This is a genomic window from Cupriavidus gilardii, from assembly GCF_008801915.1.
GTDB classification, from domain to species: Bacteria; Pseudomonadota; Gammaproteobacteria; order Burkholderiales; family Burkholderiaceae; genus Cupriavidus; species Cupriavidus gilardii.
The window spans coordinates 1-47,406 of sequence record NZ_VZOV01000032.1 but is presented as its reverse complement, the minus strand read 5'-3'; the positions used below and the strand labels follow the sequence as shown (position 1 = coordinate 47,406).

The 47,406-nt window shown below is 69.0% G+C and carries 35 protein-coding genes, 1 tRNA gene and 3 pseudogenes; 13 read left to right on the top strand and 26 right to left on the bottom strand.

The genetic code is table 11. From position 1 onward, the window contains the following. On the bottom strand, positions 1 to 5,705 hold a 5,705-nt coding region (locus F7Q96_RS23995), incomplete at its 3' end, for an alpha-2-macroglobulin family protein (protein WP_322789920.1). A gap of 259 nt (positions 5,706 to 5,964) precedes the next feature. Beyond that, positions 5,965 to 6,438, bottom strand: a complete 474-nt coding sequence (locus F7Q96_RS23990; RefSeq protein WP_053822856.1) for an Lrp/AsnC family transcriptional regulator — start codon at positions 6,436 to 6,438, stop codon at positions 5,965 to 5,967. Positions 6,439 to 6,633: 195 nt separating this feature from the next. Here F7Q96_RS23990 and phhA point away from each other — a divergent pair, with 195 nt between their 5' ends. From phhA to F7Q96_RS23970, 4 genes are all read left to right on the top strand, one after another. After that, positions 6,634 to 7,581, top strand: a complete 948-nt coding sequence (phhA, locus tag F7Q96_RS23985) for a phenylalanine 4-monooxygenase (protein WP_151023393.1) — start codon at positions 6,634 to 6,636, stop codon at positions 7,579 to 7,581. A 109-nt stretch (positions 7,582 to 7,690) separates the two neighbouring features. Further along, positions 7,691 to 8,008 carry a 4a-hydroxytetrahydrobiopterin dehydratase gene (locus F7Q96_RS23980; protein WP_053822858.1) on the top strand — a complete coding sequence of 106 codons (318 nt, stop codon included), beginning with the start codon at positions 7,691 to 7,693 and terminating at the stop codon, positions 8,006 to 8,008. A gap of 205 nt (positions 8,009 to 8,213) precedes the next feature. Further along, positions 8,214 to 8,918: a response regulator transcription factor gene (locus F7Q96_RS23975; protein WP_053822859.1), complete on the top strand. Its 705-nt coding sequence runs from the start codon at positions 8,214 to 8,216 to the stop codon at positions 8,916 to 8,918. 148 nt (positions 8,919 to 9,066) lie between these two features. Next, on the top strand, positions 9,067 to 10,674 hold the full coding sequence (locus F7Q96_RS23970) for a sensor histidine kinase (RefSeq protein WP_053823251.1): 1,608 nt from the start codon (positions 9,067 to 9,069) through the stop codon (positions 10,672 to 10,674). A gap of 34 nt (positions 10,675 to 10,708) precedes the next feature. Here F7Q96_RS23970 and F7Q96_RS23965 read toward each other — a convergent pair whose 3' ends face one another. Continuing rightward, complete coding sequence (locus F7Q96_RS23965; RefSeq protein WP_053823252.1) at positions 10,709 to 11,260, bottom strand: SET domain-containing protein; 552 nt, start codon at positions 11,258 to 11,260, stop codon at positions 10,709 to 10,711. Positions 11,261 to 12,486: 1,226 nt separating this feature from the next. Here F7Q96_RS23965 and F7Q96_RS23960 point away from each other — a divergent pair. Continuing rightward, the gene (locus F7Q96_RS23960; protein WP_006579334.1) at positions 12,487 to 12,765 is read left to right on the top strand and encodes an HU family DNA-binding protein; all 279 of its coding nucleotides are present in this window, start codon (positions 12,487 to 12,489) and stop codon (positions 12,763 to 12,765) included. A 305-nt stretch (positions 12,766 to 13,070) separates the two neighbouring features. After that, positions 13,071 to 14,123 carry a DUF2272 domain-containing protein gene (locus F7Q96_RS23955; protein ID WP_053822860.1) on the top strand — a complete coding sequence of 351 codons (1,053 nt, stop codon included), beginning with the start codon at positions 13,071 to 13,073 and terminating at the stop codon, positions 14,121 to 14,123. Between the two features lie 18 nt (positions 14,124 to 14,141). Here the strand turns inward: F7Q96_RS23955 and dinB are convergent, their stop codons facing one another. The 4 genes from dinB to F7Q96_RS23940 all read right to left on the bottom strand — a co-directional run bounded on the left by dinB (position 14,142) and on the right by F7Q96_RS23940 (position 17,586). After that, the gene (gene dinB, locus F7Q96_RS23950) at positions 14,142 to 15,260 is read right to left on the bottom strand and encodes a DNA polymerase IV (protein ID WP_053822861.1); all 1,119 of its coding nucleotides are present in this window, start codon (positions 15,258 to 15,260) and stop codon (positions 14,142 to 14,144) included. Between the two features lie 17 nt (positions 15,261 to 15,277). Next, on the bottom strand, positions 15,278 to 15,451 hold the full coding sequence (locus F7Q96_RS26910) for a hypothetical protein (RefSeq protein ID WP_158507274.1): 174 nt from the start codon (positions 15,449 to 15,451) through the stop codon (positions 15,278 to 15,280). Between the two features lie 19 nt (positions 15,452 to 15,470). Then, a complete protein-coding gene (gene rarD, locus F7Q96_RS23945) occupies positions 15,471 to 16,361 on the bottom strand; it encodes an EamA family transporter RarD (protein WP_006579856.1) in 891 nt (296 codons plus the stop codon). A 79-nt stretch (positions 16,362 to 16,440) separates the two neighbouring features. Further along, complete coding sequence (locus F7Q96_RS23940; RefSeq protein ID WP_023265089.1) at positions 16,441 to 17,586, bottom strand: TRAP transporter substrate-binding protein; 1,146 nt, start codon at positions 17,584 to 17,586, stop codon at positions 16,441 to 16,443. Positions 17,587 to 18,076: 490 nt separating this feature from the next. Here F7Q96_RS23940 and F7Q96_RS23935 point away from each other — a divergent pair, with 490 nt between their 5' ends. Continuing rightward, positions 18,077 to 19,846: a carbohydrate porin gene (locus F7Q96_RS23935; RefSeq protein ID WP_226994796.1), complete on the top strand. Its 1,770-nt coding sequence runs from the start codon at positions 18,077 to 18,079 to the stop codon at positions 19,844 to 19,846. On the opposite strand, the gene F7Q96_RS23930 is transcribed toward F7Q96_RS23935, so the two are convergent. The 8 genes and pseudogenes from F7Q96_RS23930 to F7Q96_RS23895 form a co-directional block, all read right to left on the bottom strand. Next, positions 19,830 to 20,570, bottom strand: coding sequence for an aquaporin (locus F7Q96_RS23930; protein ID WP_053822862.1), 741 nt, complete (start codon positions 20,568 to 20,570; stop codon positions 19,830 to 19,832). The two genes, F7Q96_RS23935 and F7Q96_RS23930, sit on opposite strands and share 17 nt — an antisense overlap. Positions 20,571 to 20,774: 204 nt before the next feature. Further along, positions 20,775 to 21,902, bottom strand: a complete 1,128-nt coding sequence (locus F7Q96_RS23925) for a WD40/YVTN/BNR-like repeat-containing protein (RefSeq protein WP_053822863.1) — start codon at positions 21,900 to 21,902, stop codon at positions 20,775 to 20,777. A 100-nt stretch (positions 21,903 to 22,002) separates the two neighbouring features. Then, entirely contained in the window at positions 22,003 to 22,272 is a 270-nt protein-coding gene (locus F7Q96_RS23920; RefSeq protein ID WP_053822864.1) for a MoaD/ThiS family protein, read from the bottom strand. 454 nt (positions 22,273 to 22,726) lie between these two features. Then, positions 22,727 to 24,148, bottom strand: coding sequence for a sigma-54-dependent transcriptional regulator (locus F7Q96_RS23915; protein ID WP_082371581.1), 1,422 nt, complete (start codon positions 24,146 to 24,148; stop codon positions 22,727 to 22,729). Further along, on the bottom strand, positions 24,132 to 26,117 hold the full coding sequence (locus tag F7Q96_RS23910) for a sensor histidine kinase (RefSeq protein WP_158507275.1): 1,986 nt from the start codon (positions 26,115 to 26,117) through the stop codon (positions 24,132 to 24,134). Before F7Q96_RS23910 ends, F7Q96_RS23915 begins: the two co-directional genes overlap by 17 nt. 195 nt (positions 26,118 to 26,312) lie before the next feature. Beyond that, positions 26,313 to 28,526 carry a DUF6351 family protein gene (locus F7Q96_RS23905; RefSeq protein ID WP_053823255.1) on the bottom strand — a complete coding sequence of 738 codons (2,214 nt, stop codon included), beginning with the start codon at positions 28,524 to 28,526 and terminating at the stop codon, positions 26,313 to 26,315. A 269-nt stretch (positions 28,527 to 28,795) separates the two neighbouring features. After that, positions 28,796 to 29,115, bottom strand: a pseudogene (locus F7Q96_RS27295) (helix-turn-helix domain-containing protein). Further along, on the bottom strand, positions 29,103 to 29,939 hold the full coding sequence (locus F7Q96_RS23895) for a DUF2243 domain-containing protein (protein ID WP_053822866.1): 837 nt from the start codon (positions 29,937 to 29,939) through the stop codon (positions 29,103 to 29,105). The pseudogene F7Q96_RS27295 and the gene F7Q96_RS23895 overlap by 13 nt, the downstream one beginning before the upstream one ends. Here F7Q96_RS23895 and F7Q96_RS23890 point away from each other — a divergent pair. After that, positions 29,938 to 30,327 (top strand): hypothetical protein, encoded by a 390-nt coding sequence (locus F7Q96_RS23890; RefSeq protein WP_144425858.1) that lies wholly within the window; start codon positions 29,938 to 29,940, stop codon positions 30,325 to 30,327. The genes F7Q96_RS23895 and F7Q96_RS23890 overlap by 2 nt on opposite strands. 380 nt (positions 30,328 to 30,707) lie before the next feature. On the opposite strand, the gene F7Q96_RS23885 is transcribed toward F7Q96_RS23890, so the two are convergent. From F7Q96_RS23885 to def, 9 genes and pseudogenes are all read right to left on the bottom strand, one after another. Beyond that, positions 30,708 to 30,783, bottom strand: a tRNA-Phe gene (locus tag F7Q96_RS23885). Between the two features lie 65 nt (positions 30,784 to 30,848). Next, a complete protein-coding gene (locus F7Q96_RS23880) occupies positions 30,849 to 31,541 on the bottom strand; it encodes a response regulator (protein ID WP_053822868.1) in 693 nt (230 codons plus the stop codon). Between the two features lie 56 nt (positions 31,542 to 31,597). Next, complete coding sequence (locus tag F7Q96_RS23875; RefSeq protein WP_053822869.1) at positions 31,598 to 34,057, bottom strand: sensor histidine kinase; 2,460 nt, start codon at positions 34,055 to 34,057, stop codon at positions 31,598 to 31,600. Positions 34,058 to 34,278: 221 nt separating this feature from the next. Then, positions 34,279 to 35,115: pseudogene (locus F7Q96_RS27290) on the bottom strand (DUF4390 domain-containing protein); the annotation flags it as partial. Between the two features lie 4 nt (positions 35,116 to 35,119). Further along, positions 35,120 to 36,493, bottom strand: a complete 1,374-nt coding sequence (gene rsmB / locus F7Q96_RS23865) for a 16S rRNA (cytosine(967)-C(5))-methyltransferase RsmB (RefSeq protein ID WP_151023391.1) — start codon at positions 36,491 to 36,493, stop codon at positions 35,120 to 35,122. Positions 36,494 to 36,698: 205 nt separating this feature from the next. Beyond that, positions 36,699 to 37,559 carry a zinc metalloprotease HtpX gene (gene htpX / locus F7Q96_RS23860; RefSeq protein WP_053822871.1) on the bottom strand — a complete coding sequence of 287 codons (861 nt, stop codon included), beginning with the start codon at positions 37,557 to 37,559 and terminating at the stop codon, positions 36,699 to 36,701. A gap of 163 nt (positions 37,560 to 37,722) precedes the next feature. Further along, a complete protein-coding gene (locus tag F7Q96_RS23855; RefSeq protein ID WP_053822872.1) occupies positions 37,723 to 38,373 on the bottom strand; it encodes a LysE family translocator in 651 nt (216 codons plus the stop codon). A gap of 45 nt (positions 38,374 to 38,418) precedes the next feature. After that, positions 38,419 to 39,423 carry a methionyl-tRNA formyltransferase gene (gene fmt, locus F7Q96_RS23850; RefSeq protein ID WP_053822873.1) on the bottom strand — a complete coding sequence of 335 codons (1,005 nt, stop codon included), beginning with the start codon at positions 39,421 to 39,423 and terminating at the stop codon, positions 38,419 to 38,421. 153 nt (positions 39,424 to 39,576) lie between these two features. Beyond that, positions 39,577 to 40,083 (bottom strand): peptide deformylase, encoded by a 507-nt coding sequence (gene def / locus F7Q96_RS23845; RefSeq protein ID WP_006579764.1) that lies wholly within the window; start codon positions 40,081 to 40,083, stop codon positions 39,577 to 39,579. Between def and F7Q96_RS23840 the strand changes: the two genes are divergently transcribed. From F7Q96_RS23840 to F7Q96_RS23825, 4 genes are all read left to right on the top strand, one after another. Next, positions 40,082 to 40,741, top strand: a complete 660-nt coding sequence (locus F7Q96_RS23840; RefSeq protein WP_144425860.1) for a hypothetical protein — start codon at positions 40,082 to 40,084, stop codon at positions 40,739 to 40,741. The genes def and F7Q96_RS23840 overlap by 2 nt on opposite strands. An 84-nt stretch (positions 40,742 to 40,825) precedes the next feature. After that, a complete protein-coding gene (dprA, locus tag F7Q96_RS23835; RefSeq protein ID WP_053822875.1) occupies positions 40,826 to 42,022 on the top strand; it encodes a DNA-processing protein DprA in 1,197 nt (398 codons plus the stop codon). 111 nt (positions 42,023 to 42,133) lie between these two features. Then, on the top strand, positions 42,134 to 42,559 hold the full coding sequence (locus F7Q96_RS23830; RefSeq protein ID WP_053823256.1) for a thioredoxin family protein: 426 nt from the start codon (positions 42,134 to 42,136) through the stop codon (positions 42,557 to 42,559). A gap of 202 nt (positions 42,560 to 42,761) precedes the next feature. Continuing rightward, the gene (locus F7Q96_RS23825) at positions 42,762 to 45,434 is read left to right on the top strand and encodes a DNA topoisomerase III (protein WP_053822876.1); all 2,673 of its coding nucleotides are present in this window, start codon (positions 42,762 to 42,764) and stop codon (positions 45,432 to 45,434) included. Positions 45,435 to 45,528: 94 nt separating this feature from the next. On the opposite strand, the gene F7Q96_RS23820 is transcribed toward F7Q96_RS23825, so the two are convergent. Beyond that, complete coding sequence (locus F7Q96_RS23820; protein WP_053822877.1) at positions 45,529 to 46,488, bottom strand: LysR family transcriptional regulator; 960 nt, start codon at positions 46,486 to 46,488, stop codon at positions 45,529 to 45,531. A gap of 192 nt (positions 46,489 to 46,680) precedes the next feature. Between F7Q96_RS23820 and F7Q96_RS23815 the strand changes: the two genes are divergently transcribed. Next, positions 46,681 to 46,911, top strand: a complete 231-nt coding sequence (locus F7Q96_RS23815) for a hypothetical protein (protein ID WP_053822878.1) — start codon at positions 46,681 to 46,683, stop codon at positions 46,909 to 46,911. A gap of 262 nt (positions 46,912 to 47,173) precedes the next feature. On the opposite strand, the pseudogene F7Q96_RS23810 reads toward F7Q96_RS23815, so the two are convergent. After that, positions 47,174 to 47,406, bottom strand: a pseudogene (locus F7Q96_RS23810) (hypothetical protein); the annotation flags it as partial.

The window sequence follows — 47,406 nt, the reverse complement described above, 5'->3', positions numbered from 1 at the left end:
CTGCGGCGGATGCGGTAGCCGGCGGCGATCGGCTCGGCCAGCGGCACCGCCGCCAGCGCGCGCACCGTCGCCCACGGCCGGCCGGCGCCCTCGTGCTGCAGCTGCAGCGTGGCGGGCGCGGCGGACGGGGTCGGCTGCGGCGACTGCGGGGGCTGCGCGGGCCACGGCAGCATCAGCGCGCCCGCCGCCACACCGTCCTTGCCGGTTGCGGCCGAGCGCCAGTCGAAGCTGCGCGAAGCCTCGCCCAGCGTCACGCGCGTCGTGCCGCCGACCGGCTCGCGCTCGAACATCCGCGCGAAGCGGCGCACCGCCAGCACGCCCCAGGCATTGGCATTGGTGGTGTTCCATGCGCCGCCGTTCTGGCGGCCCAGCAGGCCGCTGGCCAGCCGCGGCGCATCCTCGCGCCACTCGGGCAGTTCCAGCGCCAGCGTCAGCAGCCGCGCGGCGTTGATGTCGCCGCCGGCCATCAGCCACCACCAGTGGTCGTCGCGCTCGGTCGAGAAGGCCAGCCGCGTGCCCTGCAGGTCCAGCCGCGCGCGCAGCAACCGCTGCGCCTCGGCCAGCCGCGCCTCGCGCTGCGGCACATCGGGCAGTCGCTGCAGCAGCGCGGTCCAGTCGAGCAGCGCCGAGGTCGGCCACTGCTGCGGCGCGATCTGGATCGAACCGAGCATGCGGGCCTGCGCCTTGCCGCCGCGCGACAGCGCCTCCAGCGCGGCCAGCTTGCGGATCTCCAGGTCGGAGGATGGCGCCCAGGCACGGCGCTGCAGCCGGCCCTCGACGAAGGCGGCCAGCGCCTGCTCCATCCGCTCGCGCGCCTGCGCCGGCAATTGCAGCGGCAGCCCCGCGCGATGCGCCTCGTCGGCCAGCGCCAGCAGATAGGCGGTCAGCACCTCGCTGCCGCCGTCGCGCACCGCCTCGCCCTGCATCGGGAAGTACGCCACCAGCCCGTCGTCGTCCTGATAGGCGGGCAGCTGCCCCATCAGCGACTGCCACAGCGCGGCGTCGCCCAGGCCGACCGCCTTCGACGCGCGCTGCTCCAGGCAGGTATACGGATAGCGGGCGAACCAGTCGCGCACGCCGGGCAGGCCGCCGGCCAGCGACGACTGCAGGCCGATCTGCAGGCCGCCGCGCGGTGCCCCGGAGGGATCGCGCAGCGCGGCCGCGGGCGCGCGGACCGGCACCGACAGGCCCGGCGCCAGCTGCGCCAGCGTGCCCTGCTGCACGGTCAGCGGTACCGCCGCGGCCAAGCGCTGGCCGATGCGGATGCGGTCCGACGCGGGTGCGCTGTCCTCGCTCTTGCCGTCGCCCTTGCGTTGTTCGGTGGCCGTGATTTCCCACTGCAGCTCGCTCTCGGTGACCGTGGGCTCGCCGCTCGCCTGCGCCAGCAGCGGCGCGACCACGTCCCAGCCGATTTCGCGCGCCTGCCCGGCCGGTACCGCCACGGTCTGCGTGGGCAGCGTTGCCGTCCCCGCGCCGGCTGCCGGATCGCCGCCCACGGCGCCGGAGGCGGCACCACCGGCGGCACCAGCCGGCACGCTGCGCGCGCCGACCTCCACCGTCATCGCGCGCGCGGTGGTATTGCGCAGCGTAAACATCGCGCGATAGCGGTCGCCCTCGCGCACCAGTGGCGGCAAACCCGAGATCAGCTGCAGGTCCTGTGTCGCCGCCACGGTGGCGCTGCCGGTGCCGAAGCGGGCGACGCCCAGATCGGCGATCGCGACGATGCGAAAGCGCGTCAGCGAATCGTTCAGCGGCACCGTCAGCGTGGCCTTGCCGGCCGCGTCCAGCTGCACGCGCGGATTCCACAGCAGCAGCGTGTCGAACAGTTCGCGAGTCGGATTCTTGCCGCCGCCGCCGCCGGCCGGCACCGCCTTGCGGCCATAGTGGCGCCGCCCGACGATCTCCATCTGCGCGGTCGCGGTCTCGACCCCGTAGCTGCGCCGCTGCAGCATCGCTTCGAGCAGGTTCCAGCTGGTATTGGGCATCAGTTCGAGCAGCGCCTCGTCGACCGCGGCCAGCGCGACTTCGCTGTTGGCGGCCGGCTTGCCGTCCGGCAGCGCGACCTGCACCGTCACCCTGGCCTGGCCCCGCACCGGATAGCTGGCGCGGTCGGTGACGACCTTGACGTCGAGCCGGTGTGCCTCGTTGCCGACGCGGATCTCGGCAAGACCGAGCCGGAATGCCGGCCTGGACAGATCGACCAGCGGCGTCGGCGCGACGTATTCGCGGCCCTCGCTGCGGAAGGCGCGCCACCATTCGCGCGGCTCGCGCCAGCCCCAGGTGAAGAAGGAATACCAAGGCACCTCGTGCAGGCGTCCGCGCAGCGCCAGCACCGACACGTAGACGTTCGGCCCCCACTCGGGCTTGACCTTGACGCTGACGGTCGGGTCCTTGCCGGCCAGCGTCACCACGCTGGTCTCGAGGATGCCCTCGCGTTCGACGGCGACCAGCGCGGTGGCCTGGCGGAACGGCATCCGCACCTGGAAGCGCGCGGTATCGCCGGGCGCATACGACGGCCGCTCGGGCAGCAGGTCGATGCGGTCGTGGTTCTCGCCGCCGAACCACAGCTCGCCCTGGCCGGTGACCCAGACGCTGGTCGCCGCTTCCGAGACCCGGCCCGCATCGTCGCGGGCACGGGCGATCAGTTCGACCTCGCCGGTCTGTTCCAGCGACACCGCGCACTGCATGCGGCCGCGCGCGTCCGTCTTCGCCTCGCAGACCTTGCCGAGCTCGCGCACCTCGGTGCGGTTGTCGTAGCGATAGAAGCCGCCGACCACGCGCTTGCGCGCCGACGTCGTGATGCGCGCGCGCGCGTGCACCTCCATCGGCACGCCGGCGCGCGGCTTGCCGTCGATATCGAGCGCGATGCCTTGCACCGTGGCCTGGCGCTTGACCGCCACCCAGTCGTCGGCGCGAATGCCGGCCACCACCGCGGCGGGCCACAGCGGCAGCGTCTGCCGCAGCGTCTGGATCTCGCCGTTGGGATCGGCGAAGGCGGCCTCGACCAGCAGATCGCGCGGCGCGGTGACCGGCGGCAGCGTGTCGAGCGTCAGGCGGCCGCCGCCGTTGGCGTCCAGCGTCAGCGCGCGCTTGTCGGCGATCAGCGTCTGGCCGTCCTGCGCCGCCGGCTGGCCGGGGTCCTGGTCCTCGACCTCGTCCGATTCGTCGCGCTGCTCGTCCGGCGCGCGCGGCGCATCGAAGCTGTAGCCGGCGGCATCGGCAAAGCGCGGCAGGCGCTCGCGCAGCAGCGCGGATATCCGTACCGGCAAACCCGCCGCGGCGCCGCCCGACACGTAGTGCACCTCGACGTCCAGCGGCAGCGATTTCGGCGCGACCACCGCCTGGGCGCCGCCGGCGGTCGCGGCGCGAATCGTGCCGGCCAGCACCGGCAGGCGGAAGGCCTCGACGCGGAAGGCGCCGCTGTCGTAGCTGCGCTGGCGCGCGTCGGCCAGCTCGACCGTATAGCGGCCCAGCCTGGCCGCCGGCGGCAACGTGAAGCGGCTCTCGGCGCTGCGCCCGCCGGTGGCGGTAATGCGCCATTGCAGCGGCTGTTCGTAGGTCTGGCCGCTGCCCTCGTGGCGGATCACCAGCTTCTCCGGCATTTGCGCCGATCCACCGGCGCCGCCCGGCGGCAGCGCGAAGCCGTTCGAGGTCTCGACGCGCAGGTAGTGCTTCATCGAGACGGTCTCGCCCGCGGACAGCAGCGTGCGGTCGAACACGGTATGCGCGCGGACGGTCGGCGTGGGGCTGGTATCGGTCGGCACATGGAAGCGCCAGCTCTCGATGCCGCGGTTCCAGTCCGACATCACGAAGGCCATGTCGGCCTGGCCGCGTGCCTGCGGGTGCGCGGCGACGATGCGCGCCGACACGAAGTAGCCCGACAGCCCGGTGTCCTCGCAATAGCGGCTGGCGCGGCTGGCGCCGTCGGTGCCATCGTCGCCGAGCCGGCCGAAGCGCGCCACGCCGGCATCGTCGGTGCGCGCGGTGGCGATCAGCTTGCCGCTGCAATCGCGCACCGCGACATTGGCCTCGCGCACCGGCTTGCCGCCGTCCAGCGTGGTGACCCAGGCCATCGCGTTGTCGCGCCCGACCTTGAAGTGCACGCCCAGATTGGTCACCAGCGCCGCGGTCCGCACATACATCGGCGCCGGCTTGCCCAGCAGCGCCGCGCCCAGGCTCGGCGAGGCGATCTCGACCACATGAAAGCCCGCCTCCGGCAGCGGAATGCCGACCACCTCGAACGGCCGGCTGGCGCCCTCGCCCACCGAGGCCGGCACGGCCAGCTTGCGCACGCCCGGCACCCCGGCCAGCAGCGACACGGCGCGCGTCTCGATCTGGGGCGCGTTGCGCGGAATGCGGGCCGCCGACGGCGGCTTGCCGGCCAGCATCGCGTCGAGCTCGGCGCGGGTCCAGCTGGTCTCGTGCATGCGCCGCACCAGTGCCAGCCAGCGCAACACCGCGGCATCGTCGTCGACCCGCACCCGGCTGACCGTTCCGGCTTCGGCGCGCACGCCGAGCACTTTAAGTTCACGCTCGACATGGCGCAGCGTGACCGGCAGCAGCGGCGGGTAATCAGCCAACCCGTCGGCCGGCTTGTCGGTCCGGCTCCTCGGCACCTCGCCGAAGCGCTCGATCACGCCGAACGGCGCCGCGGCGAACTTGGCCAGCGGCGGCATCGGCGCAGTCGTCACCCGCAGCGGAAACAGATCGGCATTGCTCAAAGGGCGGCCGCTTTCGTCCTTGAGTCCCGACGGCAGCTCGAGCGTCATGTTCGCGTTCTCGGCGAACGGGGGCTCGAAGCGCAGCGAGGTGACCGTGGCATCGGCCGCCAGGTTCGCCTCCAGTTTCGGCGCCACTTGCCCCGACGGCGTGCGCAGCACCACGGCTTCGGCAGCACGGCGGGCGATCGGCGCGGAGAACTCCAGCGAGATCGGCCGCAGCGGCGTGCAGGGCGCCTGCGCGTTTTCCCGCTCGCAGCTGAAGCTGGCGGTAAACGGTTCGCGCACGCGATATTCGAAGCGGCGCCCTTCCTTGCTGGCCAGGCCCGACGGCGTTGCAATGCCCGGCGCCAGCAGCAGTTCCATCCTGGCGCCGGCCGGCAGCCGCTGCTGGCAGGCCAGCAGATGCACGCTGTCCGCGCCGCGCGGCTTCCAGCCCAGCGCCTTGAGCACCGCGTCGCGGTCCGCGCCGGTCACCAGCCGCACCGGAATCATCTCGCCGACGCCCTGCGCCTGGCAGAAGGCATGCTGGCGCACCGAGTCCGGCGTGGCCGGACCGTTGAAGCGCAGCGCGAAGACCTGGTCCTCCTCGATCTCGCCGCCGGAGGGGCGGCTGGACACCACGATCGGACCGCCGGTCTCGAAACGGTAATCGGACTTGCCGCGATAATCCTGGCCGGCCTGGCTCTTCAGGCCTGCGCGCAGCCGGATCGTGCACGAGACGCCAGGCGGCAGGTCGTGGACGAAGTCGAACACCCAGTTGCGGTCGTCGACCCAGCGGCCTTCGCCGCCCAGATCCGCCGGCGCGGCGCCGGTACACTGGACGGCGGCCGGTGCGGTCGCGCGCAGGTCGCCCAGCGGCACCATCGACTGGTCGAAGCGCAGCGTGACCTGGCGGACCTTGGAGACCTGGCCTTCCGGCGAAACGCGTGTAAGTTGCGTCGCCAGCGCGGCGTGGGCGCCCAGCGCCAGCGAACAGGCCGCCACGACATGCGCAAACAGGCGCCGGCGGGCCGGTCCGCGGGCATCGGTCCTCGCCCTGTTCGGCGGGTCGTCCGTCCCCGTTTGGCCCACGACGTCCTGTTCGCCTTCCCCGCCAAAGCCCGTGGCCCGGTCTCGCATCTCGTCCCTCTCCGCATGGTCGGCCCCGCTGCGGTGCATCAGCGGGCACCTGGCGAGAGTGACATGCGAGGCGTCCGCGCGCAAGCCAACCGACGGGTTGGCGCACGAGCCGCACGCACGGGGCCTAGCGCAGATGGGACAGCGGCAGCGCGCCTTCGCGCTTGAGCGCGGTCAGCACGATATTGGAACGCACGCTCTCGACGCCCGGCACCCGCATCAGCTTGCGCATGGTGAAATCGGCGAGCGCCGGCAGGTCGGTGACGACGATGCGCAGCAGGTAGTCCGCCTCGCCGGCGACCGAGTAGCACTCCTGCACTTCCTCGAGCAGCAGGATCTCTTCCTTGAAGCGCTCGATCGCGGTGTCGCCGTGGTGGGCCAGCTTGACGCTGGTGAAGACCAGCACGCCCAGCCCCAGCGCCGGCGGCGACAGCACGACACGGTAGCCGGAGATCACGCCCTCGGCCTCCAGCCGCGCAATGCGCCGGCCGACCTGGCTGGGCGACAGATGGACCTGCTCGGCCAGTTGCTGGTGGGTGCTGCGGCCGTCGGCCTGCAGCGCGGCCAGCAGCGCCAGATCGAAGTTGTCGAGACTCAGCATACAAAGATCCTGCATCGGTTTTGCGCTTGATGCAGATTACCCGCATCGGAACGGCAATCCAAGCCGTTTTTGCGGGCTATTTGCAGCGTCATCTCGGTAGACTTTGCAGAAATCCCGCATGCACCACCAACCGCGTGCGGCAATACCGCAAACGACACCGGGCCCGACCCGCACCGAATCGCCGGAGACAAGCAGATGGAAGCGATCCTCGACCAGACCCCAGAGCAGCAAGCCGCGGCCAGCGCCACCTTCACCGGCACGCTGACCGACAAGCTGAAGGAACAGTTCGAAGCCGGGCTGCTGTCCAACCCGGACCTGAAGCACGACTTCACCATCGCCCAGCCGCTGCACCGCTACACCGACGCCGACCACGCCGTCTGGCGCCAGCTGTATGCGCGCCAGGCGTCGATGCTGCGCGGCCGGGTCTGCGACGAGTTCCTGCGCGGCCTGGACACGCTGGGCATGGACGCCGACCGCGTGCCCGACTTCGCCCGCCTGAACGACAAGCTGATGGCCGCCACCGGCTGGCAGGTGGTGGCGGTGCCGGGCCTGGTGCCCGACGAGGTCTTCTTCGAGCATCTGGCCAACCGGCGCTTCCCGGCCAGCTGGTGGATGCGCAAGCCGGAGCAGCTGGACTACCTGCAGGAGCCGGACTGCTTCCACGACGTGTTCGGCCATGTGCCGCTGCTGATCAACCCCGTCTTCGCCGACTACATGCAGGCCTACGGCCAGGGCGGCCTGAAGGCGGCCGGCATGGGCGCGCTGGACATGCTGGCGCGGCTGTACTGGTACACCGTCGAGTTCGGCCTGATCCGCTCGTCCGAGGGCCTGCGCATCTATGGCGCCGGCATCGTCTCGAGCCAGGGCGAGTCGATCTACAGCCTGGACTCGGCCAGCCCGAACCGGATCGGCTTCGACGTGCGCCGCATCATGCGGACCCGCTACCGCATCGACACCTTCCAGAAGACCTACTTCGTCATCGACAGCTTCGAACAGCTGTTCGAGGCGACCCGCCCGGACTTCACGCCTCTGTACGCCGAGCTGCGCCAGCAGCGGACGCTGGGCGCCGGCGACATCGCCGATGGCGACCTGGTGCTGCAGGCGGGCAATCGCGAGGGCTGGGGCGACAGCGACGATATCTGACGCCGCCGCGTTTCCCGCTTTATGAAACAATGCCGGCATGTCCGACCGCGATGGTCGGGCGGGCCGGCTCTGCCTTGTTCCGATTCCCTACTTTACGGGCCTTGCCATCATGACCTCACCCGCTCTTTCTCCGTTGTCCGAACAGGAACGCGCGCCGCTGCTGGCGTCGCTGCCGGGCTGGAGCGCGGTCGCCGACCGCGACGCGATCCACAAGCGCTTCACCTTTGCCGACTTCAACGCCGCCTTCGCCTTCATGACGCGCGTGGCGATGCAGGCCGAGAAAGCCGACCACCATCCCGAATGGTTCAACGTCTACAACCGCGTCGACATCACGCTGTCGACCCATGACGCCAACGGCCTGACCCAGCGCGATATCGACCTGGCCCGCTTCATCGAGCAGGCCGCCGCGACTCTCGCCAGGCGCTGAACCGCGCCGGCGTACCGCAAGGCCGATCCTGTTGTCCCCGGGACCCGCCGTGGCCCGGTCCGCAAGCCAATCGAAAGGAAGGCCCGCGCCACGCGCGGTACAATCGGCGGCCAGGCGGGGCCCCGGCACCCGAAGCGCGACGCCAGCCGCGTTCCCTCCGGCGCCCCGCAGCACCCTGCCGAACCCGTAGCCGAACCTTTCGCCCATGCGCATCCTGTTGATCGAAGACGACCGCCAGATCGCCAGCGGCGTCGAAGCCGGCCTGTTCCAGGCGGGCCACCAGGTGCGCGTCGTCCATGACGGGGTCTATGCCACCGAGCATCTGCTCAAGGAGCAGCACGACCTGGTGATCCTCGACCTGGGCCTGCCCGGCATCGACGGCATGACGCTGCTGTCGCGCTACCGCGCGCGCAACCGCACCACGCCGGTGCTGATCCTGACCGCGCGCGACGAGCTCGAGGACAAGCTGTCCGGCCTGAACGCCGGCGCCGACGACTATCTGGTCAAACCCTTCGCTTTTCCCGAACTGGAGGCACGCGTGCGCGTGCTGCTGCGCCGCAGCCAGCATGGCGAGGCGGCGCCCGACCGCGACGTGCGGCTGGGCCGGCTGCGGCTGTCGGGCAGCGACCGGCGCATGTTCGTCGACGGCAAGCCGCTGGAGTTGTCGCCGCGCGAGTTCGCGGTGCTCGAACTGCTGCTGCAGCGGCAGGGGCGCGTGGTCAGCAAGGCGCAGCTGCAGGACCACCTGGCGACCTTCGCCCATCCGGCCGGCGATGGCGGGGACACCGTCGGCGATACCGCGATCGAAGTCTACGTTCACCGCGTGCGCAAGAAGCTCGAGGACAGCGACGTCGAAATCGTGACGGTACGCGGCTTCGGCTATTTGCTGCAAAGCCGCGGCCAGGCCTAGCGCGAGGCGCGGCGTGCGGCGGCTCCAGGCGCCTCTGCGGAGCGCGCGCGGCGAGGGCGCATCCGGCGGCAACGCGGGGACCGGCGGCAACGCGGGGACCGGCGGCACCGCGGGCGCGAGCGCCAGCGGCGGCCCCCAGCAGGTACGCCTGGCCTCGACGCAAAGCCTGCGCATCCACCTGCTGCGCGCGCTGGCCACGCCGCTGTTCGCGCTGGTGCTCGCCAGCGGCTCGCTGTCCTACTGGCTCGCGGCACACTACACCACGCAGGTGTTCGACCGCGCCCTGTACGGCGTCGCCAACAATATCGCGCAGCAGATCCGCATCGCCGGTCCCCGGCTCGAACACGATATCCCCGCGATCGCGCAGACGCTGGTCGAGGCCGAAGGCAGCGACCGCATCTACTGGCGCATCCATGGACCCGATGGGCTGATCGGCGGCATGGACACCTGGCTGGGCTACGGCACCGGCCAGACCACGCTGCATGACGCGCGGCTGTTCTACGCCTGGTTCAGCGGGCGGCAGGTACGGGCGGTGCGGCTGCCGGTGCATCTCGATCCGGTGCCGGCCGCGCCGGCCGATGGCGACATCGACGTTGCCGCGGACGTTGCCGCCAGCATCACAAACAGCGTGGCCGCCAGCGCGGCGAACGGCGCGGCCAGTGTGCCGCAGGCCGCCGCCGCCCCGTCGCGCGGCCCGATCGTCGTCGAGGTCGCGGAACTGCTGGACCGGCGCGAGACCGCCGCCAACGAAATCCTGCTGTCGGTGTCGGTGCCGCTGATCCTGCTGCTGCTGGTCGGCAGCCTGATCCTGTCGCACGTGCTGAAGGAAGAGCTGGTGCCGCTGCAGATCCTGACCGACAAGCTGAACCGGCAGACCGCACGCTCGCTGGCCTCGCTCGACGAGACCCAGGTGCCGGCCGAGGTCGAGCCGCTGATCCGCGCGCTGAACGCGCTGCTGGCGCGGCTGCGCGATGCGCTGGACGCCCAGCGCAAGTTCATCGCCGATGCCGCCCATCAGCTGCGCACGCCGCTGACCGCGGTCAAGCTGCATGCCGACCGCGCGGTAGAGGCCGAGAACGCCGAGGTGGCCCGCCATGCGCTGCGCGAGCTGCAGTCGGCGGCGGACCGGGCCGTGCGGCTGTCGAACCAGTTGCTGTCGCTGGCGCGCGCCGAGCCCGGCCTGTCGCTGGAGCGGCTCGGCCCGATCGAGCATTTCGACCTGGCCACGCTGGCCTTCGAGACCGGCGCCGAATGGGTGCCGCAGGCGCTGGCGCGCCATATCGACCTGGGCTTCGAAACGTTGCCGGGACCGACCTTCACCGGCGCCGCGCCGTCGATGGTGCGCGGCAACCGGCTGCTGCTGCGCGAGGCGCTGAACAATCTGATCGACAACGCGGTCAAGTATGTGCCCGCCGGCGGCCGCATCACCGTGCGGGCCGGCGGCGAGGCCATCGGTCATCGGGGCATGGCGGTGGTGATGGTCGAGGACAACGGCCCCGGCATTGCACCGGCACGGCGCGAGGAGGTGTTCAAGCGCTTCTTCCGCGGCGACCATGTTCCCGGACGCAGTCCCGAGGCCACGCCCGGCGGCGCCGGACTGGGGCTGGCGATCGTGCACGAAATCATCAGCCTGCATCACGGCAGCATCAGCATCGAGGATGTGCCCGATACGGAATCACAGCGCGCCGACGGCCAGGCGCGCGCCAATATGCGCTTCGTGATCCGGATTCCTTGCGAGGCGCCCGGGGCGGGCTAGATCCGCTGGCCCCGGCCGCCGCGGCGGCAGCGCGTCAGCGCCGGCCCTTGGGCGCCAGCATGGTGCCTCGGCAGTTCGGACTGCCGCAGCGGCACTCGAACTCCTTCTTCAGCTTCTTCGTATAGCGGGCGTCGATCACCAGCCCGTAGTCGTAGAACAGCTCCTCGCCCGGCTCGATATCGCGCAGCGCGTGGATGAACACGCGGCCCTTCTTCTCGCGTGCCTCGCAGTTCGGTTCGCAGGCATGGTTGATCCAGCGCGAACGGTTGCCGCCGAACTTGGCGTCGAGCACATCGCCGCCCTCGAGGCTGAAATAGAACGTGTGGTTCGGCTCGTTCGGATCGTGCGGGTGGCGCTCCAGCGCGGTCTCCCACGAGATCCGCTCGCCCTTGTATTCGATGATCCGTTCGCCGGCGGCGATCGGCGCGATCGCATAGACGCCCTTGCCGTGCACGCCGGACTGGCGGACCTCGATGCGGTCCTTGGCGGTCCTGGGCTTCTTGTCCTTTTCGGCCTTGGCGCCCTTGCCTGCCTTGTCGCTCTTGTCCCCCTTGCTGTCCTGCTTGCGCTTCGACTGTTCGGCCATATCCATCCTGTTTACCGTCGTTCGGTCTGTCTGCTGGTCGTGTTCCCGATGCCGGCGCGTGCCGGCCGGGCGATGCCGGATGATACCCGCGCCGCGTGACCGTGCGTGATGGTGCGTGGCGCGGCGTATACCTGGTAGCGGCATGGTGGCCGTTTACCAGGGCGCTACGGAAGCGGCCGACGCGAAACCGGGCAAGAAGCGGTCCATCCACCACGTGCTGCCCACCGACGTATACCCGCGTAGCGCGACGCAAAGGGGGCGACGAACGAACCGAAGTTGTGGACAACCCCGCCTTCTTCTGTGGATAAGCACGCGGGTTTGATGTGGGCCGCCTGGGGCTGGCATGGGGATGCCTCGGGCATAAGTCCTAGCACTGTCGGCGGGTCCCTCCACCGAACGGCTGAGTCATCCACCTGCACCGGGATTTCGTCCCGATGGTTCTGCATTCGGTAAACCATTGATCCGCCTGACGTTTACCGACTTGTCCACAGAAAGGGGGCGGGTTTACCTACTACTACTATCCGTATACATCAAAAGAACTATCTAAACCAAAGGGACTACGTCCCCCCATCGGCTGCTTCGCGGGACACCAGAAAAGACAGGCAAAACGAGGTAAACCCCGCTGCGGCGTTTACCCCGTCGAGGCGTATCGGGCGTATACCGCTGGACGCCGTATACCCGGGGCAAGGCTGTCGGCCGAGCCGGTATACGCCCAGCGCGCCTTGACTCCGCATCCCCACCCCGTGTGAACCCCGGACGTGGAATGCCGACAAACCGGCGTATACCTGTGCCCGCAACGTGCCGGAATCGGCCCGAGCAGGCCCGGAGGCGCCTGAGAGCCTCCCGGAGCGCCGTTAACGTCCCTGGATGGGGTCCGGGACCTGCAGCGGGGCCGTGGCGCTCAGCAGGCGTATACGGGCCCTGCACGGCGATCAACGCGGTTCGGCAGGGTCCGTATACGTCACGGTTGCGTGACGGTATGCGTGGCGGTATGCGTGGCGGTATGCGGCCCGCTGCATGGCGCGCTGGCGCGCCCGTAAACCGTCCAACTTCCCGCTCCAATCCCGGCAGGCCTTGTCCAGCAAGGGTTGCTGTAACAATGTCGCGCGGGGACCGGCTGGCGCGACACGGTATGATGTGGCCCGCAGCGCCTTTTCCGGGGCCACGTCCGGCACACCGGGCGGGCGGGAGGCAATGTGTTTTTTCAACTCGATACGGAGTGAAGCATGACGAAAACCGAACTGATCGACGCGATCGCAGCGGGTGTGGATGGTCTGACCAAGGCCAAGGCCGAGCAGGCACTGAACGTGACGCTGAACGCCATCATGGACGCCGTCGCCAAGGGCGACACGCTGAGCCTGATCGGCTTTGGCACGTTCAGCCAGGGCGAGCGTGGCGAGCGCATGGCCCGCAACCCGCGTACCGGCGAAGAGATCAAGGTCGAAGCGGCCAAGACGGTCAAGTTCAAGGCCGGCCAGAAGTTCAAGGACGCCGTCAATCAGTAAGCTGCCGGGCGGTACCGACCAGCCCGATTCCACAGGGTCCCGCCGTGCCGCCGCCTGTCGCCGCAAGGCGAGCGTGGGGCACCGGGCGGGAAATGTTATCCACAACGCAGCCGCAAGGCTTTTCCCCGTTTTTCCACCGGCATCGGCCCCCGGGCCGGGCGGCGCCCGAGGCGGCGTCGCGGTGCCACGCGCGGCATGCCGGATCGGCGTTCTTTCCCGCGTTTTTCCGCGTCTTTTCAGCCTTGCGCGGGTCTTTCGGCGCCATTGCGCGCCCCTCCTTCGTCGTCGTCCGCCGTTTTCATGTCATGCCGATGCACGCCTTGCCACCCGGATTTCCACAGCGTTATTCACATCGTTTCTCACATGATTTTCCACAGCGCCCGGCAGGTTTACCGGGGGCGGTGTCGCGCGCGCTGCGCCGCCGTCTGGCGGCCCTCGCCGGCACGGTTGCCGCCTGCCTGCTGAGCGCCTGCGCGATGCAGCCGCCCGCTCCGCCGGCGCCGCCACCGACGGCGCGTCCGCAGGCGGTCCCGTTGCCGCAGGCCCAGGTACAGGCGCCGCCGGCGATGCCAGGCGCCACGCCGCGCCAGCGCATCGTGCAGATCGCGCTGCAGGAGTGGCAGCGCTGGGGGGGCCAGACGATCCGCATCGGGCGCGACGACACCGCCTGCGTGGTCAGCAGTCCGCTGCCACTGCCGCCGCCGGCGCTGCCCGACGGCATCGAAGCGCGGATCCAGAATGGCGCGACGAATGGCGCGTCCGCCTCGTCGGCCGATACCGACGAGAGTTTCGGCACCACTGCCGCCCCGGGGTGCGCCGGTTTTCCGGACGGCACCGGCATGGAGGCGACGCCGCAGGGCTGCGCGCTGGCGCAGCGCTATTGGGCCATCGTCGGCAAGGAGGTCGATTGCCAGCAGATCACCGAGGGACGGTGGGCGTGGTCCGCGGTGTTCATTTCGTGGGTGTTGCGCCAGGCGGGGCTGAACGAGCGCCAGTTCCTGACCGGGCAATCGCATTCGATGTATGTGGTCGATGCGCGCGACGGCATCCTGCCCGCGCCGGCCTTCCGCCTCGAGCCGCTGCCCGCGATGCCGCGCCCCGGCGACATCCTGTGCGCGGGGCGCGGCCGCGACAAATACCTGAGCAGCGTCGACGAGGTCGGCTTCGGCACCACGCCGATGCACTGCGACATCGTGGTCGAGGTCGATGCGACCGCCCGCGTGGTCAAGACCATCGGCGGAAACCTGCAGCAGTCGGTGTCGATGGAGCTGGTCGAGCTGGGCGATTCCGGCCTGGTGGACGGCTTTACCAATTCGCATGCCCCCTGGCTGGTGCTGATGCGCAATCAGCTGCCGTGACGATGGCGGCGGACCGGCTCAGGCGCTTTCGTGCGCGCTGTCCCTGCCGTCGCCCGCATCGGCCAGATCCCGGAACAGATCCAGCTGCGCCGTGTCCGGATCGCTGGTGGCCACGCCCACGCCCAGCAGCCGCACCGGCAAGCGCCGCCGCGCATGGCCCTCGGCCAGCAGCCGCGCGTAGACGTCGCGCTCGGGCATCTGGCCGCGGCATTCGACCGTGGTCTGGCGAAAGTCGGAGAAACGCAGCTTGACCGTCAACTTGTGGATCAGATGCTGGGCACCGGCGCGCGCGATGCGTACCTGCAGCTGCGCGATCAGCGGCTCGAGCTCGGCCAGGCACGCCGCCAGGTCGGGCAGATCGTCGGCATAGGTCTCCTCGACGCTGATCGACTTGCGCTCGCGCTCGGGCGATACCCGCCGCTCGTCGATGCCGCGGCACAGGTTGTAAAGCCGGCCGCCGAAGCTGCCGAAGTGCCGATGAAACAGGTCCGGCGTCCACGCCCGCAGATCCGCGCACGTCTTGACGCCGAGGCGGTTCAGCTTGGCCGCGGTGACCCGGCCGACGCCGTGGATGCGCTCGACCGGCAAGGCGGCGACGAAGGCGTCGACCGCTTCGGGCCGCACCACGAACAGGCCGTCCGGCTTGTTCCAGTCGCTGGCGATCTTGGCGATGAACTTGCTGGGCCCGACGCCGGCCGAGACCGTGACGCCGACCTCTTCCCGCACGCGCCGGCGGATCTCCTCGGCGATGCGCGTCGCGCTGCCCCGGTGCTGCGTGCACGCGCTGACGTCCAGATAGGCCTCGTCGAGCGACAGCGGTTCGACCAGCTCGGTGTATTCGCGGTAGATGCCGAAGATCCGGCGCGACGCTTCCTTGTACTTGTCCATCGCCGGCCGCAGGATCAGCAGCTCGGGACAGCGCTTGACCGCCTGCGCGGACGACATCGCCGAGCGCACGCCATAGGCGCGCGCCTCGTAGTTGCAGGTCGCGATCACGCCGCGCCGGTCCGGGGCGCCGCCGACCGCCATCGGCCGGCCGCGCAGCGACGGGTCGTCACGCATCTCGACCGAGGCGTAGAACGCGTCGCAGTCGCAATGGATGATCTTGCGCAGCGGCGGGACCGTCGTACTTGACATGGGAGCTCGGCGTTCGATTATTCGTGCCAATAATCAAACATGGCGGCCGGATCGCCGATGCCATCGGTCGCATCGATGGAATGGCGTGGATGTGCCCGGCGCCGCCGCATGGCAATCGCGCCAGTCCCCCGCTCGACAGGCACAATCATGTTGTCGACGAATGGTCGCGCGCCACCAATAACACGTTCCATCGATACCGCCAATGATCAATCAGTCGACCGCCACCGCCGGCGGGCGGCGCCGCGACATCCAGAACCCCTCCAGCGCATAGAGCGCCAGCGATACCCAGATCATCGCGTAACCGAGTTGCTTGTCGGCGGGGAACGGCTCGTGGTACAGCCAGACGCCCAGCAGCAGCTGCAGCGTCGGACCGGTGTACTGCAACAGCCCGAGCAGCGACAGCGGGATGCGGCGCGCCGCCGCGGCAAAGAACAGCAGCGGCACCGCGGTGACCGGCCCGGCCATCGCCACCAGGAACTGCACGCCCAGGCTCGCATGGGCAAAGCCGGCCTCGCCGGTCGAGAACATCCAGCCCAGCGCGGCGACGGCGAAGGGGAACAGCAGCAGCGTCTCCAGCGACAGCCCCTCGAGCGCACCCAGTGCTGCGGTCTTGCGCAGCAGCCCGTAGCCGCCGAAGGTGCCGGCCAGCGCCAGCGCGATCCACGGCAGCTGCCCGGCGGCGAAGGTCAGCCACACCACGCCGGCGGCCGCCAGCGCGATCGAGACCCACTGCGCCGGCCGCAGCCGCTCGCGCAGGAACACCACGCCGAGCAGCACGCTGAACAGCGGATTGATGAAGTAGCCCAGGCTCGCATCGACGACGCGATCGTTGGACACCGCCCAGATATAGAGGAACCAGTTGCCGCACAGCAGCGCCGCGCTGGCGACGAAGCCGAGCAGCAGGCGGCGATCGGACCAGACCCCGCGCAGCCAGCCCCAGTGCCGGCGGATCGCCAGGATGGCGCCGAGGAAGACCAGCGACCACACCATCCGGTGCAGCAGGATCTCGAGGGGCGCGATGCCGTGGAGGGATTTGATGTACAGGGGCAGCAGGCCCCAGATGATGTACGCCAGCAGGGCGTAGAGTATGCCGGTCTGCATCGGAGAATCCTCTCAGAAGCCGAGGATTCTACCGGTGCGGACCGAGCCGTGCAGGCGGCGCGATGCCGCCCGCCGGCGCTTACAGCTTGCGGGCGAAGCTGAACTGCGCGAAGGCCTGCTCGGCGACGTTGAACCACGCGGCCTGGTTGTTGCGGAACACGCGCCAGTCGTCGTAGATCTTCTTGAACGACGGGTTCTTGCCGCTTTCCTCGGCATAGGCGTCCTGGGTCGCCTTGAAGCACGCCTCCATGATCTCGCGCGAGAACGGGCGCAGCTTGACGCCATTCTCCAGCAGGCGCGCCAGCGCCTGCGGATTGACGGTGTCGTACTTGGCCATCATCGTGGTGTGCGCCTCGAAGGTCGCGGTCTCCAGCGCGCGCTTGTACAGCGCCGGCAGCTTCTCGAATTCGCTGGCCGAGGCGTAGAACGACAGCTGTGCGCTGCCTTCCCACCAGCCCGGGTAGTAGTAGAACGGCGCGACCTTGAAGAAGCCGAGCTTCTCGTCGTCATACGGGCCGACCCACTCGGCGGCGTCGATCGTGCCCTTCTCCAGCGCCGGATAGATGTCGCCACCGGCGATCTGCTGCGGCACCACGCCCAGGCGCGACAGCACCACGCCGGCGAAACCGGCGACGCGGTATTTCAGGCCCTGCAGGTCGGCGACGGTGCGGATCTCCTTGCGGAACCAGCCGCCCATCTGCGCGTTGGTATTGCCGCCCAGGAAGTTGACGACGTTGTATTCCTTGAAGAACTCGCGCATCAGCTTCATGCCGTTGCCCTGCACCATCCAGGCGTTCTGCTGGCGCGCGGTCAGGCCGAACGGGATCGTGGTGTCGAAGCACAGCGTCGGGTTCTTGCCGAAGTAGTAATAGCCGGCGGTGTGGCCGATCTGCACGGTGTTGTTCTGCACGGCGTCGAGCACCTGCAGGCCCGGCACGATTTCGCCCGCGGCGAACACCTTGATGTTGAACTTGCCGTCGGTCAGTTCCTTGACCCGGTTCGACAGCGTCTCGGCGCCGCCGTAGATGGTGTCGAGGGATTTCGGAAAGCTCGACGCCAGGCGCCATTCGACGGCCGGGTTGCTGCCGACCACGGCAGGCGCGGCGGGCGTGCCGGGGGCGCTGGCGGGGGTCGGCGCGGCGGCCTGCTCTTGCTTGCCGCAGGCGGCCAGCGCACCGGTGGCCGCCACGGCCGACGCTTTCAACAGAAAGGAACGACGTTCCATCGACTACTCTCCTCGTTTTCGAATTTTGGTCCGGCCGAGGGCGAGAGAGTGCGTCGACTCCAACGCTGGCCGGGAACGCGCGGCAGGCCGTGGTACGACAGCGCGCAATAACGGGCCTGTTACCGCCGCACCCGCCGACGTGGCAGCTTGCGCCGATAACAGGCCCGGATTCACCCTCTGGTTTGCCCGCTCATACCCGTTCCAGCAGGCTGATCGATTATAGCGGTGCCCAATTCGCCACGGGGCCGCGCCAAGCTCCGGGTTTTCGCTAGGAAAGTGCGGTATGGCGCGCCTTCGCGGGGGGCGATCCGGCATGGCGCGCTGCGTCGGCATCGGTGGCCGAACGTACGCTTTCGTCATCTGCAGTGCACAGCCGATGGATTTTGTAACCTCTCTTGCTGTCCAATCAGCCCGACTGATAAAACCGTCGGTCCGGCACGGCCGAGCCCGTGCTCGCCGTTGCGCACCGTTGCCGCCCTGTTGTCACCGCATGTCGTTGTCCGCGTCGTCTTCCTCTCGCCGTCGTCCGCTGAACCGCTCCGTCCGTTCGTCCGTACTGCCGCGTCCGCGCTGGCTGTATCTGGCCGGCCTGGCGGCGTGGGGCATCGTTGCCTGCGCGCAGACGCCGCCGGCGCCGCAGCCGATCGCGCCGCCGGTGTTCGCGCCGGCCGCCCCGGTGCCGGCCGTTGCGCGGCTGTCGAGCTGGACGCCGGATTCAAGGCCGAATCCGACGCAGAATCCGATGCAGAACCCGACGCAGAACCCGTCGGTGGAGGGTCCGGTGCCGCCGGCGGAGTCGGCAGGCTCGCAGCCGCAGCCGCAGCCGCAGGCCGCCGACGCCGATCCGCTCGCCGGGTTGCTTCAGCGCGAGGCGCCGGCCGCGGCCGACGCCGCCACCGGAACGCTGGACCTGCCGCCCGCCGATACGCCGGAACAGACCGCGCTGGCCGAACTCGACCCGGGCCTGGCAGGACCGCCCGAGCCGCTGCCGCCTGCGCCGCCGCCGGTGGTGCTGTTCCCGAACCGGCTGGGCGAATTCATGCCCGAGGCCATGGCGCCGGCCGGCGGCGACGCCGCGGCGCCCACGCCCAGCGATGCGCCGCCGGTATTCGCCTCCAACCTGCCGAGCGCCGAACCGGCCGAGGAGACCGTCTGGAGCCTGTCGTACAGCGGCCGCGCGGCCTACGAGGACAACACCCACGCGATGCGGGCCTGTCCGGGCGGCAGCCTGTCGACCGGCATCGGCCACGGCGTGGCCTGCCAGAGCAGCGGCGAGGTCAAGCTGCGCGAGCAGCTCTATACGCTGGACGGCGGCGGTGCGATCGAGGTGGTGGCGCAGGCGCGCGGCACCAATACCACGACCATCGATGGGCGGCCTGCCCCGGTCGATCCCTATCAGCTGATCCCGCAGTTCTATACCGCGGTCAAGGGCGTGGCCGCGCTGGACGGCGCCACCATGTGGGCCGGCCGGCGCGACACGTCCCCGTTCCTGATGTCGTCGGGCCTGCTGCCGCCGACCTCCAGCGCGCTGCGTTTCGGCGTCGACGACGCCAGGATTGCCGGCGTCGGCCTCAGCTATCAGTACACCGCCCGCAACGACACCAATGGCCAGCATCTGCCCAGCTATCACTCGGTCCGCACCGCGCCGATCGGCGTCAATGACAAGGGCACGCTGCAGCTGGGCTTCACGCGCGTCCAGGCCGACGCGCTGGCCGATGCCGCCGGCGATGCCTGGTGGGCGTCGGCAATGCACGAACAGAAGGGCGTCCTGGCCGGCACCAACCGCTTCGGCCTGCAGTACGGCGCCGGCAGCCGCACCGCGATGACCGGCTATACCGGCATGGGCGACACGCTGTCTCGCGTGCGGGTCGCCGAATCGATGGAATGGAAGGGACGCGCGGGCCTGATCGGCTCGGTCGAATCGAGCCTGCAGTACGACCGCTCGGCGCTGGGCACGCTGCAATGGATGACCACGCGCGTGCGGCCGGCCTATGCGCCGACCGAGCGCTTCCGCCTGAGCTTCGAGGTCGCGCACGACCAGATTTCGTCGGGCTTTGGCGTCAGCGGCCAGCGCACCGCGCTGACGGTGGCGCCGACGCTGACGCTCGGCAAGGCCGCCGGCAACGCCAATCTGCGCGCCTTCTACACCTACAGCCGCGCCAACGACGTCGACGGCATCACCTTCGCGGCGCCGGCCGACGCCTGGGCCTCGCAGGCCACGGGTTCGATCTTCGGCATCCAGCTCAATCGGCGCTGGTAGGCGCGGCGCCGCCGGGGCACGCACCGTCGGACCTTGCCGCGGCACGGCTGCCGCCGGGCACGGTGCGCAGCAGCCAGTGGAACACCAGCGTCGCGGTCAGCGCACCGCCGCACTGCGCCAGCACGAAGCCCGGCACATCGATCGCACGGATGCCGCTGAAGCTCGCCGTCAGCGCGCATGCCAGCGTCAGCGCAGGATTGGCGAACGAGGTCGAGGCGGTGAACCAGTAGCCCGCGGCGATATAGCCCGCCACCGCGAACGGCAGCAGCGCCGGCCGGGCGCGCGCGGTGCCCATCGCCACGGCGATCAGTCCGAACGTCGCCAGGAATTCGCTCCACCACATCGGCGCGCCGGTGCGCGCGTGGTTCGACCCGTTCAACGGCGGCTCGCCGAACATCAGGTGGACGGCGATCACGCCGGCAACCGCGCCCCCGCATTGCACCAGCCCATAGCGCAGCGCCTCGCGCGCCGGCAGCATTCCCTGCAGCCAGGCCGACAGCGTGACTGCCGGATTCAGATGGCCGCCCGAAATGCCGCCGAAGGTCAGCAGCAGCGCGGCGAGCCCCGCGCCGCTCGCCAGCGAGTTGGCCAGCAGCGCCAGCGCGGCATTGCCGGCCGCGAGCCGCTCGGCGCGCAGCCCGGAGCCGATCACTACCGCGATCAGCAGCGCCGTGCCGAGCGCCTCGGCGACCAGCCTGCGCGCGGGCGAGACAGCGAAATCCATGGAGGCGGCATCGGCCGGGAAGGTGGCGTGAGAACGGCAGCTGGACATCGAACGCGGAGCGAAGGTGACAGGGGCCTGCAGGGACCGTGCGCGGCGCGATGTTGTCCGGCGCGGGAAGCGCGCAGTGTTCCGCCCGCCCCGCCCGCCGTCAATGCGCGCCGGTGCAGTTGTGTCCTGATCCGCGGTATCGAATGCGGCGCGCCGCTAGCCGAAGCGTACGCAATAGACCGGCGGCAGATGCGCCGATACGCAGGTCCACCGTTCGCCGCCGTTCTCCGATACCCACAGCCCGCCGGTGGTCGAGCCCATCGCCAGCCGTTCGCCGCTGCCGTCGACGGCCAGCCCATGCCGATAGATCAGGTCGTAGGCCGGCGGCGCCGGCAGCCCTTCGTCGAACACCTCGAAGCTGCGCCCGCCGTCGCGCGTGCGTGACACCACCAGCCTGCCGTCGACCGGCACGCGGCATTCGTCCTTGGTGGCCGGCGCGAACCACGCGGTATCGGGATCGCGCGGGTGCACCGCGACCGCGAAGCCGAACTTCGACGGACGCCCTTCGACGCGCCGCCAGCTGGCGCCGCCGTCCTCGGAACGGAAGACGCCGTCGTGATGCTGCACCCACAGCGCGTCGGGCTGGGCCGGACATTGCACCATGTAGTGCGGGTCCTGGATGTTCGGGTCCTCGCTGCGTTCCGGCGGCATATAGCCCGCCTTCATGCCGCGCGTGGTGGCCTCCCAGCTGTCGCCGCCGTTGCGGGTCTGCCAGACGCCGCCGCACGAGATCGCGATCGACACATGGCGGCTGTCGCGCGGATCGACGCAGATCGAGTGGATGCCGGGATAGTCGTAGCCGCCGCCGAACCACTGCGCGCGCTCGGGTCGATCCCACAGCGGCCGGTTCAGCGCCCAGCTCGCTCCGCCATCGCCGGAGCGGAACAGGCCGCCGGGAATGGTGCCGGCCCACAGCACGCCCGGTTCGTCGGCACCGCCGGCCTCGAGCACCCACAGCTGCTGCAGCGACCAGGGCGCCGGCTTGGGCGCGTCGGGGTCCGGCGCGGCATGGCTTGCAGCGGCGGCCTGCTCTTCCGGTTGCGGCGGATACACCGGCACCGCACAGGCGGACCACTCGGTCTCCCCGCGCGCGCGGCGCCACAGCTTGACGCCGAAGTGCCCCAGATTCAATGCGGCATAGAGGGTGCCGTCGCGCGGGTCGGACAGCACCATCGTGACCGGCTCGCCAAGAAAATGCGCCCGGGTTTGCTGCCACTGTCCCTCGGGCCGGCGTTCGATCTCGAACAAGCCCTTGCGCGTTGCCACGAGAAGTCGGTCGTTCATCGTTCAGGTCTCCTGGTATCGATCGGCCGCCGGTCGCGTGGCCGTCGGCGCGTTGGCTGTCGGAACATGGTTCGTCGAAGCCGCCGTGCTCCCGCGCCGCTTATCCGCCGGACAGCGCCTGCACCACGTAGACCTTGCTGTCCTCGCGCAACGGATCGCTGAGCCGTTGCCGGTCGCGAATCATCGTGCCGTCGATGAAGACGGTCACATGGCGGCGCAACTGGTTCTGGTCGTCGAGGATGTAGCCGCGCAACTCCGGCTGCTCGGCGAACACCGCGTCGAGCGCGGCCCGCACCGAGTCGGCGGACAGCTGGCGGTCTGGCGTGGGGACATGGCGCTGGATCGCCGGGGCGAAGGTGAGATGGGCCATGGTGCGGCGAGCGTGGGAGCGCGAAAAACGGTCACTACAGTGTAGGCGCTCGGCGCTGCGCGGGAAGGGCAAATGCGGGGAAATTGCGGCGCAGGAATGTGGACACCGCGTGTGGACACTTCGATGTGGACAACGCGGAAGTCGACTGCGATCAGAACCGGCGTCTTTGCCGCTCTCGCGACAAAGACGCCGCCTGGCAGTCCTGTCTTTTGTTGACGTCGTATTTACCGCTGCGACGGCGCCGGCAAACCGCCAGGCCCGGCACCGAAGTGCGCATGGCTTTCAGCCCTTCCATCCCCGCGTCGCATGCGCGCACGCAGTCTAGCAAGAGCCGGCCGAACTGGCGACATGCGGACGAAACGTGGAAGGCTCGATGTGGACACGCCGGATGTGGACGGACCCGATGTGGACAGCCTCGATGTGGACGGCATTGCCGCGGCACGGACGCCGCGACTCAGTCCGTGCCCGCGTTCGCGCGGAACGCCTCGAGATTGACGCCGAGCCGCTTGATCTTGTCGTACAGCGTTTTCTTCGGCACGCGCAGCAGATCGCTCGCCGCCGCGGTGCGCCCCGACGCTGCGCGTAGCGCTTCCTCGATCAGATGCCGCTCGAACACCGCAACCTGCTCGTCGAGCGAACGCGTGTCGCCGCCATTGCCGTTTCCATTCGCGTTGCCGCTGCCGTATGCGCTGCCGTATGCACCGCCGTTGCTGCCGGGCAAGCCGGTGCCGCCGCCCGGCAGTCCCAGCACGAAGCGGTCGGCGGCATTGCGCAGCTCGCGCACATTGCCCGGCCACGGATGCATCATCAGCTCGCGCATATGCGGCGGCGATACCTCGGGCACCGGCCGCTCGTAGCGCAGCGCCGCCTGCAGCAGGAAGTGCGAGAACAGCAGCGGAATGTCCTCGCGCCGTTCGCGCAGCGGCGGGATGTCGATCACCGCCACGTTCAGGCGGTAGTACAGGTCGGCGCGGAAGCGCTGCTCCGCCGACAGCGCCAGCAGGTCGACCTTGGTGGCCGCGATCACGCGGCAGTCCATCGGCAGCAGCGTGTTCGAGCCCAGCCGTTCGAACTGCCGCTCCTGCAGCGTGCGCAGCAGCTTGATCTGCAGCGACATCGGCATCGTCTCGATCTCGTCGAGAAACAGCGAGCCGCGCTGCGCGTATTCGATCTTGCCGACGCGCCGCCGCGCGGCGCCGGTGAACGCGCCGGACTCGTGCCCGAACACCTCGCTCTCGAACAGCGATTCGGGCACGCCGCCGCAATTGAGCGCGGCGAAGTTGCCCTGCCGCCGCGGTCCGTACTCGTGCAGGCAACGCGCCACCAGTTCCTTGCCGGTGCCGGTCTCGCCCAGGATCAGCACATCGGCGTCGGTACAGGCCAGGTCGAGGATCAGCTTGCGCAGCCGCTCGACGGCCGCCGAGCGGCCGATGACCTTGGCCTCGATCGCCTGCGTGTCGGCCAGCTGCCGGCGCAGCGCCTCGACCTCGAGCGTCAGCGCGCGCTTTTCCATCGCGCGCTGCACGACCTCGGTCAGCTCGCCGGGCGAATAGGGCTTCTCGACGAAATCGTAGGCGCCGCGGCGCATCGCCTGCACTGCCATCGAGATGTCGCCGTGGCCGGTGACCAGGATCACCGGCAGCGCGGCATCGATTTCCAGCGCCTTGTCGAGCAGCGCCAGGCCGTTGATGCCGGGCAGGCGCACATCGGTGACCAGCACGCCGGCAAAACCGGGCGTGAGGCGGTGCAGCACCTGTTCGGCCGACCCGAACGCTTCCACCGACAGCCCCGCGATCTGCAGCGATTGGGTGCTGCCCAGCCGCACCGCGGCATCGTCTTCGACATAGAGGACCGACAGATCAGTTCGCATCGGCATGGGTCTCCTGTGCGGCGGGAAGCTGAACGATGAAGCGCGCGCCCACGATGTCGTCGCGGTTGTCCGGGTCGCCGGGGTCGCCGGACAGGCCGACCGCGCGGCGATTCTCCGCGCGCAGCGTGCCGCCGAATTCGCGGACGATGCCGGCGGAGATCGCGAGCCCCAGGCCCAGACCGACGCCCTGCTCCTTGGTGGTGAAGAACGGTTCGAACAGTCGCGGCATCACGTCGTCGTCGATGCCGCATCCGCGATCGGCGACCTCGATCGTGACCCACTGCGGGTCCGCCTGCACGCGGATCTCGAGCACGCGTGCGGCGGCGTCCTTGCTGTCACTGTCGTGGTCTGCGTCGTTGGGGCTCGCATCCTTCATCGCATCGAGCGCATTGGACAGCAGGTTGACCAGCACCTGCTCGAGCCGGTTGCCTTCGCACAGCGCCAGTGGCGACGGCTCGGGCACCGACACCACCAGCTCCGCGCCGTCGGCGCGAATGCGCGAGTCGAGCAGGAACAGCGCATCGGCGATCACCGTGCCGACCGGTGTGGGCACCGACTGCACCGGCGCCTTGCGCGCGAACTTCTTCAGCTGCGCGGTGATCTTGCCCATCCGCTCGACCATCTGGCAGATCACGTTCAGATTGGTCTCGACCGCATCGGTCTGGCCGCGGCGGAAGAACACGATGGTATTGGCCGACAGCGTGCGCAGCGCCGCCAGCGGCTGGTTCAGCTCGTGCGTGATGCCGGCCGACATCTGGCCGAGCGCGGCCATCTTGCTCGCCTGCACCAGTTCGTCCATCGCCGCCTTCAATACCTGCTCGGCGCGCTTGCGCTCGGCAATCTCCTTCTGCAGCTTCAGGTTCGATCCCGACAGCGCCTGCGTGCGCATCGCGACCTTGCGTTCGAGCTCGTCGTGCGCGCGCTGCAGCGCCTCCTTGGCGGCGCGGTTCTGCGCGGCGGCACGGCGCCGCTGCAGCACGTACAGGATCAGCAGCAGCAGAAAGCCGAGCGCGAAGGCGCCGATCACCGCGCTGTTGCGCGCCAGCGTGCGGATCGGCTCCATGTCGGACAGCACGATCAACCGCCAGTCGGTATCGGGTATGCGCCGGCTCTGCGCGAGGAATTCGTCGCCGTCGGGCATCTGCACCACGCTGATGTCGGGGGCGAAGCGGCGCTGCTCGCGAAAGCCGATCGGATCGAGCGAGTCGACCGTCGAATACTGCCGCGTCGACGCCAGTTGCCAGCGCGTCTCGCTGGGCAGCTCGCGCAGCGACTTGAAGCGCCAGTCGGGCTGCGAGCTCAGGAATACGATGCCGTTGGCGTCGACCACCAGGACGCGGTCGTCGTTGGCGAGCCAGGGCTCGTCGATCTTGTCGAGATTGACCTTGACCGCGGCCACGCCGAGCATCGTGCCCTCGCGCACGATCGGCTGCGAGAAGTAGTAGCCCGGCTCGCGGCTGACGGTGCCGATGCCATAGAAGCGGCCCGGCTTGCCCCGCATCGCGTCGCGGAAATACGGCCGGTACGAGAAGTTGATGCCGACGAAGCTGGCCGCCTCGTTCCAGTTGCTCGCGGCCAGCGTCAGGCCGTGGGCGTCCATCACGTAGATCGCGGTCGACTTGGCGGCGGCGTTGACCTCGGCGAGGAAGCGGTTGGCCGCCATCGGCAGGCCGGGTGTATCGGGTTCGCGCAGCAGCCGCTGCACGTCGTGGTTCAGCGCGACCACCGCGGGCAGATACTCGTAGCGGCGCATCTCGCTGCGCAGTCCGCCGATATAGGCTTCGATGCGGTGCGCGGTGCCATCGCGCTGCGCGCGGATGCCGACGCGCTCGCCCCACAGATAGGCGATCGTGACACCGGCCGCCATCACGGCGCAGACCGCGGCGATCGCCGCCGCGCGACGCGCCCGCCCGCGCGGCCATGCCGGCGGCGGCATCGTCTGCGTCGCAGGGGAAGTCGCGGTGGAGTCCAACATATCGATGCGCGGGAAGGATGCGGGCGACGTGCGCCAACGACCGGCCATTAGGCAAAGCCGCGCCCCGGCGCGTCAATCGGCGTAAACATCAGGCGCGCCGATGCATCGGATCGTCGATGCATCGGCGCCGGCCCCCTTTCTCCGTCAGGGGGCAGTCCGCGCTGACAGGGCCATCAGGTCTTCACGGCCGCGCCGTCAGGGCTGCGTCACATCGAACAGCAGATTGACCGGCGACGGGCCGAACGACAGCCAGGTGCCCTTCAACGGCTGCTGCTCGACGCCCGGCCGCGACCAGTCGCAGACCCCGGTCGGGAAGATCGACTGCAGCCGGGCGAGCTGCGCAGGGGTCATCATCACCCTGTAGTCGGCCGGATCGATCGGCTTGAGCTGGCACTTGACGATATCGTCGGCCAGCGGGCCGCCGGCGACCATGCGCGGCGTGATGCCGGCCGGGTACAAGGTATTGCACTGGCCGGGGCCGTGCGCGGTCTGCGGCTCGATGATCTTGTTGCCGCTCGCGTCCCAGCACGCATCGACGAGGTCCGCCGGCTTGTTGCGCACCACCTTCTCGGCCTTGCTGCCCGGGCCGGTGTCGCGCAGCATCGCCGTCAGCCAGCGGTCCATCTGGTCGAAGTTGTCGTCGCGGATGGTGCCCGGCCCCACGATGACCTGGTTGTCCGCATGCCCGTTGGCCGCGATCAGGCGCGCGCGCACCGAGTAGCTGTGGATCTTGTTGTGGATGTCGCCGTTGACGCGATCGTCGAAGTAGTCGCGCTGATCGATGATCGGCGTCGTGGCCAGCCCGCCGCCGGTGGAGGTGATGCGGCCCGACTGATAGGCGCGCGCGATCGCGTCGAGGTCGCCGACCGTGCGCTGCGCGATCTTCTTGAAGTCGACGTCGACGCCGCCGATCTTCTCGTTCAGGTCGATGAACTGGTCGGCCGTGATCATGCCGTCGTTCAGCGCCTTCAGGCCGTACTGCACGCCGACATTGTCGATCGGCCGCTTGGCGAAGCCGCGCGCGTCCTTGCCGTAGACGTTGACGGTGTGGTCGTAGACGGTCGCGCGCACGCCGGTCGGGTTGGTGACCGGATGGTATTTCTGGTCGGCCGGGAAGCCCGCGGGGAACGACACCACCGGATCGAGACGGCCCGCGCTGCTGCTCATCGCGGCGATATTGCCCGGCTTCAGGTAGCCGGAGATCGCCGAGCGCTGCGCGTCGCTGTATTGGCCCGGCGCGTTCTGCGTGAAGTACAGGTGCAGCAGGCGCGAATCGTGCAGCTTGAAGAGCGTCGACGAGGTGACGTCCGGGAACACCGAGGTCACGATGATGCCGTCGAACAGGCCCGGATAGTTGTCGCCGGTCTGGTGGCTCTGATAGGCGCCGCCGGAGCCGCCGGTGCCGATCGTGAAGAACGGCGTGCCGTAGTTCTCGATCAGCCGTTCCTTGACCATCGCGATGGTCTCGGACGACAGCAGGTCGTTGCAGTTGTTGCCGAAGGTATTGAGCGAGGCGCTGGCCACCGCGTAGCCCTTGCGCAGGTAGTTGTGGTTCAGAACGGCCACCGGCGTGCCCTGCATGTACCAGCCGCCCTGGCAGCCGCCGCCGAGCGGATAGATGACCTTGCGGTTCCAGCCCGAGGGCGGTGCCAGCGGCGTTGGCTCGGCGTCCTTCAATGGGTCGTGCAGGATCGCGGTCTGGTAGATCGCGCGATTGATCGTGCCGGTCTCGACGCGAACGATGTAAGGCACGGTCGCGCCCGCGTTGTTGGTGGTGCTGGCCAGGTCCGCCGGATACGCGGCGACCGGAGTCGGCAGCGGCTTGAAGCTGTTGGCGGTCGAGCGGTAGACGTAGTGCACGCGGCGTTCGACCGAGCAGTTCTCGTCGAGCGGTGCGCCAAGCTTGCTGCCGTCGGGCAGCGTGAAATTCTGCGTCGCGCAGATGTAGGGCTTTTCGTGCGGGCCGGAGAACACGGGGCCGGTGATCGGATAGTTGGTCAGCGTCAGCGAGGTGCGCGCGGGGCCGTGCTTGACCTCCAGCGTGTTCTCGCCGAGCTTCAGTCCGCTGACGATGCCGAGCGCCTCGCGGTCGGCGGTCGGCGTGAAGGCGTCGCTGACATCGACGCCGTTGAGGCTGACCTTGAACTTGTTGCCGGGCGCACGCTCGCTGGCGCTCAGCCGGATCAGCGCATCGCCGCCCGTCACGCGCTCGGGCGCGGACGACAGCACGGTCGCCTCGACCGTGGCCCGATGTCCCAGGCCCAGGCCGGGCGCGTTCTCGGCGCTCTGCGGCTGCAGATTGCCGCCGCCCCCATCATCGCCGCCGCCGCATCCGGCGACCACCAATGCCGCCACCATCGCGACGGTCCCCAAGGACGGCCGCTTCCACCGAGCTGCTGTTTGCCGCATCGTCGTCTCCTGTTTGGCCGGCCTCGCCGGCACTGCCTTTTCCACGCTCCGCAGCGGAGCGGTCAGCGCGTCTGCCGTCTGTCGCGGCAGCTTGCGAGGCGCCTGCGTTGCAATGGGCGTGCCATTGCAGGCCATGCCCGATGTCAGCAGCTAAGTCGCTGAAAGACAAGCGTTTTGCCTTGCGGACAATGTCTGCATCGCGGCAGACATGGATGGGAATCCGCACAGCCGCACGCGCGCGGTGTGCGGAAAGTCGCGTCGGCGCGCAATCAGAAGTCGAGTTGCTGCGGCTGAATGCCAGGCGCGGCGGCAATCTTCTCGCGCGTCGATTTGCGCAGACGCTCGCCGCGTTCCTGCTGCGCGTACGCCGACTGGGAGATGGCGACTGGGAGATGCCGATACGGGCCGCGACATCGGATTGGGTCAGTCCGAGATGTTCTCGCCAGGCTCGCGCGGGCGTCGCGCCTTCGACCGTGCGCTGAACCACGGCATGCGGAATCAGACCCCGTTCCTCGGCATGGCGAGCGATGTAGTCCTGTCCAGCTCGACGTGGCCATTGGCCCGTCCGGAATGCGCCTAACGAACCCAGGCCGAACAGCCGGCCGGTGCTGCCGTCCCGCTGACGTACATCGCGCCATGCCGGTACAGGCGCAGCCGGTCCACCGCCTGGGCACCGCTGAGCACCCAGACGCCGCCGCCGGCATCGGTCCAGACGATGCGGGCGTCGCTGCCCTCCAGTGCGGCGAACAATTGCGAAGGCGCGGCGCCGGGGCGCATCACCACCGTGGTGGTATCGATCGTTGCCGCCCTTGCCGGGAACAGGTTCAGCGCGGCGCCGAGCAGCGAACCGCCGACCAGCACGGCCACGACCCAGCTCGCCGCAATGCCGGGGCCGCGCGGGCCGGCGCCGGCACGAGGTCCGGCACCCCTGCTCGTCTTGCGCATGCGGATGCCGACGATCAACGGGATCACGCCGAACAGGAACAGCCAGATCAGATCCCACAGCAAGGGGTTGGGGGAGTCCATGCGGATGCGGTGGATGCCGGTGATCCAGTGCGACAGCACCGCATCGACGACGTGCCAGACGCCGAAGCCGATCCAGAAGTTCGCCAGCAGGTGCCGGGGAGCGTTGGCGGTCGATAGTGCGTCGCGGCTTCGATACAGCAGCCACATCCCGATCGCCGCGATCACGTACATCAGCGCGTGGAACACGCCATCGGCCATCACCTGCACGCGCAGGTCGCCGAGCGCGCCGCCTTCGATGCCCGACAGCAAGTGATGCCACTGCAGGATCTGATGCAGCAGGATGCCGTCGAAGAAGCCGCTCATCGCGAAGCCAAGCGTGTAGCCGGCCCATGCGAACGCGCGCGGATGGACCGGTCCGGCAACAGGGATCGCACGGTCTGTCGGCATGGCATCGCTCCTTCGAATCGGTTGGGACGCAGTGGCTGCGCAATGCCAGCGCAAAGCCAAGCGGGCCGCACCGACGTCAGCCGATGGGCCCGCTTGCAGCGACGGGTGGTCGCGGATGGACGGCGGCGCTCAGCGCGTGCCGCTCGTGCCGGTGGCGGATCCGCTCGAGGTACCGGACGAGCTGCCGCTCGTGCTGGTCCCCGTGCCGGTGCCCGACCGCGAGCTGTCGGTCGGCGTCACCGTGCCCGAGCCCGAAACGGAACCGGATCCCGACCCCGTGCCGCTGCCGGCGGCGGTGCAGCCTGCGAGTCCGCAAGCCATGGCGAAAGCCAGGGCGGCGATAGAAGTCATCGTTCTCATATTTTGTTTTCCTCCAGCGGTGCGCTAAGTCCCCGTAGCGCTGACATGAACCCCGCGATCGGGGGCCGCCCGTCAATATGCAATCGGCGTTCCAATCGCGGGTTGGCGATGCGGCGATGGACCGGCCGTCTGTCGGTGCGGCGCAAGACAGCCTCGCCGGCTGGGTAAGACATACCAACGCTTGTAAGCTTTGCCGCCTGCGTGTCGGGCGGCATGCACGTTGTTGCAGCGTCGGTCGTGGCGGCGGGAGTGGTGGAAGGCTCGGCCGTTTTTGCGGCGGAACGGCGCGGCCACCTTGCGTGGCCAGGACGGGGCGAGGACGGGGCGAGAACGAAACAGGGGACCGGTGCCGGCAAGGCGGAGCACCAAAGAAAAACGGACGCCGAAGCGTCCGTTTTTCTTTCAACCTGGTGGCCTGGGACGGAATCGAACCGCCGACACAAGGATTTTCAATCCTCTGCTCTACCGACTGAGCTACCGGGCCAAAGAAGCGAAACTATAACAGCGGGCATGGGACTGGTCAACCCCCTGCCGGCGCGAATCTCGTGCTTACTGCTCGGCGGGCTCCGGCTTGTTGCGGCTCAGTTCGACGCCGAGCTGCTTGAGCTTGCGGTACAGGTGGGTACGCTCGAGTCCGGTCTTCTCGGCCACGCGCGTCATGCTGCCGTGCTCGCGCAGCAGGTGGTATTCGAAGTAGGCGCGCTCGAACATGTCGCGCGCCTCGCGCAGCGGCATGTCGAAGGAGAACTGCATTTCGGCCTCGGGGACGCGCTGCGGCGTGCCGTTGGCGGACGCGTCCGCCGGCGCGGTGTCGGCGGCGCGAGCGGCGGGCTCGGCGGCCGGTGCCGCGGGAACGGCCGCCGCGCGCGGACGTTCCTGGCCGCGTGCGAGGCCCTGCTCCACCGCGGACAGCAGCTTCTGCAGCGCGATCGGTTTCTCCAGGAAATTGAGCGCGCCGATCTTGGTCGCTTCCACCGCGGTATCGATGGTCGCGTGCCCGGACATCATGATCACGGGCATCGTCAGCTGGCCCTGGGAGGACCATTCCTTGAGCAGCGTCACACCGTCGGTGTCCGGCATCCAGATGTCGAGCAGCACCAGGTCGGGCGTATTGCCGGCACGGTATTCACGGGCTTGTTGCGCGTTTTCGGCTACTTCGACTACATGGCCTTCGTCGCTGAGGATTTCCGAGAGCAGTTCACGGATACCCATTTCGTCGTCGACTACGAGGATGGTTGCCATACTTTCCTCTTAACCCCTCCGCGGCGTTCCGGGTCGGACCGCATCATCATGCATCACTATGCCAGCTTGGCGAACAGGATCGATATCTGGGCGCCGGCGACTTCGGTGCCCTCCATGCGGTTGCGCAGTTCGATGCGCGCCCCATGTTCGTCAATGATCTTCTTCACCATCGCAAGACCCAGACCCGTCCCCTTGGCCTTGGTCGTCACGTATGGCTCGAACGCGCGGCTCAGGATGCGCGGGGCGAACCCCGGACCATTGTCAGCGATGGTCAGCTTGACAGCCTGGCGGCTTTCGCCGGCAGGATCTTTGTATTCTACAGTCTCGGTGTGCAGAGCGATACAAGGCGCCGGACGGCCCGCCGCCAGGTTCTCCGCGACCGCATCCTGCGCATTCTGCAGCAGATTGTGTATCACCTGCCGAAGCTGGGTCGGATCGCCCTTGATGTCGGGCAGATCGTCGGCCAGCGACGGATGAATCACGGGATGCTCGTGCAGGCCGGGATCGTCGATACCGTACAGATGCAGAACCTCGGCCACCAGCGCATTGAGCTGCAGCGTCTGCAGCATCGCCGGCGGCGTGCGGGCGTAGTCGCGGAAATCGTCGACCATGCGCTTCATCGCCGCTACCTGGTTAACGATCGTGGTGGCCCCGCGCTTTAGCACGTCCGCGTCGATGCCTTCGAGCTTGGACGCGAGCTTCATCTGCAGCCGCTCCGCCGACAGCTGGATCGGCGTCAGCGGGTTCTTGATTTCATGCGCGAGGCGCCGGGCCACTTCGCCCCATGCGACCGACCGTTGAGCCGAAATCACATCGGAAATATCGTCGAACACGACCACATAGCCCGGCTCGGCATGATCGCTGATATGGTCGCCGCCCGGCAGCCGCGCGCCGCGTACCAGCAGCGTCAGCGGCTGTTCTTCGTCGCCGTGCGGCAGTTCGATCTGCTTCTGCCAGTGCGCGGCGCCGCCGAGTACCTCGCTGGTGCTCTGCTCGGAGAAGGCCTGCCGCACGATTTCGCCGAACGCCGCCATGCCGGGAATGGCCTCGACCGGATGCCCGATGGTGGGGCCGAGCGGCTGGCCGAAGATCCGTTCGGCACCGGGGTTGGCCGTGACCAGCGAGAAGCGCCGGTCCATCACCAGCACGCCGGCGGTCAGGTTCTGCAGCACGCTTTCGAGGAAGGCCTTCGATTGCTCCAGCGCCGCGCGATTCTGCTCGACGGCCAGGCGCGCCTCGGCCAGCTGCCGCGTCATCATGTTGAACTGCTGCGTCAGCATGCCAAGCTCATCGCGGCTCTTCAGTTCGCGCTTGGGCGACAGATCGCCTTCGGCGACTTCCTTGGTCCCCTGCAGCAGCATCAGCAGCGGCCGCGCCAGCTGTCCGCCGAGCAGCAGCGCCAGCATCACCGCGATGAACACCGCGAGAAACAGCGTCAGCGTCAGCGTGCCGATATACATCTTGCGCAGGCCGGTGCGGCCCAGCGCCTTTTCCTGGTAGTCCTGATAGGCGCGCTGGACTTCGTCGGCATTGCGCGCGAGCACTGCGGGGACCGGATGCACGATCTGCAGATAGCGCTCCTCGCGCACCGTATCGCCGATCAGGCCGAAGCCCGACGACGGATAGTCCTCGGCGCGCCGCTCCAGCGACAGGCCCGAGCCGGCCCAGCGGTCCTTGCCCGCGGGACGCTGCGGCGCGCCCAGCGGCGCTTCGTCGGTAGGCGCCGCGGTGCCGAGCGGAATGATCACGCGCAACCGGTACAGGTGGTTGGCGTCGGCGCGCTCGGCTTGCGGATGGCCATCGCTGCCGCCGTCGGTGCCGGGATCGGTGCCGCCTTCGACCGCCGCGTAGCCGCCCGCAAGCCGGGCCTGCTCGACCAGCACGCCGGAAGGCAGGCTCGGCACCAGCATCGCGTAATTGCTCGACGCGGACGCGATCACGCGTCCGCCGCCGGTGAAGATCGAGGCCTCCTGCACGCCGTACTGTTCGCGCAGCCGGTTCAGCTGCAGCGAGTTGGTCGGCTCGCTGGCGCTGATGATCTGATCGCTCATCTGCCGGGCCTTGGCCTGCAGATCGGCCAGCGCGCTGTCGATGGTCGAGCGGCCCAGGTTCAGGCCTGCCTCGAGTGCGGTCTCGACGCGCACGTCGAACCACGATTCGATGCTGCGCGAGACGAATTGCAGCGACACCAGGTAGATCAGCACGCCCGGCAGCACGCCGACGATGCCGAAGAACAGTGCCAGCTTGGTCATCAGCCGCGTGCCGAACTTGCCGCGGCGATAGCGGACCCACAGCGCCACCGCGAGCGCGCCGATGATCAGCACCATCAGCACGCCGATCACCAGGTTGATCTTGTACAGCAGCGTGAAATAGCGGTCGAAGAATTCGGTGTTGGCGGACGCGGCAGCCAACAGCACCACCAGCACCAGCGCCAGGAAGACGATGGTGCCGGCGACCACGCGGCTCAGCACCCGGCGCAGCCGGCTGTCGAGCACGGTGTTCAGCGGAGAGATCATGGTTCGGCGACCAGCGACGACAGCGAGATCGGTGCCAGCATGCCGGCGACCGTGCGAGCGGATGCCGGCGACGGCGGACGGGCGTTGCCGATGCCCGGCGCCGAGGCCGGCGCGGCATTGGGCGTGGAAGCGGGGGCCGTCGCACCACCTGGCACAGTGCTCGGCGCACTGCTCGGGCTACTACCCGGTGCACTGCCGGGAACGCCGCCGGGCGCGGAAGGCGGCATCGAGGCCGGGGCCGAACCCTGTCCCGGTGCCGACGCGGCCGGCGCCGCCGACGCGTTCGCGGGCGAAGCCGCGTGTCCGTTCGCCGGTGCTGGCGTCGGCGCGGCCGGCGAAGCCGGGGCGGCAGGCGCGGGAGGTGCCGCAGGCGCGGCGGGTGCCGGAGGTGGCGGTGCCTCGGCGACCGGCGTATAGGCAAAGCGCCGCCAGTCGGACGACAGGTTCCAGTCGCGCGTATTGACCGCATTGATCTGGAACGGCTTGGGCAGTTGCGACAGGTCCAGCCGCATGCGGACCTCGGCCTGGTATGGCACGCCGAGCTTGACGTCGCCGCGCTCGAACACGCGCCAGCCACGCACCTGCTTGATGAAATCGAGTGCGCCCTTCAGCCGCATGAAGGGCAGCTGCAGTCCGCCGGTCGAGACCCGGTACTGCCGCGTCAGCGGATGGAAGGTCAGCCGGACGCTGCGGCTGGTGCTGACCGGCTTTTCGTCGAACCAGTACCAGCGCGGTCGGCTCAGCTGGAAATCCACCGCGAAATACAAGGGGATGCCCTTGTGCAACGCGTCCTCCAATGCCGGCGACAGCTCGAAGTTGAAGGCGGCGTTCAGCTCGAAGCCGCCGTCCTGATATTCGATGCGCGCCTCGCGCACCTCGATGTTCTGTGCGTGGCCGGCGCGCGGCGACAGTGCGCCCGCGCAAAGGACCAGCACCATCAACAGCAGCCACGCCAGCCGGCGCAGCGCGGCCACGCCGATACCGGCATGGTTGGCTGCGGATCCGCACGCCTTGTCGTCATGGGCACGGAGGACGGACAAGCGAAGCGGTGCGAGCATCGGATCAGAGGCGTTTCTGGAAGCGGGCGTAGAAGAAACCGTCGTGGTCCGACGGCAGGCCATCGTGGCTGCCGGTCCCGCCATCAGCCACGCCATTGGGGATGCTGCCGGGCAGCAGCTGGCCGGGCGCCTGCAATCGTATCGCATCTGGTAGCTGGTCACCAAACCAGCGCGCCTGCTCCTCGCCCTCCGTTGGGAAAATAGAACAAGTCACATACACCAGAATGCCGCCCGGTTTCAGCAGCGGCCACAGCTGCGAGACGATGCGGCGTTGCTCGTTGACGAGCCTGGCCAGATCGCTTTCGCGGCGCAGCCAGCGGATATCGGGATGGCGGCGCACGATGCCGGAGGCCGAGCATGGAACATCGGCCAGGATGCGGTCGTATGGCTTGCCGTCCCACCATGCCTGCGGCCGGCTGGCGTCGCCGATCACGACCTGCGCGCGCTGGTGCAGCCGCGCGAGATTCTCGTCGATGCGCTGCGCACGCACGGCATCGCTCTCGACCGCGGTCAGATCCACATCGGCCAGTTCGAGCAGATGGCCGGTCTTGCCGCCGGGCGCGGCGCAGGCATCGAGCACGCGCTGGCCATCGGCGATCTCGAGCAGCGGCGCCGCCAGCTGCGCGCCGGCGTCCTGCACCGAGACTTCGCCGCTGTCGAAGCCGGGCACCTGCGCGACCGGCAGCGCGCGCGCCAGCCGTACCGCCTGCACGCCGACGCGCTGCGCGCCGATGCCCGCGGCGGCAAGCCGGGCCAGATAGTCGTCGAGCGAAACGCGCGCGGTATTGACCCGCAGCGTCATCGGCGGCCGCTCGTTCGCGCTGGCGGCCAGCGCCTGCCAGCGATCGGGATAGGCCTCGCGCAGCAGGCGCAGCCACCATGCGGGCAGATTCCAGCGTGCCTCTTCGTCGCGGCGCACTTCGGCAAGCAGCGTCTGTCGATCGCGCAGGAAACGCCGCAGTACCGCGTTGACCATGCCGCGTGCATGCGCGGACTTCGGATCGGAAGCGGCGGCATTGACGGCCTGGTCCACCACGGTGAAGGCCGCATAACCGCCCTGCCCGCCATCCTGCCCCTGGTCCTTGTCGCCTTCGATCAGCAGCGTCAGCGCGACCGCGAGCAGCGAATCGACCAGCGCGCCGGGCGGGCGCGACACCATGCGCGTGACCAGAGCGCGCACGGTGCCGAACTCGCGCATGGTGCGATAGGCCAGGTCCTGCAGCGCGCCGCGCGCGCTGGCGTCCCGCGTACGCTCGAGCCGGTACTGTGCGCAGGCGGCATCGATGGCCTGCGGCAGCGCGCTGCCCTCGTTGACGCTGCGTACCGCGGCCGCGGCGGCAAGCATCTGGAAGGCCAGGGAATCGGGAGGCAAACGCATGGATCGGACACCGTGAGGAAACGAACTGACAAGAAGACGCGGAAATGCGTGCAGGAATGCGGTCGGCGCGCTGCGCAAGACCAAGGGGCAGCGCATGCGGCCATCGCGCGGACATCAAAAAGCCCGCCGGCTCGCAGGGAGCACGGCGGGCAGTTTACCCTGTCGGCGCCGACCGACCGCTGTGGCGGCTGGCACGCGGCTCCAATCAGACCGGATACGTCCCGGTCTGCGCCATCTGCATCAGCCGCGCGACGCGCTCCTCGGTGGCAGGGTGCGTCGAGAACAGATTGGCGATGCCGCCGCCCGACAGCGGATTCAGGATCATCATCTGCGCGGTGGCCGGATGCTGCTCGGCGACCTGGAACGGAATGCCGCGCGCATAGCGGTCGATCTTGTCCAGTGCCATCGCCAGCGCCTGCGGATCGCCGCTGATTTCGGCGCCGCCGCGATCGGCCTCGAATTCGCGCGCCCGCGAGATCGCCATCTGGATCAGCGACGCGGCCAGCGGCGCCAGGATCGCCATCGCGATGCTGGCGATCGGATTGGCCGGACGGCCTTCCTCGTCGCGCCCGCCGAAGAACATCGCGAAGTTGGCCAGCGCGGCGATCGCACCGGCCATGGTGGCGGCAATCGTCGAGATCAGGATGTCGCGATGCTTGACGTGCGCGAGCTCGTGCGCCATCACGCCGCGCAGCTCGCGGTTGCTCAGCACGCGCAGGATGCCGGTGGTCGCGGCGACCGCCGCGTTCTCGGGATTGCGGCCGGTGGCGAAGGCGTTGGGCGCGTCCTCGTCGATCAGGTAGACGCGCGGCATCGGCAGGCCGGCGCGCTGCGCCAGTTCCTGCACCATGCCGTAGAACTGCGGGGCACTGGCCGCGTCGACTTCCCGCGCGTTGTACATGCGCAGGACCATCTTGTCCGAGAACCAGTACGAAAAGAAATTCATGCCCAGCGCCATCAGCAGCGCGAACATCATGCCGCTGCGGCCGCCGATCATGCCTCCGATGACGATGAACAGCGCCGTGATGGCCGCCATCAGCATGAAGGTCTTGACCCAGTTGAACATTGCCGTGGTCTCCGTGGTAACGCCGTCGCGCGCTGCGGCACCCCCGGTGCCCGGCTGTTCCGCAGCCGTTGTCGAGGCGCCGCGCGCGATCGCGCGATGACGGTTAGATAGGGTCCGGACCGCTGAATTCAATGCCGGCAAGGGTTTTTTGCCGGCGCCGGCGCTAGCGCTGCGTCATCGCCAGACGCGCGCCCAGGCCGATGAAGGCCATGCCGATGACGCGGTCGAGCCAGCACTTGAGCCGCGGCGCTTCGCCGGCCCGGCGCGTCAGCGTGCCGGCCATCCACGCGACTGCCACGGTCCACACCGTCGACATCGCCACCATGATCGCGCCCAGCGCGAGGAAGGCCAGTGTCTGCTGGCCGGCGCGCGGATCGACGAACTGCGGGATGAACGAAACGAAGAACAGGATCACCTTCGGGTTCAGCACGTTGGTCAGGAAGCCCTGCATGAACAGCGCGCGCAGGCTGCGGCGGTCGGTGGCGGGCGCTTGCGCGGCAGCCCCGGCGCCGCGGGCGGACGTGCGCCAGCTCGACCAAAGCAGCTTCAAGCCCAGCCATGCCAGATAGGCGCCGCCCGCGTACTTGATCGCCGTGAACGCCACCGGCGAGGCGGCCAGCACCGCGGTCAGCCCGAACGCGGTCGCCAGCGCATGCACGCAGCAGCCGGCGCTGACGCCAAGCGAGGACATCACGCCCGCGGCGCGGCCCTGCGCCACGCTGCGGCCGACGATATAGGCGGTATCGGGCCCGGGCGTCACGTTCAGCAGAAACACGGCGCCGATAAACAACGGCAGGTCGACGATGCCCAGCATGATGGTCGGTCCTCGCGCAAGTTCGATCGGCCGAATTATGCCGGGTTATGCCGCGCCGTCGGGAACCGCGCAGCGCGTGCCGGCCGGCAGCGGCGTGCCCTGCAGGAAGGCCTGCGCAGGCAGGCGCCGGCCTCCGGCCTTCTGCAGCTCGGTGATGCGCAGCGCGCCTTCGCCGCAGGCGATCACCACACCGTGCGCGTCCGCGGCCAGTACCGACCCTGCTGCCGCGTCGCCATGCTCGGGCGCACGTGCCAGCGGCTCGGCCTGCCAGCACTTGATCGCCGCCTCGCCGATCTGCACGCTGGCGCCGGGGAAGGGATTGAAGGCGCGGATCTGCCGGGCCAGCTCCACCGCGGGGCGGCGCAGGTCGAGCCGCGCCTCGTCCTTGCCGATCTTCTCGGCATAGGTGATGCCATCGTCCGGCTGCGGCTCGGCAGGCAGCGCGCCATCTGCCGCCAGCCGGCGCAGCGCCTGCACGATCATGCGGCCGCCCAGCGCCGCCAGCGTGTCGTGCAGCGCGCCGGTGGTGGTGTCCTCGTCGATCGGCACCGCTTCGCGCGCGATCATCGCGCCGGTATCGAGGCCCTCGTCCATCTGCATCAGCGTGATGCCGGTCTGTGCGTCGCCCGCCTCGATGGCGCGGTGAATCGGCGCCGCGCCGCGCCAGCGCGGCAGCAGTGAGGCGTGGATGTTCAGGCAGCCATGGCGCGGCAGCGTCAGCACCTCGGCCGGCAGGATCAGGCCATAGGCGGCCACGACCATCACATCGGGCGCCTGCGCGGCCAGCGCGTCGATCGCGCCGACCGCTTCGTCGGGGTACTTGCCATGGCGGCGCAGCGAGCGCGGCTGCAGGATCGGACCGAGCCCGTGCGTCAGCGCATGCTGCTTGACCGGGCTGGCCTGCAGCTGCATGCCGCGTCCGGCCGGCCGGTCCGGTTGCGTCAGCACCGCGACCACCGGAAAGCCGGCCTCGACGATGGCCGCGAGCGCGACGCGCGCGAATTCGGGCGTGCCGGCAAAGGCGACGCGCAAAGGGGCGGGGCTGGTCATCGAACGCTCCGGCTGGACGGTTGGGCCCGGGTTGGGCTCGGGTTGGGGCTCTGAAAGGCAACACCGGCCGCGAGGGCGGCCGGTGCGGGAACTGCAAGGAGACATCAGCATAGCAAACCCGCTGCCGCGGGCTCGCTGTTCGCTGGCTTGCGCTTACATCCGGGTGCGCGCGCGCTTCTGCAGCTTGGACTTGATGCGGTTCAGCTTCAGCGGCGACAGGTATTCGACGAAGACCTTGCCCTTCAGGTGGTCCATCTCGTGCTGGATGCAGACCGCCAGCAGATCGTCGGCCTCGAGCTCGAACGTCTCGCCGTTCTCGTTCAGCGCGCGCACGCGCACACGGTCGGGACGCTCGACGCGGTCGTAGACCTCGGGCACCGACAGGCAGCCCTCTTCCCAGACCTTGCGGTTGTCGCTGGCCCAGACGATCTCGGGATTGATGAAGACGCGCAGTTCGTCGCGGGTCTCCGAGATATCGATCACGATGACCTGCTCGTGCACGTCGACCTGGGTCGCCGCCAGGCCGATGCCGGGGGCTTCGTACATGGTTTCCGCCATGTCCTTGACCAGTTGGCGGATGCGGTCGTCCACCTGCGCGACGGGCTTGGCCACGATGTGCAGGCGAGGATCCGGGTAGGTGAGGATGTCGAGTTTGGCCATGGTGCTGATGCGCGACGCCGTTGCCGCCGCGGCTTGCCGCTGCTGTCGTTTGGGCCGTTGTCGCATTGTCGCGGCAAGGCCCATGTCAGCAAAATCGGGGCGCGAATGGAAAAAATCAAGGCGCGCCGGCGGCCGCTGCGCGCTGTTGGGGATACCCCAAGGGGTCAATCCGGCCAAGGCATCCGACCGGCTCGACAAAGTGCGCGATCTTACCAAAGAACCTCAGGCTGCGCCGCGATGGCGGTGGCAGTTCCGGCCATGGCGGCCGTGGCGCCGCCTGGCGCTGGCCGTTGCCGGGCTGGCGGCGGCCCTGCCCTGCGGCGCCGGCCCCACCATCGTTGCGCTTGCGGATGGGCGGCAGTTCGGCGCTGCCGGCGATCTTGCTTATGTGCTTGACATGCCGCTCGATGCCGCGATGGGCAGCCGCTGGCAGGTGTGCGCGCCATCCGGGGCAAATCCGGAGGACGTACGGCCTGGCCCGGCCACGCCTCGGCAGCCGCACGATACGCCGGCGCAGAACCTGGGTACGGTCGAACTGGTGTCGCCGCCTCGAGCGCCGGGCGGCATGGCGATCGTCACCGTGGTGTCTTCCGTGCGCGAGGTCACGCCGGGCAGCGTCCTGGTGCCCTTGCTGGCCGCACGGCCAGAAGTCGAATAGACCGCCCATCTGACCCCCCATCCGACCCGCGCAACTGACCCGCCTATCTGACCCGCCTATCTGACCCGCCTACCTGACCCGCCCATGCCGGAACCGTGCGCCGCTACCGATGCCCGCCCCGCTGCGATCGACCCGGACGAGGTCGCGGCCTGGCTGCGTCTGGACGCGGTGCCGGGACTCGGCCGGCGCGCCGCGCGGCTGTTGCTGGACAAGCTCGGGCTGCCGCAACAGGTGCTGTCGGCCGGAGAAGCGCAACTCGCCCGCTGGCTGCCGTTGCCCGTGGCCCGCGCGGTGCGGGCACAACCGGATCCGGCCTTGTCGGCGCGGATCGCGCGCACCGTAGCGTGGCTGCGCGAACCCGGCCACCACCTGCTGACGCTGGCCGAACCGCGTTATCCGCGCGCGTTGCTGGACCTGAGCGACCCGCCGCTGATGCTTTACGCCCGCGGCCGGCTGGAACGCCTGCACGGTCCGGCGCTGGCGGTGGTCGGCGCGCGCAACGCCACCGTGCAGGGCGGCCGGGACGCGCAGATGTTCGCGTCGGCGTTCTCGGCCGCGGGGATCGCGGTCGTGTCCGGCCTTGCGCTCGGCATCGACGCGGCCGCGCATGCCGGCGGACTCGGCGCCCGGGGCGGCACCATCGCGGTGGTCGGGACCGGCCTGGACCGCTGCTACCCCGCCTCGCACCGGGCGTTGGCGCAGCGGATTGCGGCCGAGGGCCTGCTGCTCAGCGAGCTGCCGCTGGGCACGCCGGCCCGCAGCCAGCATTTTCCGCAGCGCAACCGGCTGATTGCGGCGCTGTCCCGCGGCGTGCTGGTGGTCGAGGCGGCCCTGCGCTCGGGCTCGCTGATTACCGCGCGGCTGGCCGCCGAGCTCGGGCGCGAGGTGTTCGCGGTACCCGGCTCGATCCACGCGCCGCTGGCGGCGGGCTGCCACCGGCTGATCCAGCAGGGCGCCAAGCTGGTGGAATGCCCGCGGGATGTGTTCGACGAACTGGGTCTGGACGACTGCTCCGGCATCATCGGCAAGCCGGGCGCGACGAGGTGCGGAACGGTGACAGCGGCAGTGGGCGCGGCGCCGTGCGGCCGCGCCGATGCGCTGGGCACCGCGCTGGCGTACGATCCGGTCGACGCCGACACGCTGTGCGCCCGTACCGGGCTGCCGCCGGAGGCCGTCTGCGGCGCGCTGCTGGAACTGGAGCTGGCCGGTGCGGTCGAGCGAATGCCCGGCAATCTGTACCGGCGTCTGGCGGGCTCACCGGCGCCGCGCGGCACCGGATAGCCGGAGTCGCTACAATCGCCGTTCCTCGTGCCTGAACCGGCGCAAATCGACAACGAGACCGTCGATGAAGCGCTCGATCAAGCACTGGCAAGGCTCATGTTTGGATCTCCGATGGCCGTTTACTTTCCCGAACGCGATGCGGCCGCGATAGCCGCGGCACTGCGGGCACATCCCGAGGGTCGCCTGGTGGCATGTCTTTGCGCCGAGTGGTGCGGCACCTGCCGCGACTATCTGACGGTCTGGCGCGAGCAGGCCGCACGCCATCCGGATGACTGCTTCGTCTGGATCGATATCGAGACCCACGCCGACGCACTGGGCGATATCGATATCGAGAACTTCCCGACCGTGCTGGTGCAGGATGCCGCCGGCGGGGCGCCGCAGTTCTATGGCACCTTGCTGCCCCACGCCGACACGCTGGCCCGATTGTTGAGCCGCGGCGCGGCCATGCCGGCCGGCGCAGAAGCGCCGCCGGATCTGCTCGGCTGGTTGAATCCTGACGGATTGGCCCGGTCACAACAGGGAGAAAGCGGCGTTTGAAGCCCGCAGGGGCCGGCTACGAAGCGGGTCCGGGCCGACGATGCGGCGCGAAGGCGGCGATGGAACTCGCCTTGCACCGTTGTCAATACCCCGCTTATTATTGGCGCCTCATGGCCCCCGGGGGGCCTCAAGTGTGCTGTTTACATATTAGTGCTGTGCCAAACGCGGTCCGCCAAGGGGCGGCCGGCAAGGATTCCCACCCATGTCCAAAGCTCTCATCATCGCGGAAAAGCCATCGGTCGCGGCCGATATCGCCCGTGCGCTCGGGGGCTTTACCAAGCATGACGAGTATTACGAGAGCGACGATTATGTGCTCTCGTCCGCCGTCGGCCACCTGGTGGAGATCGCCGCGCCGGACGAATACGAGGTCAAGCGCGGCAAGTGGAGTTTCGCCAACCTGCCGGTGATCCCGCCCCACTTCGACCTGCGTCCGATCGCCAAGACCGAGTCGCGCCTGAAGGTGTTGAACCGGCTGATCAAGCGCAAGGACGTCACCCGACTGATCAACGCCTGTGACGCGGGACGCGAGGGCGAGCTGATCTTCCGGCTGATCGTGCAGCAGGCCAAGGCCAAACAGCCGGTGCAGCGGCTGTGGCTGCAGTCGATGACGCCGCAGGCGATCCGTGACGGCTTCGCCAGCCTGCGCGAGGACGCCGAGATGCTGCCGCTGGCCGACGCCGCGCGCTGCCGCTCCGAGGCCGACTGGCTGGTCGGCATCAACGGCACCCGCGCGATGACCGCCTTCAACAGCAAGGGCGGCGGCTTCTTCCTGACCACGGTGGGCCGGGTGCAGACGCCGACGCTGTCGATCGTGGTCGAGCGCGAGGAGAAGATCAAACACTTCGTGCCGCGTGACTATTGGGAAGTGCGCGCCGAATTCATCGCCGCCGCCGGACTGTACGAGGGCCGCTGGTTCGACCCGAAGTTCAAGAAGAACGAGTTCGATCCCGAGGCACGCGAATCGCGGCTGTGGAGCGAGGCCGAGGCCAAGAGCATCGTCGCCGCGTGCCGCGACAAGCCGGGCACGGTCAGCGAGGAGTCCAGGCCGTCGACGCAGTTGTCGCCGGCGCTGTTCGACCTGACCAGCCTGCAGCGCGAGGCCAACTCGCGCTTCGGCTTCTCGGCCAAGAACACGCTGGGCCTGGCGCAGGCGCTGTATGAAAAGCACAAGGTGCTGACCTACCCGCGTACCGATTCGCGCGCGCTGCCCGAGGACTATATGGGCACGGTCAAGGAAACGCTGGACATGCTGGCGGACAGTTCGCCGAACTACCTGACGCATGCGAAGAAGATCCTCGCCAGCGGCTGGGTCAAGCCGAACAAGCGGATCTTCGACAACAGCAAGATCAGCGATCACTTCGCCATCATCCCGACGCTGCAGGCGCCGAAGAACCTGTCCGAGCCCGAGCAGAAGCTGTACGACCTGGTGGTGCGCCGCTTCCTGTCGGTGTTCTTCCCGGCCGCCGAGTACCAGGTGACCACGCGGATCACCGAGGTCGCCGGCCACCACTTCAAGACCGAGGGCAAGGTGCTGGTCAACCCGGGCTGGCTGGTGGTCTACGGCCGCGAGGCCCAGGGCGACGATGCCAACCTGGTGCCGGTGGCCAAGGACGAGAAGGTCCGCACCGACAAGGTCGAGCCAGTGGGGCTGACCACCAAGCCGCCGGCGCGCTACAACGAAGCGACGCTGCTGTCGGCGATGGAAGGCGCCGGCAAGCTGGTCGATGACGACGCACTGCGCGAGGCGATGGCCGGCAAGGGCCTGGGCACACCGGCGACGCGCGCGGCCATCATCGAAGGGCTGCTGACCGAGAAATACCTGGTGCGCGAGGGCCGCGAACTGATTCCGACCGCCAAGGCGTTCCAGCTGATGACGCTGCTGCGCGGCCTGGGCGTCGAGGAACTGACGCAGGCGGAACTGACCGGCGAGTGGGAACACAAGCTGGCGCAGATCGAGCGCGGCCGGCTCAAGCGCGACGAGTTCATGCGCGAGATCGCGCAGATGACGCAGCAGATCGTCAAGCGCGCGAAGGAATACGACAGCGACACCATCCCCGGCGACTACGCGACGCTGCAGACGCCGTGCCCGCAGTGCGGCGGCCAGGTCAAGGAGAACTATCGCCGCTTCGCCTGCACGGCTTGCGAGTTCTCGATCAGCAAGATCCCGGGCGGCCGGCAGTTCGAGATCGACGAGGTCGAGACGCTGCTGCGCGACAAGGAAATCGGGCCGCTGCAGGGCTTCCGCAGCAAGATGGGCCGCCCCTTCGCCGCGATCCTGAAGCTCGCGCGCGACGACGACGGCAACTACAAGATGGAGTTCGACTTCGGTCAGAACGAGGACGATAACGACGGCGAGCCGGTCGACTTCAGCGGCCAGGAGCCGGTCGGCACCTGCCCGAAGTGCAGGGGCTCGGTGTTCGAGCACGGCATGAAATATGTCTGCGAGAACGCGGTGGGCTCGCCCAAGTCGTGCGACTTCACCACCGGCAAGATCATCCTGCAGCAGGAGATCTCGCGCGAACAGATCGGCAAGCTGCTCGACCAGGGCCGCACGGACCTGCTGACCGGCTTCAAGTCCTCGCGTACCGGCCGCAACTTCAAGGCTTATCTGGTCAAGCAGCCGGACGGCAAGATCGGCTTCGAGTTCGAGGCGCGCGAGCCGAAGGCGGGTGCAAAGACGGCGGGCGCGAAGACAGCGGGCGCCAGGACATCGGCGAAGTCGGCAGCCAAGTCGGCAGCCACGACCACCGAAGCCGGCGCGGCGGCCGGCAAGCCGGCGAGCAAGACCGCAACCAAGGTCGCGGCCAAGGCGGCCAGCAAGACCCCCGCCCGGAAGACCGCGCGGGCCAAGACGACGGCCAGCGCCAACGAATAGGCCGCGGCGACCGAGGCCGGCACACGTGGGCCTCGGTGCTTCGGTGCACTTCCCGGTTCTTCGGGGTTTGTCGCCGTTCGCCGCCGATGTCCGGTCAGTTCGCCGCCGGGCTGCCCGCGCCGGCCGCCGCGGCGACGTCCACGGTCCCGCCCGCGCCATCCGCACTCTTTTTCTTCCCCTCTTCCAGCAGGAAGTCGATGAAGGCTCGTGCCTTGGTCGGCAGGAATTTGCGGCTCGGATAGACCACGCTGATGTCGCGGCGCGGCAGCTGGTATTGCGGCAGGATGTGCTCGAGCAGGCCCGCTTCGATGCTGGGCCGGGCCAGATACGAAGACAGCATCGCGATGCCGAGATTGGCCAGCGCCGCCTGGTGTGCCAGTTCGGCATTGCTGCAGACCATGCCGGGCCGGATCGGCACGGTCACTTCGCCTTCCGGGCCGGATAGCGTCCAGGCGTGCTCGGCATTGGTCAGACGCATCGCGATGCAGCGGTGCTGCGTCAGCTCATGGGCATGGCGCAACGGTGCGTGGGCGCGCAGATAGCCCGGGGACGCGCACAGGATCACCTCGGCGGACAGCAGCGGCCGCGCCACCAGATGCGAGCCCAGACCGAGGTCGGACAGCACGATGCCGACGTCCCGGCCCTCCTCGACGATATCGATGCTGCGGTCCGACAACAGCACATCGAACACCACGTCGGGGTACATCTGCTGAAAGCGCGCCAGCATGTCCGGCAACAAGTGTAGACCGAACATCACAGGCGTGACGATCCGCAATGTGCCCGACAGCGACTGGCTGCGCGCGGTCACGACCGACTCGGCTTCCTCGACGTCCTCCAGGATCTGCTGGCAGCGCTGCAGGTAGGTTTCGCCGGCATCGGTCAGCGACAGGCTGCGGGTGGTCCGGTTCAGCAGCCGGGTACCCAGATGGCTCTCCAGGTCCGCGACATAGCGGGTCACCACCGCGTTGGACATCTCCAGTTGCTGCGCCGCACGGGCGAAGCTGCCAAGTTCGACGACCTTGGCGAACACGCGCATCGATTGCAGCCGATCCATTGCACAGTCTCCCTTTTTTCTTCCCCATTTTTCCACAGCTTGGGGTTTTTGTTGTTCTTTATAGAACTAATCATTGTGTGCGGTAATGTTTATTCATATAAGGGAAATGCCTAATATGCATCCATCGGATGCCGCACTGCAGCGAAATCCCGCCGCCGCGGACGTCCTCCCGAACAGAAAAAAGGACACATCATGACGATCTCCCGCTTTGCCCTGACCGCTGCCGCCACCGCCCTGGCGGCCACCCTGACCGCCGCTCCCGCGTTCGCCAAGGCCGGCAAGTTCGATCCGTACACCGACGGCGCCAAGGCCGGCCAATTCGACGTGTTCACCGAAGGCGCCCGCCAGGGCAAGTTCGACGTCTTTACCGAAGGCGCCCGCCAGGGCCAGTTCGACGTCTTCACCGAAGGCGCCGCCCGCTAAGTCAGCCTCCCCCTGGGCCGCTTCCCCGGCGGTCCCCCCGATGCCCGTGCTTCGGCACGGGCATCGTCGTTTACGGCACGGACCACTGTCGCCTCCGCGAAAGCGGAAAGCCCGGCTTCCTGGCCGCGCGCCTGCCGCCGCCGGGTCCGCGCACTCGCACGGGCGATGCATACGCGGAATCGGACACCCGGGTTCGCCGCCGCAAACAAAACGGGCCGCTTGCGCGGCCCGTCGAACTTGCTGTCAGGTGTTGCCCCCGCGATCAATCGTCCCAATCACGATGGCCGCGGCGGTGGTGGCGATGCTTGTTCTTGTACTTGCTCTTGTGATAGCCGCGGTCGCGGTAGTAGCGGTCGCGGTCGTTGGCGTACGAGTTGCTGCGCGAGATATTGCCGCCCAGCGCAGCGCCCGCGCCGCCGCCCAGGGCCGCGCCGACCAGGCCGCCGGTGCGGCCGCCCATCGCGTTGCCCGCCGCCGTACCCGCGCCGCCGCCGA

Bases quoted from the DNA above. Each gene is read 5' to 3' on its own strand.
- F7Q96_RS23935 (WP_226994796.1), top strand. From the start codon at position 18,077: ATGTCGTTGTCCGCGTCGTCTTCCTCTCGCCGTCGTCCGCTGAACCGC.
- F7Q96_RS23925 (WP_053822863.1), bottom strand. From the start codon at position 21,902: ATGAACGACCGACTTCTCGTGGCAACGCGCAAGGGCTTGTTCGAGATC.
- F7Q96_RS23960 (WP_006579334.1), top strand. From the start codon at position 12,487: ATGACGAAAACCGAACTGATCGACGCGATCGCAGCGGGTGTGGATGGT.
- F7Q96_RS23980 (WP_053822858.1), top strand. From the start codon at position 7,691: ATGACCTCACCCGCTCTTTCTCCGTTGTCCGAACAGGAACGCGCGCCG.
- F7Q96_RS23910 (WP_158507275.1), bottom strand. From the start codon at position 26,117: ATGTTGGACTCCACCGCGACTTCCCCTGCGACGCAGACGATGCCGCCG.
- phhA (WP_151023393.1), top strand. From the start codon at position 6,634: ATGGAAGCGATCCTCGACCAGACCCCAGAGCAGCAAGCCGCGGCCAGC.
- F7Q96_RS23815 (WP_053822878.1), top strand. From the start codon at position 46,681: ATGACGATCTCCCGCTTTGCCCTGACCGCTGCCGCCACCGCCCTGGCG.
- F7Q96_RS23905 (WP_053823255.1), bottom strand. From the start codon at position 28,526: ATGCGGCAAACAGCAGCTCGGTGGAAGCGGCCGTCCTTGGGGACCGTC.
- F7Q96_RS23875 (WP_053822869.1), bottom strand. From the start codon at position 34,057: ATGATCTCTCCGCTGAACACCGTGCTCGACAGCCGGCTGCGCCGGGTG.
- rsmB (WP_151023391.1), bottom strand. From the start codon at position 36,493: ATGCGTTTGCCTCCCGATTCCCTGGCCTTCCAGATGCTTGCCGCCGCG.
- F7Q96_RS26910 (WP_158507274.1), bottom strand. From the start codon at position 15,451: ATGGAACGTGTTATTGGTGGCGCGCGACCATTCGTCGACAACATGATT.
- rarD (WP_006579856.1), bottom strand. From the start codon at position 16,361: ATGCAGACCGGCATACTCTACGCCCTGCTGGCGTACATCATCTGGGGC.
- F7Q96_RS23915 (WP_082371581.1), bottom strand. From the start codon at position 24,148: ATGCCGATGCGAACTGATCTGTCGGTCCTCTATGTCGAAGACGATGCC.
- F7Q96_RS23830 (WP_053823256.1), top strand. From the start codon at position 42,134: ATGGCCGTTTACTTTCCCGAACGCGATGCGGCCGCGATAGCCGCGGCA.
- F7Q96_RS23840 (WP_144425860.1), top strand. From the start codon at position 40,082: ATGGTGCTGATGCGCGACGCCGTTGCCGCCGCGGCTTGCCGCTGCTGT.
- F7Q96_RS23825 (WP_053822876.1), top strand. From the start codon at position 42,762: ATGTCCAAAGCTCTCATCATCGCGGAAAAGCCATCGGTCGCGGCCGAT.
- F7Q96_RS23855 (WP_053822872.1), bottom strand. From the start codon at position 38,373: ATGCTGGGCATCGTCGACCTGCCGTTGTTTATCGGCGCCGTGTTTCTG.
- F7Q96_RS23890 (WP_144425858.1), top strand. From the start codon at position 29,938: ATGGCATCGCTCCTTCGAATCGGTTGGGACGCAGTGGCTGCGCAATGC.
- F7Q96_RS23965 (WP_053823252.1), bottom strand. From the start codon at position 11,260: ATGGCCGAACAGTCGAAGCGCAAGCAGGACAGCAAGGGGGACAAGAGC.
- dinB (WP_053822861.1), bottom strand. From the start codon at position 15,260: ATGTCAAGTACGACGGTCCCGCCGCTGCGCAAGATCATCCATTGCGAC.
- htpX (WP_053822871.1), bottom strand. From the start codon at position 37,559: ATGTTCAACTGGGTCAAGACCTTCATGCTGATGGCGGCCATCACGGCG.
- F7Q96_RS23955 (WP_053822860.1), top strand. From the start codon at position 13,071: ATGCCGATGCACGCCTTGCCACCCGGATTTCCACAGCGTTATTCACAT.
- dprA (WP_053822875.1), top strand. From the start codon at position 40,826: ATGCCGGAACCGTGCGCCGCTACCGATGCCCGCCCCGCTGCGATCGAC.
- F7Q96_RS23940 (WP_023265089.1), bottom strand. From the start codon at position 17,586: ATGGAACGTCGTTCCTTTCTGTTGAAAGCGTCGGCCGTGGCGGCCACC.
- F7Q96_RS23930 (WP_053822862.1), bottom strand. From the start codon at position 20,570: ATGGATTTCGCTGTCTCGCCCGCGCGCAGGCTGGTCGCCGAGGCGCTC.
- F7Q96_RS23895 (WP_053822866.1), bottom strand. From the start codon at position 29,939: ATGCCGACAGACCGTGCGATCCCTGTTGCCGGACCGGTCCATCCGCGC.
- F7Q96_RS23880 (WP_053822868.1), bottom strand. From the start codon at position 31,541: ATGGCAACCATCCTCGTAGTCGACGACGAAATGGGTATCCGTGAACTG.
- F7Q96_RS23920 (WP_053822864.1), bottom strand. From the start codon at position 22,272: ATGGCCCATCTCACCTTCGCCCCGGCGATCCAGCGCCATGTCCCCACG.
- def (WP_006579764.1), bottom strand. From the start codon at position 40,083: ATGGCCAAACTCGACATCCTCACCTACCCGGATCCTCGCCTGCACATC.
- F7Q96_RS23975 (WP_053822859.1), top strand. From the start codon at position 8,214: ATGCGCATCCTGTTGATCGAAGACGACCGCCAGATCGCCAGCGGCGTC.
- F7Q96_RS23820 (WP_053822877.1), bottom strand. From the start codon at position 46,488: ATGGATCGGCTGCAATCGATGCGCGTGTTCGCCAAGGTCGTCGAACTT.
- F7Q96_RS23990 (WP_053822856.1), bottom strand. From the start codon at position 6,438: ATGCTGAGTCTCGACAACTTCGATCTGGCGCTGCTGGCCGCGCTGCAG.
- fmt (WP_053822873.1), bottom strand. From the start codon at position 39,423: ATGACCAGCCCCGCCCCTTTGCGCGTCGCCTTTGCCGGCACGCCCGAA.